This is a genomic window from Psychrobacter sp. UBA3480, assembly GCF_002377945.1.
GTDB lineage: Bacteria > Pseudomonadota > Gammaproteobacteria > Pseudomonadales > Moraxellaceae > Psychrobacter.
This window is the reverse complement of the sequence record NZ_DFQV01000020.1, coordinates 1-57,671: the sequence shown is the minus strand read 5'-3', so window position 1 is coordinate 57,671 and position 57,671 is coordinate 1. Positions and strand designations below refer to the sequence as shown.

The 57,671-nt window shown below is 41.7% G+C and carries 47 protein-coding genes (1 of these 47 running past the window's edge); 24 read left to right on the top strand and 23 right to left on the bottom strand.

What is annotated here, in order from left to right:
* Positions 1-1,380 carry the 5' portion of a DUF4105 domain-containing protein gene (locus B2863_RS07520; protein WP_296209782.1) on the bottom strand. It extends 627 nt beyond the left edge of the window, so 1,380 of the gene's 2,007 nt are visible here — the first part of the coding sequence; the start codon lies at positions 1,378-1,380; the stop codon falls past the left edge of the window.
* A 167-nt stretch (positions 1,381-1,547) separates the two neighbouring features.
* Complete coding sequence (locus tag B2863_RS07515) at positions 1,548-2,039, bottom strand: DUF3015 family protein (RefSeq protein WP_296208877.1); 492 nt, start codon at positions 2,037-2,039, stop codon at positions 1,548-1,550.
* Between the two features lie 499 nt (positions 2,040-2,538).
* Here B2863_RS07515 and B2863_RS07510 point away from each other — a divergent pair, with 499 nt between their 5' ends.
* Complete coding sequence (locus B2863_RS07510; protein ID WP_057757673.1) at positions 2,539-2,901, top strand: septal ring lytic transglycosylase RlpA family protein; 363 nt, start codon at positions 2,539-2,541, stop codon at positions 2,899-2,901.
* A 72-nt stretch (positions 2,902-2,973) separates the two neighbouring features.
* On the opposite strand, the gene B2863_RS07505 is transcribed toward B2863_RS07510, so the two are convergent.
* Complete coding sequence (locus B2863_RS07505; RefSeq protein ID WP_296208874.1) at positions 2,974-4,995, bottom strand: ATP-binding cassette domain-containing protein; 2,022 nt, start codon at positions 4,993-4,995, stop codon at positions 2,974-2,976.
* A 661-nt stretch (positions 4,996-5,656) separates the two neighbouring features.
* Here B2863_RS07505 and erpA point away from each other — a divergent pair.
* From erpA to B2863_RS07465, 8 genes are all read left to right on the top strand, one after another.
* Positions 5,657-6,037, top strand: a complete 381-nt coding sequence (gene erpA, locus B2863_RS07500; RefSeq protein WP_057757666.1) for an iron-sulfur cluster insertion protein ErpA — start codon at positions 5,657-5,659, stop codon at positions 6,035-6,037.
* Positions 6,038-6,390: 353 nt separating this feature from the next.
* Positions 6,391-7,965 carry a glutamate--cysteine ligase gene (gene gshA, locus B2863_RS07495; RefSeq protein ID WP_296208872.1) on the top strand — a complete coding sequence of 525 codons (1,575 nt, stop codon included), beginning with the start codon at positions 6,391-6,393 and terminating at the stop codon, positions 7,963-7,965.
* 105 nt (positions 7,966-8,070) lie between these two features.
* Positions 8,071-8,583 (top strand): disulfide bond formation protein B, encoded by a 513-nt coding sequence (locus B2863_RS07490; protein WP_057757661.1) that lies wholly within the window; start codon positions 8,071-8,073, stop codon positions 8,581-8,583.
* Between the two features lie 432 nt (positions 8,584-9,015).
* Positions 9,016-9,651 carry a copper resistance protein NlpE N-terminal domain-containing protein gene (locus tag B2863_RS07485; protein WP_227522890.1) on the top strand — a complete coding sequence of 212 codons (636 nt, stop codon included), beginning with the start codon at positions 9,016-9,018 and terminating at the stop codon, positions 9,649-9,651.
* Positions 9,652-9,911: 260 nt separating this feature from the next.
* A complete protein-coding gene (mpl, locus tag B2863_RS07480; protein WP_296208864.1) occupies positions 9,912-11,393 on the top strand; it encodes a UDP-N-acetylmuramate:L-alanyl-gamma-D-glutamyl-meso-diaminopimelate ligase in 1,482 nt (493 codons plus the stop codon).
* Positions 11,394-11,751: 358 nt separating this feature from the next.
* Entirely contained in the window at positions 11,752-12,006 is a 255-nt protein-coding gene (locus B2863_RS07475; protein WP_057757652.1) for a GlsB/YeaQ/YmgE family stress response membrane protein, read from the top strand.
* 233 nt (positions 12,007-12,239) lie between these two features.
* A complete protein-coding gene (def, locus tag B2863_RS07470) occupies positions 12,240-12,794 on the top strand; it encodes a peptide deformylase (protein ID WP_057757649.1) in 555 nt (184 codons plus the stop codon).
* Between the two features lie 147 nt (positions 12,795-12,941).
* The gene (locus tag B2863_RS07465) at positions 12,942-14,117 is read left to right on the top strand and encodes a type III PLP-dependent enzyme (RefSeq protein ID WP_296209780.1); all 1,176 of its coding nucleotides are present in this window, start codon (positions 12,942-12,944) and stop codon (positions 14,115-14,117) included.
* An 85-nt stretch (positions 14,118-14,202) separates the two neighbouring features.
* Here B2863_RS07465 and B2863_RS07460 read toward each other — a convergent pair whose 3' ends face one another.
* From B2863_RS07460 to B2863_RS07445, 4 genes are all read right to left on the bottom strand, one after another.
* On the bottom strand, positions 14,203-15,129 hold the full coding sequence (locus tag B2863_RS07460) for a hypothetical protein (protein ID WP_296208853.1): 927 nt from the start codon (positions 15,127-15,129) through the stop codon (positions 14,203-14,205).
* Positions 15,130-15,206: 77 nt separating this feature from the next.
* The gene (gene dapB, locus B2863_RS07455) at positions 15,207-16,037 is read right to left on the bottom strand and encodes a 4-hydroxy-tetrahydrodipicolinate reductase (RefSeq protein ID WP_296208850.1); all 831 of its coding nucleotides are present in this window, start codon (positions 16,035-16,037) and stop codon (positions 15,207-15,209) included.
* Positions 16,038-16,210: 173 nt separating this feature from the next.
* Complete coding sequence (gene dnaJ, locus B2863_RS07450; protein WP_057757637.1) at positions 16,211-17,347, bottom strand: molecular chaperone DnaJ; 1,137 nt, start codon at positions 17,345-17,347, stop codon at positions 16,211-16,213.
* A gap of 251 nt (positions 17,348-17,598) precedes the next feature.
* The gene (locus tag B2863_RS07445) at positions 17,599-17,727 is read right to left on the bottom strand and encodes a hypothetical protein (RefSeq protein ID WP_265089150.1); all 129 of its coding nucleotides are present in this window, start codon (positions 17,725-17,727) and stop codon (positions 17,599-17,601) included.
* A 43-nt stretch (positions 17,728-17,770) separates the two neighbouring features.
* On the opposite strand from B2863_RS07445, the gene B2863_RS07440 reads away from it, so the two are divergent.
* The gene (locus B2863_RS07440; RefSeq protein WP_296208845.1) at positions 17,771-18,421 is read left to right on the top strand and encodes a DUF2939 domain-containing protein; all 651 of its coding nucleotides are present in this window, start codon (positions 17,771-17,773) and stop codon (positions 18,419-18,421) included.
* A gap of 154 nt (positions 18,422-18,575) precedes the next feature.
* On the opposite strand, the gene B2863_RS07435 is transcribed toward B2863_RS07440, so the two are convergent.
* Positions 18,576-19,640, bottom strand: a complete 1,065-nt coding sequence (locus tag B2863_RS07435; RefSeq protein WP_296208843.1) for a disulfide isomerase DsbC N-terminal domain-containing protein — start codon at positions 19,638-19,640, stop codon at positions 18,576-18,578.
* Positions 19,641-20,017: 377 nt separating this feature from the next.
* Entirely contained in the window at positions 20,018-20,722 is a 705-nt protein-coding gene (locus tag B2863_RS07430) for a pseudouridine synthase (RefSeq protein WP_057757631.1), read from the bottom strand.
* A 196-nt stretch (positions 20,723-20,918) separates the two neighbouring features.
* Here B2863_RS07430 and B2863_RS07425 point away from each other — a divergent pair, with 196 nt between their 5' ends.
* The 5 genes from B2863_RS07425 (at position 20,919) to B2863_RS07405 (ending at position 24,586) form a co-directional block, all read left to right on the top strand.
* A complete protein-coding gene (locus B2863_RS07425) occupies positions 20,919-21,521 on the top strand; it encodes a YigZ family protein (protein ID WP_296208841.1) in 603 nt (200 codons plus the stop codon).
* A gap of 258 nt (positions 21,522-21,779) precedes the next feature.
* Complete coding sequence (locus tag B2863_RS07420) at positions 21,780-22,877, top strand: YheT family hydrolase (protein ID WP_296208838.1); 1,098 nt, start codon at positions 21,780-21,782, stop codon at positions 22,875-22,877.
* 59 nt (positions 22,878-22,936) lie between these two features.
* On the top strand, positions 22,937-23,488 hold the full coding sequence (locus B2863_RS07415) for an acyl-CoA thioesterase (RefSeq protein ID WP_057757622.1): 552 nt from the start codon (positions 22,937-22,939) through the stop codon (positions 23,486-23,488).
* A gap of 177 nt (positions 23,489-23,665) precedes the next feature.
* Complete coding sequence (locus tag B2863_RS07410) at positions 23,666-24,043, top strand: DsrE family protein (protein ID WP_102078217.1); 378 nt, start codon at positions 23,666-23,668, stop codon at positions 24,041-24,043.
* Positions 24,044-24,331: 288 nt separating this feature from the next.
* Entirely contained in the window at positions 24,332-24,586 is a 255-nt protein-coding gene (locus tag B2863_RS07405) for a DUF2798 domain-containing protein (RefSeq protein WP_296208835.1), read from the top strand.
* Between the two features lie 110 nt (positions 24,587-24,696).
* Here the strand turns inward: B2863_RS07405 and oppF are convergent, their stop codons facing one another.
* From oppF to B2863_RS07380, 5 genes are all read right to left on the bottom strand, one after another.
* Positions 24,697-25,719, bottom strand: coding sequence for a murein tripeptide/oligopeptide ABC transporter ATP binding protein OppF (oppF, locus tag B2863_RS07400; RefSeq protein WP_296208832.1), 1,023 nt, complete (start codon positions 25,717-25,719; stop codon positions 24,697-24,699).
* Between the two features lie 3 nt (positions 25,720-25,722).
* A complete protein-coding gene (oppD, locus tag B2863_RS07395) occupies positions 25,723-26,886 on the bottom strand; it encodes an oligopeptide ABC transporter ATP-binding protein OppD (RefSeq protein ID WP_296208831.1) in 1,164 nt (387 codons plus the stop codon).
* 27 nt (positions 26,887-26,913) lie between these two features.
* The gene (gene oppC / locus B2863_RS07390) at positions 26,914-27,819 is read right to left on the bottom strand and encodes an oligopeptide ABC transporter permease OppC (RefSeq protein WP_296208827.1); all 906 of its coding nucleotides are present in this window, start codon (positions 27,817-27,819) and stop codon (positions 26,914-26,916) included.
* A gap of 98 nt (positions 27,820-27,917) precedes the next feature.
* Positions 27,918-28,838, bottom strand: a complete 921-nt coding sequence (gene oppB, locus B2863_RS07385) for an oligopeptide ABC transporter permease OppB (protein WP_191114461.1) — start codon at positions 28,836-28,838, stop codon at positions 27,918-27,920.
* Positions 28,839-29,027: 189 nt separating this feature from the next.
* Positions 29,028-30,698 (bottom strand): ABC transporter substrate-binding protein, encoded by a 1,671-nt coding sequence (locus B2863_RS07380; RefSeq protein ID WP_296208822.1) that lies wholly within the window; start codon positions 30,696-30,698, stop codon positions 29,028-29,030.
* A gap of 918 nt (positions 30,699-31,616) precedes the next feature.
* Here B2863_RS07380 and B2863_RS07375 point away from each other — a divergent pair.
* From B2863_RS07375 to B2863_RS07365, 3 genes are all read left to right on the top strand, one after another.
* Complete coding sequence (locus tag B2863_RS07375; RefSeq protein WP_296208820.1) at positions 31,617-32,594, top strand: zinc-binding dehydrogenase; 978 nt, start codon at positions 31,617-31,619, stop codon at positions 32,592-32,594.
* Between the two features lie 192 nt (positions 32,595-32,786).
* On the top strand, positions 32,787-33,791 hold the full coding sequence (locus B2863_RS07370) for an oxidoreductase (RefSeq protein ID WP_296208817.1): 1,005 nt from the start codon (positions 32,787-32,789) through the stop codon (positions 33,789-33,791).
* Between the two features lie 197 nt (positions 33,792-33,988).
* Positions 33,989-34,837, top strand: coding sequence for an HNH endonuclease (locus B2863_RS07365; RefSeq protein ID WP_296208814.1), 849 nt, complete (start codon positions 33,989-33,991; stop codon positions 34,835-34,837).
* A 213-nt stretch (positions 34,838-35,050) separates the two neighbouring features.
* Here B2863_RS07365 and guaA read toward each other — a convergent pair whose 3' ends face one another.
* A complete protein-coding gene (gene guaA, locus B2863_RS07360) occupies positions 35,051-36,661 on the bottom strand; it encodes a glutamine-hydrolyzing GMP synthase (protein WP_296208810.1) in 1,611 nt (536 codons plus the stop codon).
* Positions 36,662-37,082: 421 nt separating this feature from the next.
* Between guaA and B2863_RS07355 the strand changes: the two genes are divergently transcribed.
* Entirely contained in the window at positions 37,083-38,951 is a 1,869-nt protein-coding gene (locus B2863_RS07355) for a BCCT family transporter (RefSeq protein ID WP_296208807.1), read from the top strand.
* Between the two features lie 132 nt (positions 38,952-39,083).
* Here the strand turns inward: B2863_RS07355 and B2863_RS07350 are convergent, their stop codons facing one another.
* Positions 39,084-40,247, bottom strand: a complete 1,164-nt coding sequence (locus B2863_RS07350) for a MalY/PatB family protein (RefSeq protein WP_296208804.1) — start codon at positions 40,245-40,247, stop codon at positions 39,084-39,086.
* Between the two features lie 366 nt (positions 40,248-40,613).
* Here B2863_RS07350 and B2863_RS07345 point away from each other — a divergent pair, with 366 nt between their 5' ends.
* On the top strand, positions 40,614-41,432 hold the full coding sequence (locus tag B2863_RS07345; protein WP_296208801.1) for a hypothetical protein: 819 nt from the start codon (positions 40,614-40,616) through the stop codon (positions 41,430-41,432).
* Positions 41,433-41,765: 333 nt separating this feature from the next.
* Here the strand turns inward: B2863_RS07345 and B2863_RS07340 are convergent, their stop codons facing one another.
* Entirely contained in the window at positions 41,766-45,488 is a 3,723-nt protein-coding gene (locus B2863_RS07340; protein ID WP_296208798.1) for a P-loop NTPase fold protein, read from the bottom strand.
* Between the two features lie 57 nt (positions 45,489-45,545).
* Entirely contained in the window at positions 45,546-46,346 is an 801-nt protein-coding gene (locus B2863_RS07335; RefSeq protein ID WP_296208796.1) for a crotonase/enoyl-CoA hydratase family protein, read from the bottom strand.
* Positions 46,347-46,575: 229 nt separating this feature from the next.
* Between B2863_RS07335 and B2863_RS07330 the strand changes: the two genes are divergently transcribed.
* Positions 46,576-47,331 (top strand): LysE family translocator, encoded by a 756-nt coding sequence (locus B2863_RS07330; protein ID WP_296208792.1) that lies wholly within the window; start codon positions 46,576-46,578, stop codon positions 47,329-47,331.
* 87 nt (positions 47,332-47,418) lie between these two features.
* Positions 47,419-48,456, top strand: a complete 1,038-nt coding sequence (gene rlmF / locus B2863_RS07325) for a 23S rRNA (adenine(1618)-N(6))-methyltransferase RlmF (protein ID WP_296208789.1) — start codon at positions 47,419-47,421, stop codon at positions 48,454-48,456.
* A 110-nt stretch (positions 48,457-48,566) separates the two neighbouring features.
* Here the strand turns inward: rlmF and B2863_RS07320 are convergent, their stop codons facing one another.
* The 5 genes from B2863_RS07320 to dnaA all read right to left on the bottom strand — a co-directional run bounded on the left by B2863_RS07320 (position 48,567) and on the right by dnaA (position 56,567).
* Entirely contained in the window at positions 48,567-49,190 is a 624-nt protein-coding gene (locus B2863_RS07320) for a manganese efflux pump MntP family protein (protein ID WP_296208787.1), read from the bottom strand.
* Between the two features lie 126 nt (positions 49,191-49,316).
* Positions 49,317-51,932, bottom strand: a complete 2,616-nt coding sequence (gene gyrB / locus B2863_RS07315; protein ID WP_296208786.1) for a DNA topoisomerase (ATP-hydrolyzing) subunit B — start codon at positions 51,930-51,932, stop codon at positions 49,317-49,319.
* Between the two features lie 510 nt (positions 51,933-52,442).
* The gene (gene recF / locus B2863_RS07310) at positions 52,443-53,654 is read right to left on the bottom strand and encodes a DNA replication/repair protein RecF (RefSeq protein WP_296208783.1); all 1,212 of its coding nucleotides are present in this window, start codon (positions 53,652-53,654) and stop codon (positions 52,443-52,445) included.
* A 137-nt stretch (positions 53,655-53,791) separates the two neighbouring features.
* Positions 53,792-54,967, bottom strand: a complete 1,176-nt coding sequence (gene dnaN, locus B2863_RS07305; protein ID WP_296208781.1) for a DNA polymerase III subunit beta — start codon at positions 54,965-54,967, stop codon at positions 53,792-53,794.
* Positions 54,968-55,127: 160 nt separating this feature from the next.
* Positions 55,128-56,567, bottom strand: coding sequence for a chromosomal replication initiator protein DnaA (dnaA, locus tag B2863_RS07300; RefSeq protein ID WP_296208778.1), 1,440 nt, complete (start codon positions 56,565-56,567; stop codon positions 55,128-55,130).
* A gap of 590 nt (positions 56,568-57,157) precedes the next feature.
* Here dnaA and rpmH point away from each other — a divergent pair.
* Positions 57,158-57,292 carry a 50S ribosomal protein L34 gene (rpmH, locus tag B2863_RS07295; RefSeq protein ID WP_007394757.1) on the top strand — a complete coding sequence of 45 codons (135 nt, stop codon included), beginning with the start codon at positions 57,158-57,160 and terminating at the stop codon, positions 57,290-57,292.
* 179 nt (positions 57,293-57,471) lie between these two features.
* On the top strand, positions 57,472-57,671 hold a 200-nt coding region (locus tag B2863_RS07290; RefSeq protein ID WP_296208775.1), incomplete at its 3' end, for a ribonuclease P protein component.

Sequence of the window (57,671 nt, the reverse complement as noted above, 5' to 3'; positions counted from 1 at the left end):
TGTGGTCTGCGTGGTTTTGTTGCTCAATGCTGGAGAGGGTTTGTTCGGTACAGTTAGCTGAGCCAAACCATTGCTAGCTGGTAGCGCAAAACGCTGACTGAGCAATTCGCTTTTGAAAGCTTGCTGCTTCAGTGTATTGTCTTGTGTGATTTTATAAGTACGATGTAAGATCAGAAAATCAAGCGCAACCGCCCTATCGTCCGCGTTTAAGGTAGCAAGCGGGGCAGTGCTTTCTGTACGAATGACAGAGTTTATGATGGCTTGTATTGGCTTAGATAATTGTACAAACTTCTCGCGCAGCTGCGTTTGTTCAGAGGGCAAATAGCGTACTGAAAACACTAAGGAATCAGCGCCGTTGTCGTGTTCTAGTAGCTGATCGAATACATAATCTGGCGCATACCAAGGACCTACTCGCTCAGTCGTTTTTATGTCGCTTATCAGCTCAAGCATCTCTCCTGAGCGATAACCACAATTTTGTTTGATAAAATAATAGTCAAATCGAGCAGACTTTGCTTCGTACAAATGATAGTTCAATAATTGTGTTTCAAAGGTATCTAGATTGAGCACGTACTCCCACATATCACGTTGCTCGTTCTTGGAATATACCGCGTCTTGTTTAAAAAATTCCGTCTCTGAAAACCCAGCATCATAAAACCCAAATAGTCCTTTTAGCGCATACATCGCACCGTTCTCATTTTCTGGAATACGAGCACCGAAGTTGTATGAGTTATTAAGTAAGTCCTCGCTAGATAACTCTCTGACATCACTGTTCGTATTATTTGCATTATCTATAGGCGTGTTGGTTTTGACCAGTACATGACCAAATGAAGAAGCTGGGTTTTTTAGGTAGCTGCTTACTAGGATAAGGCTTATTTCTTGATTTGCATCAGGTAATTTTGAGCAGTCTTTGAGATCAACGTTCAGCTCTGGTAAATGGTGATTAAGCCATAAATATCTGGCTGGATACTTACAAACTACGCCCTCATTATTTATTTGCTCTATCGTTGCTATAAGCTCTGCATAGGGATCAAAATTACGTTTCGAACGAGGCTTAGGATTGGTTAAATAAAAATATGGTGAGATGACTTCAGCCTTGCCATTTTTATAAAACAATAAATGTTGCCACTGGGAGTGCTTAGCCAATGATTTTAGTCTTATGGGGTCAATAGCGGTATCTTTTTGAGAGTTCCAGTTTTGCTCCTGTACCTGCGCTTCATTGAGTCGTTGTACGCTTTGCACAGTATCTGACAAGTTCTCGGGATCACTTAAAGCCAAGTCTGCTGCGATAGCCGAATCATTACTAGAAGAGAATTTATCTACTGTTACGGGCGCTACAGCATAGGCTTTCGTTTCATCAACTTCTGCGTTGCAAATAGTCATTGCAGACAAACAGGCAGCCCATAAAAACATCTTTTGCATTTTATTTAGATACCATAAATACATGAGCAATAAAAAACACGTAAGCACTAGGTTTACGTGTTTTTATCATTAAATCATCAAAAGTTTGAGTATTAAACTAAAAACTTAATACCTAATACTTTCAATATTTAGATAGCACAGCTTTGCTTAACGATGCTAAATAGCGTCTCAGCATTTTGATCTTGCGTAGCAGTACGATAGGCAGAAGTCTGAGTATATTGACCATACTGTGCGCGTACACTAGCAGCTGAATCACAGTTAGCAACACTTTGTAGGGCAGATAAATGAGCACCTTGGCCTGAAGCTAAGTCTTTTTCCACACTTGGGAATGCTTCTTTGATCAAAATAGCCGCTCTAACATTGCCACCTTGGCAAGTTTCAGGAGACATAGAATTAGAAGTCGCAGCGGTAGTACCCCAATCCCAAGTCACGTTAGAGATAATAGCAAGGATAGGACTTGAATTACCGAACAAAGCACCACCAATACCACATTCTTTGTATACTTGCTCAATCGTACGACCAGTCTCTACTTTTTTAAATTTAGAGCCAAGATCAGCATTCGCTGTACTAAACGGAATCATTGCCGCGACAACTGAAGCGAACGCAATTTTTTTCAACATAAAACTTCCTCGAAAGACGATAAAAAATAGATTATTTGATAAAAAATCAAACTTATCATGAATACATTTGATAGATACTCTAGAATAATGTTTAACCTTATGCATTCTACAAAATAGTAAGAATATAGCAAGGTTTTTTTACATTATATTATCTATTACTATTTGAGCTTTCATAACGATAATTATGCTATATCGATAGATTTGGTCTTTATATATTACCTATTTATATTGTGTTGTTGGCTTTCCAGTATTTTGTCGGCTTCTTTATGAGAATCACTCTTTATAAGTCTAATTTTAGTACCTACATCATCAGCATTCTTGCTAAAAAATAGCTATTTTTCCTTAAAAAACAGCTATTTGACCTCATGAGTTTTTTACACGGCAGTAATAATATGACAAGCTAGCTCTTGTAAAATCCCCTATTATTCATACTCATAGGGAGTATAGATAACGTAGGCAAGAGCATCTGTCTATTTTATTAATTGCTTAAAGGTATTAAATGTCTTATTTAATCAAGTCTTTGGTTGTCACTTTATCGCTACTACTTAGCACCACAGTTTTCGCTGCCAATACCAGTTATTACGGTAGTAAGTTTCATGGCAAGCGCACAGCGAGTGGCAGTATCTTCAACATGAACTCTTTAACCGCTGCACATCGCACGTTACCGTTCGGCACGAAGGTACAAGTAACCAATCAAAAGACAAAGCAGAGCGTCGTTGTAAAAATTACGGACAGAGGACCTTTTATTAGAGGTCGTATCCTTGATTTATCAAAAGCCGCTGCTGGTGAAATAAACTGTCAGCTTTGTACGACCACGATGGAAATACTGTCGTACGGTGATGGCAAATATCGTAAGGAATAATGTAATAAAAAAGGGATGGCTTATGCCATCCCTTTTTTATGTCTGCTTATATAACTAACTATCTAGAACGCTTTATGCGAACTTAGCTTCCATCTCTTCTAAAGTCGTCATTGATAGTAGTAACTTCTCTTCATTATCGCTATGCTGCTGCTGTAGCGCTGTTTGTTCATTGAGTAATACAAGCAAGTCAGACTTACGGCTCTCTTCGTACAGATCTGTATCAGCCAGTTTTTCTTCAAGCGTTACAAGCTGCTTATCAATCTTAGCCAGGGTCTTTTCTGTTTCTTCTATCTCGCGGCGGATAGGTGCTGTCATTTTACGCTGTTCAGCGGCTAGCTTACGCTGCTCTTCTTTACTAAGTGCAGGTGTAGCAACTCTACTATTTGATGAGTTATCAGATGACTTGTTACTTGCTTGACTATTATCTGTTTCACGTGAAACGAATTTCTTACTCTCTTTTTTGCTTTTTTTCTTACCTGTATTTTTATCTGATGCGTTCTCTTGCTTGCGCTTCTCTGCTAGCCATTTACCATAGTCGCCAATGTCGCCATCGAACTCTTCGATGATGCCATCATGTACTAGATACAGCTCATCACAGACATTGGCAATTAGTTCTCGATCATGCGATACCAGTACCACTGCACCCTTAAAACCTTGTAAGGCGATAGTCAATGCTTGACGCATTTGTAAGTCTAAATGGTTGGTTGGCTCATCGAGTACAAGGACGTTTGGACGCTGCCAAACGATCAATGCTAAAGTCAAACGCGCGCGCTCACCACCTGAGAATAGCTCGCTTGGCGTATCAATACGCTCACCGCGGAAGTCAAAGCTACCCAGAAATGAACGTAGCATCGCATCAGAGGTTTTACCTGCTAGGCGACGTAGCATCTCTATAGGCGTGGCTTTGGCATCTAGGATATCCATTTGATGCTGATTGAAATAGCCTAGCTTTAGGGTATCCGAAACACGATATTTCCCTGTTAGTACGCCAAGCTCACCGACTAATGCTTTAATCAGCGTTGATTTACCAGCGCCGTTCATACCTAGTAAGCCAAGACGGGTATCAGGGGTTACCTGTACATTGGCATTGTGTAGAAGCGGTGTCTCACTATAGCCAATATCTGCGTTGGTCAGCTCAATCAGCGGTGAGCTCATGTTTGCTGGCTCGTAAAACTGGAACGAGAACGGATTGTCAGCCATCATTGGTGACAGCTCTGCCATGCGCTCTAATTGCTTAATACGGCTCTGTGCTTGCTTGGCTTTACTGGCTTTAGCACGGAAACGACGAATAAAATCATCCAAGTGAGCCTTTGTCGCTTCTTGCTTCTCAAATGCTTGCTGCTGCTGCGCCATACGCTCGTGACGGGTACGAATGAACTGCTGATAGTTACCAGTATAAAGAGTGATTTTTTGCTGCTCTACATGCAGGATATGGCCGACTGTCGCATCCAAAAACGCTTGGTCATGCGAGATGACGATGACCAGACCCATATAGGCATTGATCCATGTCTCAAGCCACAAGATAGCGTCCAAGTCCAAATGGTTGGTTGGCTCATCCAGTAACATCAGATCAGCACGGCTCATCAAGGTTTTGGCGAGGTTTAAGCGCATACGCCAACCACCAGAAAACCCTTCTACAGGCAGCTCATGCTGGCTAGTCTTAAAACCAAGACCTGCCATAATTTGTGCTGCTTTGGTCGGCGTACGATATCCGTCGATTTCATCAAACTGCTGGTGTAGCACACCAATTTGCTCATCACTGACACTGCTCAAATCATTTAGCGCAGCATTAATTTCATACCACTGCTCATCACCGCTCAATACATAATCGATTGCAGACTGCGTCGTAGCACCAACTTCCTGCGCCATGTGCGCCACATGCCAGCTATCAGGAATACTGACTTCACCTTTATCAAGGGTGACCTCTGTATCGCCTGTACCCATCTGCGTCAGTAACAGCGCAAATAAAGTAGATTTGCCTGTGCCGTTGTTGCCCGTCAGTCCAACTTTGTGACCTGGATGGAGCTGAAAGCTTGCACCTGCAAACAATTCACGACCATCACGGCGAACACCAACGTCTTTAAATTCGATCATATAATTTCTTCATCTCAACAATAATATAGATATAGGGCAATAAGAAACACACATAGGGTATGCCAACTGGCGGCTATTATTTCAAACGCTTGCCCCATAGGCAAACAATTAAATAACTATTTCAAAACTAAGTATTTATTACGCTAAACACCTTAAGTTGCACAAGCGACTCTTGAGCTCATACATGGTTGTGACTATTATAAAGGTTATGGCCGTAAAATACCGTAATATGACTAATAAGCTTTAAGACTGTCTAATATTATTAAGTAGTGTTTTATACAGTCACACGCTATTATTTTTTAGTCTGGTTATTGGTTTAGCCCATTGACGCAGTTATTTTAAAAAACACAATATCAAAAATGGAACACTGCTATTCATTAGTAAAATTCAGTAGTTGCATCACTCTTGACAAACGAATCAGCACCCCCATTATGATATACTGCTAAAAGATAAGTGCCCACTATCAATAGAGCCAATAAAACGTTGTGGTGGCACAAATAATATTTTGAAATTGTACAAACAGCTTATAATGCACCAATAGCTTTGCCATAATGACAGCACCCAATTAAATCAAACGCCGTGCGTATCTTTATTTGCAAGTACCCTATTGCAAACCCAAACAGGACGACGACCGCATTTGATCCTAGCAACTGAGGTAGATATGAACGAATCAGCCAACCAATTTAGTCCAAGCTCAAGCCAGCCAGTAGACCCAACCGTATTAAGCCTAACCGATAGTGCGGCGCAAAAAGTACGCCGTCTACGCGAAGAAGAAGGCGATAGCGATCTTATGCTACGTGTCTATGTGACGGGTGGCGGTTGTTCTGGTTTCTCTTACGGGTTTAACTTTGCCAACGATCTAAACGAAGACGATGCCAATTTTGATAATGGTGATGTGACGTTAGTCGTCGATTCGCTAAGCTATCAATACTTGCAAGGTTCTACCGTTGACTATACTGAAGGACTGGAAGGGGCACGTTTTGTGGTGACCAATCCAAATGCCACGACCACGTGCGGCTGCGGTTCGTCATTCTCTATATAAGCTAAATAGACGCGGTCGCGCTATGGTTATTAAGATAATGCGATAGTGTGCCAATACTATGTCAAATGGCTTGTAGACATAATGAACAAAGCATCTATCTCTCAGGTAGATGCTTTTTTTATCAAACTGTCTGGCCAGAATAACGCTATATTCGAGATGAATTTGTATTAAAGACAGGGTCAAAATCTTCACAAATCGCGTTGCCTAAAGCTTATCGTATTTGTAATTGTCCGTGGTTTTCAAGACAGCTTTGAGCTAAACTGACGGAATTATTGACCTAACATTTACCTATTTTATGGACAAACGCTTATCGTGTTTTGATCCGCCATAATAAATAACAATAGATGACTATTATGAGTAATTTTGCGAGTAGCTTTGTTAATTTCGAAATCCCTAATTGGTTTGACAGCCAACACTTAACGGGTATGCTCCGCGGTATTGAGAAAGAGGGCCTACGCGTAAAGCCTGATGGTTTCTTGGCACAGACTCCGCATCCAGCCAAACTTGGGTCAAAACTTACCCACCCTTTTATCACTACCGATTACTCAGAAAGCCTGCTTGAGCTCATCACTGAACCAAAGTCCTCACCAAAAGAGACCCTCAATATGCTGCGCCAATTGCACGTATTGGTCTATCAGGGTATGCCTGAAGGTGAGCTAATGTGGCCGTTATCGATGCCTTGCATGTTGTCTTCTAAAGACGAAGATATCCCACTAGCTGATTATGGTAGCTCTAATACGGGTAAGCTAAAAACTTTATATCGTAGTGGACTTGGTATCCGCTATGGTCGCCGCATGCAGACGATTGCTGGTTTACATTACAACTTGTCTTTTGGTGATACGTTGTTTGAGACGTGGCAAGCCAAAACGTCGACCGCACAAAGCCAGACATTGACAGAGTTCAAAAATGAGAAATACTTAGGGCTGATTCGTAACTTTAAACGTCTAACCAGCCTTGTTTTATATTTGCTAGGTGCCAGTCCAAGCGTGTGTCCTTGCTTCTTGGCAGGGCGTGAGCACGATTTAGAATTGCTCAACGATTCGACCTATTACAAACCTGCTGCGACTAGCCTGCGTATGGGTAAGCTTGGCTATACCAATAGCGTGCAAGAGCAACTTGATATCCGTTACAACTATCTGCCAGAGTATGTCGATGGTCTGCGCCGTGCCATTCAAACGCCGCACGAGAGCTTTGCTAAGCTTGGCCTAGAAGACGAAGATGGTAACCCGATCCAAATTAACAATCATATTCTACAGATAGAAAACGAGTATTACAGCCCTATTCGTCCTAAACAAATCGCAATGAGCGGCGAAACTCCAACCGAAGCGCTTGAGCGTCGCGGTATCGCCTATGTCGAGTTCCGTGCTATCGATCTTGACCCATACAGTGACGTAGGTATTCGCCTCTCTAGTGCTTGCTTCTTGGAAGTGATGGCGCTGTATTGTCTGTTCAGTGACTCACCAGACTTGCTACCTGAAGAAGAAGACACGCTCGCTATCAATCTTGAGCGTGTGGTCAATGAAGGTCGCCGTGATGACTTGCATATTATCAATAATGGTCAAGAGCAGTCACTTGAAAGCTGGATGCTCACGCATTTAGAGCGTATGCAGCCGCTTGCTGCATTGCTTGATGCTCACTATGGTGGTAACGATTACCGCGCGGCCGTAGCATTGATGCAGGGCAAAGCAGGACACTCTGAGTCGACTATCTCTGCACAAGTAAATTCTGATAGCAAACGCTTAGGCAGCTTATGGCAGCTTGGATTTACGTTGGCTCAGCAGCATCGCGAGTCTTTACTACAGCAGACACTTAGTCCAAACACTCAAGCTAAATATGAAGTATTAGCAGAAAAATCTATCTTACAGCAAGCTGAGATTGAGCAATCTGAAACAGAAGACTTTATGGAATTTTTACAGCAGTATCGCTAAGTTGCTAGTTATTAATTGCTAAGTCCTGACTGTGACATTTTGACTGCTTAATCTTGATTGCTACCTCACATCTATTATAGATAAACCCATAAGAGTAACCGCACAATGCGACAGCTAACCACTTACCGTAACCTGCAAGTATTTTTGGTGATAATGGCCATCATAGGCATGAGTTTTGCGCTGTTCTATTTACAGCGTCATCTAGGGCTTTCACCTTGCCCGCTCTGTATTTTTCAGCGTGTTGGTCTAATCGTCATGGGCGGTTTTGCCCTCATATCAGCGTTGTTTAATCCTAAATCTAAAGTGATAAGACTACTGCTATGGCTTGGTAGTCTAGTTGGTATTGGCTGGGCAACTGCGGTAGCAGCACGCCATGTATGGCTGCAACATTTACCTGCTGATCAAGTACCTTCTTGTGGTCCAGGACTGAACTATTGGCTTGATACCCTTCCTATACTACAAGTATTCAAAGAAGTATTTGCAGGATCTGGCGAATGTGCCTCTGTTGATTGGACGCTTATGGGATTAAGTATTCCTGAGCAGTCGTTGATTCTATTCAGTGTGCTGCTGATCGTACATGTCTTGATATTAATGCGTATCGTAAAATCTGCTAATTAGTATCTTATGACTCAATAAGAAGTTAGGTTTTTTTCTTACCTCTGCTTTTAAAACAGACATTGCTATCTTCGATACAATGTCTGTTTTTTTGTCTACTATTAATCCGCTCTTACAACCCATATTAGCGATACCACTAAGTATTTCTACCACCCACTCTACCTTTTAGATACATGAGCAACAACAAAAAGTCCACAGAGATATTTTCAAGCCTTTGATATCTTTAGCCAGCTTATTCTATTGACAGATAGCCTTAAGAAATTTATGACTATATAAAGCTGAGTGCTTTATATGAAAAATATGTAAGACATTTATCATTTTCAACTTAAGTTATCGCTAAGCGTCTCTTTTTGATTGTCCTTATTTTCGCCAATAATGCTGTGTTGTCGATGTGCAAACCAGCTTTAAAAATTCTTTTTAAAAACTGTTTTTGGTATGACCATGATATATCTTGCTCCTATTTGCTCTACCACGCTTGCTATCGTAAAACGGTGGCGTCCATCGTTACTTGTAGTGCCTTTATGCATGTTACTAGTAGGCTGTGATAGTGCCTCATCTAACACCGAAAAAGACATGGTATCTACGTTCGCTACTACTAACTCTGAATCACAGGGTGCTTCACAACCTTTTCAAGATGACAACGCTGAATCAGCAACTAATGATGAGTCAAGCGAAATGGCAGAAGGACAATCATTGATTGCTGCTGCTCAGTCAAATAAAGATACCTACACAGACAGCTCTATGGAGCGATCAGAAGCGAAAAGCAGTATGCTGCAAGCAACATTGATGGGCGATTACGGCGGCATGGTCTCTTGTACAGATTGCGACAGTATCGACGTTACATTGAACTTATTCGCTGATGGTTCCGTACTAAAAGCAAGTTATTATCATAATCCTGAAAAACCAAAAACACCTCTACTCGAATCGGGTATCTACCGACAAGACAATGATAAAATCACCATTGTCTATGAAGGGAAAAATATCGAGACCTATCATATCCAAGACAACCACTTGATACGGATTGATGAACACGATAATTTAGAGGATGACTATACGTTATCTCGCAAATAAAAGCGTCATCATGCTGACTGTTAGTTGGCGTATCTCTACATACTAAACGCCGAAATTACATTAGCTACATAGCGCCTACTTGTTAGGCGTTTTTTATTGGTCATCGAACAGGGTTTACTTTACAATGATTGTTTGTTTGCCCAGCTGATATATTGGTCGTTGTTTATCAGAGTGGTTATTTTTACTGATAACAGCTAGGCACCTCATACTTTATTTTATCAGCTCTCTATTCTTTTCATTCAAGCGCGTACGGAACGTCTATGCATATTCATATCCTTGGTATTTGTGGTACTTTTATGGGCTCACTAGCATTGCTAGCACGTGCGCTTGGGCATACAGTCACGGGTTCAGATGCCAATGTCTATCCTCCTATGTCCACTCAACTCGAAAATGCTGGCGTGACTATCGAAGAGGGCTACCTAGTAGAACATTTGCAACCAACGCCAGACTTAGTCGTCGTTGGGAACGCGATGAAGCGCGGCATGGATGTGATTGAGTATATGCTAGATAATGGCTTGCGCTATACATCAGGTCCGCAGTTCTTATCTGAGCAAGTATTGCAGTCACGTCACGTAATCGCCGTTGCAGGTACGCATGGTAAGACCACAACCACGACTATGCTTGCGTGGATATTACATTATGCTGGTATCGATGCAGGGTTTTTGATTGGCGGTGTGCCATTGGTTGATACGACTGACGAGCACTTACAGCAAGTGTTTGCGCACAGCAGCTATTTGGGTGCTGATAAAAGCGATAATGATAAATCTGGCTACTTTGTAATTGAAGCAGATGAGTACGACTCTGCGTTTTTTGATAAGCGCTCAAAGTTCGTTCACTATCGTCCGCGTACTGCTATTTTGAATAACCTTGAGTTTGATCATGCAGATATCTTTGCGGATCTCAATGCAATACAAACTCAGTTCCACCATATGGTGCGTATGATTCCAAGCACTGGGAAAATTATCATGCCAGCCGCGACTATCAGTTTAGAAGATACGCTAGCGAAAGGGGTTTGGACACCTATTTGGCGTACTGCCGTCATCGACTCTACTTTAGCTGATACTAGCGAAAATGCGCGTACTCTAAAAGATAGTAGCGATTGGCAGGCTGAGCTGATTCAAGAAGACGGTAGTAAGTTCAAAGTCAGTTTTGCCGCTGATGAGGATGCCTCTGCCATTGTAAACTGGTCAATGAGCGGTATCCATAACGTCAACAATGCATTAGTTGCTGTGGCTGCTGCCTATGATGTTGGTGTCAGTGTTGAGACTGCCTGTGCCGCTTTATCAGATTTCGCTGGTATTAAGCGCCGGATGGAGCTGATCGGTGACGTCAATGATATCTTAGTTTTTGATGATTTTGCCCATCATCCAACGGCTATTACGACCACATTAGATGGTGCCAAAAAGAAGCTGGCTGATAGACGCATTTGGGCTATCATTGAGCCGCGTAGTAACACCATGAAAATGGGTATTCATCAAGACAGCTTGGCTCAATCAGCGGCACTTGCTGACTACACATTATGGTACGAGCCTACCGGTTTGGAATGGGGCTTAAAAGAGGTCATCGAACAAGCTAAGGCTACTAGCGACTCTATCGGCAACCAACAAGTACTATCAAGCATTGATGCTATCATTGAGCATATCAGCAGTCATGCAAAAGCAGGTGACGCGATTGTAGTTATGTCAAATGGCGGTTTTGAAGGGATTCATCAGCGTTTATTAACCGCATTACATAACGGCTAACGCTTCTAGCTAAGATAAAGAAGCAGCTCTTATAAAGAAACCGCTCTTCTTATTTTTCTCTATACAAACGTAGCTCATCTAATAGATGGCTGCGTTTTTTACTTCTAATATTTATATGTCTTAATTATATGAGTTCGGCACTACAGGTACCACGTTGATAAATGCTGTTAGCACCATTGCTACCTTTGTAACCTTTCGTTTACTTATTGTCCTTACTCAATAGCAAATCGGGATTTTTCCTCACATAGCCCCTACAGTAGTAACATTTTATGCTTACTTTTGCGTTTGAGGAATGTTTACAATAGATTCATCAAAACTTGTAACACATTATAAATATTAATAATATTAGGAGAATAACATGAGCTTTATTTGGATGATTATTGTAGGTTTAGTCGCAGGTTTATTAGCACGTGCTATCAAACCAGGTAACGACCCTATGGGCTGGATTATGACTATCGTATTGGGTATCGTTGGTGCAATGCTAGGTGGTTTCCTAGCTGGCCTAATCGGTATCAACGCTGATGGTGGTTTCACTGGTCTGATTTTCTCAGTGATCGGTGCAATTATCCTACTGTTCCTATATGAAATGATTGTAAATAAACGCCGTGCATAATTAGTCATAAGCCATGCATATTTTAGTCATAAATGATTACTAGCTACTCAAAATACTATATAAACAAAGCCTTGCGTTAAGCAGGGCTTTTTTATGCCATTTGTTATCGAAATCCAGTCTTTCTACCTGCATATAGCATCATATGACTGCGAAAGTATTGATAAGCATTACTTTTGTCCCCATTTATCTTATAATATCAACCCTATTTTGTCCTTATCATTGAGGTGAGCGTTATGGCACTACTCCCTATCTTAAGTTACCCAGATCCTCGCTTGCGTACTATCGCCAAGCCTGTCAAGGAAGTGACTGCTGAAATCAAAACCTTAATCGCAGACATGATCGAGACGATGTATGATGCTCAAGGCATCGGGCTTGCAGCCAGTCAAGTGGATCATCATATTCAGCTTATCGTGATGGATTTGTCTGAAGACAAAAGCTCTCCTAGAGTTTTTATCAATCCAAAAGTTACGCCACTGGTAGAAGAAAAGCAACCGTATGAAGAAGGCTGCTTATCTGTACCTGATGTCTATGACAAGGTCGAGCGTCCTAATAAAGTCCGTATTGAAGCGTTAGACGGTAACGGTGAGGTCATCGACGAAGTAGTCGAAGGACTGCTTGCTGTTTGTATCCAACATGAAATGGATCATCTAAATGGCGTAATCTTCGTTGACTACTTGTCTCGTCTTAAACAGACACGTGCTCGTGATAAAGTCCGCAAAGTTCTTAAAATACGTGAAAAGCAAGAAGCTCAATCAGCAGAAAAACAGACACAAGCCGTCAATTCTTAAAGCTCTACTCTTTATTCTTATCTTTTTTATTCCGTCTTTATCCTTCACATAGTTACGTCTACAGTGGGTGTTAATATTTAGCATTCACTGTTTGGCGATAATTTTTCTAACCGATACAGTTTCCACAAAAGGTTTACTACTATGACAATGATCAAAATTGACCAATATTTTGAACCTGCCAGCTGGCAGAAATTTACCAAGGCTGCTGAAGGTCGCGAGACGCCTTTCTTAGTAGTTGACCTTAGTCGTATCGAAACCAAATACCATGAAATGGTAAGCCTGTTTCCTAATGCAAAACTGCATTATGCAATGAAAGCTAGCCCTGCGGTGGAAGTAATCGATCTACTAGCAAACCTTGGTTCAAACTTTGACTGTGCCTCTATCTATGAGCTTGATCGTGTGCTTGGTTGCGGCGTTGAGCCATCTCGTATCTCATATGGCAACACCATCAAAAAAGCTGAGCATGTTAAGTATGCTTTTGAGAAAGGCATCGATCTATATGCGACTGACTCAGAAGCAGATCTAAAAAACATTGCCAAATACGCTCCAGGCTCTAAAATATTTGTGCGTATCTTGGTGCAAGGCTCAGAGACAGCAGAATGGCCATTGTCACGTAAGTTTGGTTGCCATCCTAATATGGCCATCGACCTACTGGTTCAAGCGCGTGAATTGGGATTGGTTCCTTATGGTATCTCGTTCCATGTTGGTAGCCAGCAAAAAGACGTCGCTGCATGGGATGATGCGTTAGCCAAAGTTAAATATATGTTTGACTGGATGAAGAATGAAGAAGGTATCAAGCTACAAATGATCAATTTGGGCGGCGGCTTCCCGACCAATTACATTAGCGAAGTCAATCCTATCAAAGTCTATGCGGAAGAGATTACCAGCTATCTGACTGACGACTATAATGATGACGAAATGCCAGAAATTATTTTGGAGCCGGGTCGTTCGTTGGTTGGTGGTTCAGGCGTATTGGTCAGTGACGTAGTACTGATATCTCGTAAGTCTGATACCGATTTGACTCGTTGGGTATATACCGACGTTGGTCTATTCCAAGGCTTAATCGAGACGCTAGGTGAAGCTATCAAGTATCCTGTCTATACGCCTAAGATGGAAACGTCTACCAGTGAAGGCACAGTAGTACTGGCAGGTCCAACCTGTGATTCAACTGATATTATGTATGAAGAAGCTGGCTATCAGTTACCAGAAGAGCTTGAGATTGGTGATAAAATCTATTGGCTAACTACTGGTGCTTATACCAATTCTTACTCATCGGTAGAGTTCAATGGTTTCCCACCGCTAGAAGTGGTTTATATTGACTAGTACTTGTAATGTTTCACAAAAAAGCGCGGCACGGTTGTTAATACTCGTGTCGCGCTTTTTTGTGCTTAACGACTTGATTGTTCAACTAGTCAACTCGCAAAGAAACAGGCACGCTATTATTGTTATTAATAGTTCGGCTACCGTTACTGGTACTACTGCTTGAGTTTTGTGAAATCTGTCCAATCGTTACCCATTGTCCACGTGGCACGATCATCGTACTGTTCAATCTTTGGCCTCGAACAGCATTACTAGCACTGCTAGTAGAATTGTCAGTAGAACTCATTTGATTATAAGGTGAATTCGGCTGCACTAAACTTTCTTCCACTTGGGAAAGTTGTACTTCTACCTCCCCGCTAGGTAGCAACCTTGGTGTGACGGCAATCCCTTGTGTCGTTGGCAGTAGTATTTGCTGCTGAATCACAATCTGTGGTTTGAAGTTATCGTTAGCTGAACGATGATAAGTTGGATAGTTATTAGTATTATAGGTTTGAGTTAACGAGTAGAGCGTAGCTGTGCTGATACTCGCCGCACTGCCAGACAATGCTTGTACTTGATATAGATTATTACCCTGCTGCTGGCTGCTACGCTGAATAATAACCCCTGCACCTTGGATACCACGATTGGTAATAATGACTTGACCCTGCTGAATACTACCTTGCTCGCTACTACTATTACCAACACGTACAGCGACCGTCAATGCCTGTGGCTGACGGTCAATCTGAGACAATAACTGCTGTACCGCCTGATAATTGCGTGCCGTCGTTCGCAGTACCAATTTATCTTGATAGGTAGTCACCGTACCACCGTCAGAACTACTATTTAGTTGCTGCCTTACTGCAGGTAACAAACTAGCCCCGCCATAAGTATGGATGACATAAGTTTGAGAGGTGCTGGCTTGTACGGTAATTGGTAGAACCGTTAGACTCAGTGCAAAGACTGATAGGCTTGCAAGATTGATGGTACAAACAGCACCAATCAGTCTATGACTAATATAACGTTTAATGCTATTCATACCTACTCCCTTGCTGCTATTAAGTCATCGAGCCATCAGTCATAACGCTAAACTTGATCGTCAACTATAAATAGTCGTTAGTCACTTAATCCAAGCACGTCTTGCATGTTGTACTGACCTACTTCCTGCTCAACGACCCACGTTGCGGCACGTACTGCACCAGCGGCAAATGTCATGCGCGCGCGTGCACGATGGGTAATCTCGACCACTTCGCCATCTGCGATAAACATCACAGTATGGTCGCCTACGATTTCGCCACCACGTACCGCGTGGATACCGATTGTCCCAGATTCGCGCTCGCCCGTTTGTCCTTCGCGGCCATAAATAGCAACGTCTTTTAGGTTTTGTCCGCGTGCTTCTGCGACGGCTTCGGCCATCATATATGCCGTACCAGAAGGCGCATCGATTTTGTGTTTATGATGGGCTTCGATGATTTCTACATCAGCATCATTACCAAACGCTTTGGCAGCCATACCGAGTAGCTTCAATGATAAATTAACGCCTGTCGAATAGTTACCCGCATATACGATAGTGATTTTCTCACTTGCTTTTGCCAGTACTCGTTCTTGCTGTTCATTGAATCCTGTCGTCCCGATGACCATAGCGACGTTATGCTCAGCACAAACTTGCATGTTTTTTTCAGTAGCGTCAGGCAAGCTAAAATCAATCAGCACATCGATATCATCAATCACAGCGGCTAAGTCATCAACGATTTGTACGTTTAAATGACCGATAGCAGCAACTTCGCCGGCATCTGCTCCAACTAGGCTAGAGCCTTGACGCTCAATCGCTGCTTTTAATACAGTTTGTGGATTGTTCTGTACTGCCTCAATAAGCATACGACCCATACGGCCGCCTGCACCGATTACCCCAACGTTGATAGATTTATTATTTACTTGTTCGCTCATGTTTTTACCTTAGATGTTTTATATTTGGTGAAACTATTTTTGACTATCATTTATCGTAAGTTTAGCAAATATCATCACATGAATGGCTTTTTATACCATCAATAAAAAGCCCAAAGGTTTCATGTGAAACCTTTGGGCTTAGTTCAATACTAGCTACTTAGTTAGATTATTTCTTAATCGAACAAATCGCCGATTTTTTTGAAGAATGACTTCTTATGTGGCGACTGTTGATGCTTGCTGTCATCATCCAACGTGTCTTGGAATTGGCGTAGCAAGTCTTTTTGCTCACGAGTCAGATTCACTGGTGTTTCGATAACCACACGGCAAATCAAGTCACCTTTCATAGTAGTACGGACTGGCGTTACGCCTTTACCGCGTACACGCAGTAACTTACCACTTTGCGTACCTTCTGCCACTTTGATTTTTACTTTGCCATCTAAGGTTGGGATTTCGACTTCTTTGCCCAATGCTGCATCAGTAATGCTTACTGGCACATCCATATATAGGTCAGCACCTTGACGGGTGAATACATTGTGCTGTTTGACGCGTACTTCGACATATAGATCGCCGTTTTGTACGCCAGCACCGCCCGCTTCGCCCTCGCCTGCTAGACGAACACGATCACCATCATCGACGCCTGCAGGGATAGAGACTTCTAAGGTGCGTGATTTGTCTTTTACGCCATTGCCATGACAGTCCGAACAAGGGTTTTTGATCTGCTTACCCGTACCGCCGCAATGAGGACAAGCTTGCTGTACCGCAAAGAAACCTTGCTGCATACGCACTTGACCTTGACCATGACAGGTCTGACAGGTGACCACATCAGAAGCATTTTTTGCCCCTTTACCATCACAGGTATCACAAGGCGCAGGAGCCGTGAAACTGATTTCTTTTTTGCAGCCACGTACGGCTTCTTCTAATGTCAGCTCAATCACATAACGCAAGTCAGAGCCGCGACGCGAACGCCCACCGCCGCCGCCACGCTGCTGACCGAAGATATCACCGAAGTTACCAAAGATATCGCCAAAGATATCTTGGAAGTTACCGCCACCTGCGCCGCCGAAGCCGCCGCCACCCATGCCGTTTTCAAAGGCTGCATGGCCCATGCGGTCGTAGGCTGAACGTTTCTCTTCGTCGCTCAATACTTCATAAGCCATTGAAGCTTCTTTGAATTTGTCTTCCGAATCAGGATCATCAGAGTTGCGATCTGGATGGTATTTCATGGCAAGCTTACGGTAGGCTCGCTTAATTTCTTTGCTGTCAGCGGTCTTGCTGACACCTAATATTTCATAAAAATCGCGCTTACTCATGCTCTCTCCTATCGTCTTTACAGCCACACCGGTTCGTCAAATCATTAGCTCAATTGATAATTGTCTTAATCTTATTCATGGTTCTTAGCTATCGGATATGTATAACGTTTCACATGAAACATAAAAACTCACCATGCTATAGAACCATAATGCTTAGACTTAACCAACAAATACGGTGAAGGCTGCTTAGCCAAATCAATTATAAAAAGTTTGCGCTATTTATGGAGATGGTCTGCTGATTTATCAAGCTCTTAAATAATGAAATTAGCAGTTGGCATCGCTGCGGCAAAAGCCAAACGATTCATTAAGGTTACTGCAAAGCTTTTCGTACCTGAGCGGTGCCCAGTCGTGCTAATATTTACCGCCACATCTACGGTCATTTATACTCATAGTGATGACGATTGCGACAAGGTATCAAGTCTTATGAAAAAGCTGGTTATTCTATTACTCATCATTGCGGTAGCAGTGTATGCAGGTTCGCCTTATTACAGTGCTTATCAGCTCAAAAACGCTTATGATGATAAAGACGGTGCCACTATCGCAGCGGCTATTGATTATGAGCAAGTGCGACCAAGCGTCCAAAATCAGCTAACCAGCCAATTTGCGACGACAATGACTAAGTATCCGCTAATTTCTGAATTGGGTGGTGAGCCGTTGACCGAAGCCGCGAATGGTTTTATCGCGCAGGCAGTTGAAGGTGCTATCACTCCGCAGAATATCGAAAAAGTGATTAATACCCAAGGTCAAGCCAACACGGCAACCAAAGAGCTAGCCGCAGCATGGGCCATCGCTAGCGATCAAGTTGACTTGAAGAACCTGATTCAGAGCTTAATCATTCAGCGCGGTGATGTCGATGCAGTGGTCAAAAGCCAAATGCAGCAAGTCATGAAAAAACAAGCGGCAGAACTTGAGCAGCAAGTAGCCCAAGGCAATGACAGTGAAAAGCCAACGCTTAGCTACTGCGGTATCAATTGCTTTAGTATTAGTGGTCAGGTAAAAGGCTATCCTCTCACTATCGAGATGCAGCGTGAAGGGCTTATTAATTGGAAAATTGTTGATATCGTCTTACCATAAATTATTTAAGACAGCTTTTGAGATGCAAAAATGTCTGAATAGAACCATAAAAAACCGCCTTATGAACTGATTCATAAGGCGGTTTTTTTACGTTGTTTAGCAGTCAAATATATTAATTTTTTAAACTAAAAAACACTTAACCATACCAGTCGGATTATTCAACACCTAAGAACTCTAGAAATTCTGGACTCTCAAAACTCGCCTGATATAGCACGCCATCTTCACGGTAGATTGCAGGTGTCGCCATTACCGCGAGTCCAGCGGCTTTTTCACGATTAGGTGTCACATGGTCAACTGTACAACTTGCTGATGCAGGTGTCATTTCACCCTGTAGCATCGCCTTATCAAATGCTTGACGACGACTGTCTTCATTCGCTTGGCACCAGATACCACGCATCTGCTTCGGTGACGCCTCATATATTGGATAGCCAATGACATTGACCGTCACGCCTTTTGCATTGAGTGAGGGCACTTGCTGATGTAATCGGCGACAATAAGGGCAATTCACATCATCCGCTACATAGATAACGGCTCTCTCAGTAGTGGTTGCTGGATAAGTAATCAACTGGCTTTTGTCCAATGACGCAAACACAGACTGGTTTTTGCGTTTTTCAAAGTTCTCATCGAGGCCGATAAATTGACCATTTTCGATGACTGATATTTCGCCATCGGTAATGTACTGCGCATCATCTGATAGTAAAAACGGCACTCCTTCTAGCGTTGCTCCCCAGATAACACCCGGTACTGCGGTATAAAAGAATGGCGTTTTAGCACTCATATTCTTAAGCGCAGCCATATTTGCTAGCATAGACGATTTGACTGAGGCACTGACAGGTTCGCCTACCTGCGCACTCGTGCTACGTACTGGTGTTTTAGTCACTACCCGTTTGCTTGGGTTTTTCTGTAGCTCACCCTGTATGACATAGTGACCATCTTCGGTGATGTGCAGCGGCAGTTGTCCGGCCAAATTCACTTGATACATATTAGGCAGTTTGGATGGCACAATAGAATTAATCTGTGTTTTGATGCCTGCTTGGGTCAGTACTTGGCGCAATCGCTTATCGACAGTCGCACTCGCTGCTTGAGCTGCTTGTGAATTTGTAGTGCTTTGCGTTACGTTATTGCTGTTGGCATCCGCCGAACTTGGCTGAGCGCAAGCAGTGGTTGCTAATAGTATGACGCTGATTAGGCTAGCGGACTTTAATACAGGTAATGTCACAGAGAGATTCCTATCTGGTTTTTAATAATGGCAGTTTTCAATATTAAAACCAATTCCAAATCTACAACTAACTGAAAGGTAGCACTATATTTTCTGATTAGTCAGATTTTTAGAGTTGGTTTAAGGGTTGTCTGTCATAAAAATATAGATAAAAAAGACTGTAGCATATGGGATAGTTTTGCAAAGCAATAAATAGCTAAAATCGCAAAACTGCTACTTAGCTTTAAGAGATAGGCAACACAGGTAGGTAGTAGACATAAATACAATATAGCAGACCGCAAAAAGCAGCACACTAAGTAGCGGCTGCTAATGGGTTCAAAACGATAGTTTCAAGATAAATACTAAGGCTAAAGCTTAATAGTTTCAGTGCTCATTTATTAAAACTTGGCAACTTCTTCTGGCGTTAAGAAACGGCTATCGCCTTTTTCTAGGCCTTCTAGATTGATATGACCGATACTGGCGCGGTGCAGCTCCGTGACTCGATTACCGAAGTAACCCATCATACGTTTGACCTGATGATATTTGCCCTGCTCTAATGTCAGACGTGCATGTTTTTCATCAATGAACTCAAGAACAGCAGGCTTGGTTGGCTCGTAATCCCCTTCAAGCAAGATGCCTTCAGCCACTTTCTTAACGGCTTTTTCTTGTGCATCACTATCCATTGCATCTGCCAAAGTCAGCTCGTACACCTTTGCATGCTCGTGCTTAGGACTGGTGACACGGTGCAGCCAGCCGCCATCATCACTCATCAGCAACGCACCGGTGGTATCGACATCGAGACGTCCAGCGATACGCAAGCTGCCCAATTCTGGTACAGCAATCAGTTCGGTGACAATTGGATACTCTTTAACTTTTAGCGTGCATTCGAAGCCTTCAGGCTTGTACAACAAGATATAGCGATTGCCCGCAGCAACCGACAACGGCTCGCCTGCCCACATCACATCATCATTGACCACATCGACATGTAGGCCAGGATCTTTAACCACTTGATCGTTTACGGTAATCTCGCCTGCGTGCATGATCTTTTTTGACTCTTTGCGCGACAGCTCGGTGGCTTTACTAATGAATTTATCTAAACGCATACTATTTACTACCATCGGTTTTATTATACCAGCCCTAAATCAGAAACTAACGACGCCAGCACTCAGCCGTGAGCGGCTCGTTATCTTCGATGGTTAGAAATGGTACTATAATGAAAAATTAAATGAACACTGTGCTCAATACAAAGCCAGCGAAAGTCAGACCAGTTTAACATATCCAACCTAAGCCTGATGAAATATGAGCTATCAAACGCTAAAACGTGCCGTTACCACGCGACTCGAAATTAAAAAATCTGAGTTTATCGCTTACGCCTACCCGTTGACCTCTCGCGAGCAAGCAATGTTTCACGTGGAACAATTACGCGAGCAATATCCCGATGCACGGCATTTCTGCTGGGCATACATCATCGGTGATCCAGATAATACCACCAGTGCTGGTTTCGATGATGATGGCGAGCCCAGCGGTACGGCTGGTCGACCGATATTAAATGTACTGCAGCATAAGTCGATTGGCAACGTGATTGTCATCGTGGTACGTTACTTCGGTGGTATCAAATTGGGTGCTGGTGGTCTCACCCGTGCTTATGCGGGCTCTGCTCAAGCGGCCGTCGACGAGATGATACTAAACCCTTATGTACCGATGACCCAGATTCAAATACTGGCAGAATTTGCGACCGAAGCGCAATGCCGCTATATGATAGAGAGTCTTGGCGGTCGTATCGACGATGTCGCCTATAGCAAGCAAGTAACCTTAATCGCCACACTTGCTGAAGCAGATGTCGAAAATTTAAAAGAGCGTTTAGCAATGGATGGTCGAGTATTAGACAATTTAGAAGATTAAAAATTTCTGATGAACTACTCTCGTCGCAAATTTTGGACAGCTCTCTTTTCAATATATTTACTTGTTAGATTTTTCGGTAGCTGTTTCTCGGTAAATGATTTTGAGCAGCTACTTCTCAGTAGCTAATTTCCAGTAGCTGTTTTCAGTAATCATGCGTTCACTGAAAATTATTGGTTTTCACAGGTACTGGCGTTATGATAAAAACCCTTACCACACTACTCTATTTATTTTTTTACAATTATTAAATAAGACCAATATATGTCAACTTCAACCAAACCTTTTTCTCCAGCACCTTTTAAGCCGCCCTTTTGGCTGACCAATCCACACTTGCAAAGTATCTTGCCCAAGTTTTTTGCGCCAAAGGCACCGACCTACCGCCGCGTGGTCGAAAAAGACTCATTGGACGAGAGCGATATTGCTTATGATTTTTATGATGCGCACCCTGTAGAAGCATCAAAAGATGGCGAGCTTGAGCAAACCCCATTGATTGTCTTATTCCACGGCATGGAAGGCAGTAGTGACAGTCATTACGCACGCGCACTAGCGTACCAAATGCACGCGCAAGGTTGGCATTTTGTGGTGGCACATTTCCGTAGTTGCGGTGGTATTCCGGCTAGTGGCACAGTATTTTATAATGCAGGCGACACTGACGAGGTGCATCATGCGCTACAGAATTTGCGTGAGCAGTATGCCAATATCTATGCCGTTGGTGTCTCATTAGGTGGCAATGCACTGGCCAAATATATGGGCGAATATGAGGACAAAGTCCTATGTAAAGGTGCTGTTGTCATCTCCGCGCCAGTCGATATGTCTTCAGCTGCCATTACTATGCACAGCTTTTTGAGTCATCGTATCTATACGCCTTATCTGCTTAACCCAATTATCAAAAAAGCATTGGCAAACGATCTTACGCAAGATGAAATCAACTCTATCAAAGCTGCCAATCGTATCAGTGATTTCGATGACATCTTTACTGCGCCGCGTCACGGATATCGCTCCAAAAACGACTATTACCATACTGCATCCGCCATGCCGTATTTGCGCAACGTTACTCACCCTCTGCTATTAATCAGTGCAAAGGACGATCCTTTTATTGGCTTCACTGCTACCCCAAATGATGTCTCTGAGAGTGTCACTATCTTAGATACTGAGCACGGTGGGCACATCGGTTATCTGCGTTATCGCTCAGACAACGGTCATTCCAAAAGCAAATCGTCTGTCAGTAATGATAAAGAGTCCAAGACTTCAAAGTTCGATATTAACTGGATACCTGAGACGGTCAGCGCTTATTTTAATTGGATTGGCGTGGCTTCTACTAGCGAGTCTTCTCAGGATGTGGGCTCTGACAATAAATAATCACTGTCATCAATGACAAGATAATAACGCCAACGTTTATAACCTTTTGAGAGTGTTTTATGTACCCATTTATCCGTTATGCTAGCACCATTGCTCATGCTGCTCTAAAAGCAAAAAAGGGCGACACACTGACGTTTAAGGACACCAGTGAGATTCAGTTTCGCTGCCGCTTATCCGATATAGATAATTTTTTGGAGATGAATAACGGCCGCGTATTTACGCTATATGATTTGGGTCGTATGGACTTTGCAGTACGGACTGGGCTTGGCAAGCAGTTGTTAAAACAACGCTGGGGCCTGGTCATCGCTGGCAGTACTATTCAATACCGTAAGCGTATTCGCGCCTTTCAAAAAGTCACGCTCAAAACCAAAATCGTCGGTATCGACGCGCGCTGGCTGTATATTGAGCAATCAATGTGGGTCAAAGGGCAGCCCTGCTCATCTGGTCTATTGCGTACCGGTGTGACCAAAGGTGGCAGAGTTATCGACACGGCACAAGTACTGGCTGCACTGGGCCAATCTGACTGGGATCTACCGCCAACAGGTTACGTGGCTGAGTGGATCAAAAGTGATGCTGATCGTCCGTGGCCGCCCGTCGATACAGCTGACTAACTTAACTTTATAAGCTAGAAATCCATTACTTGTAACTTGTTTAACAGACGGTACAAGCAAGCAACCTTATAGCTACTATTTCATAACAACTCATTATATAAATACATATAATAAATGTTAGGATAGTGGAGAGTACATACTCAGACAAAACAAATATAGTCTTATAAGGAGAATAATATGGCTAATACAACAGATTATGTCGGTACGCTATTTGATAATAGCGAATCAAACCCAAGCAAAATTACTTTAGCGTTTACCATGGCAGGCGTGGCACTGAAAAAAGGCCATTCTGCTACTGTGATATTAATGGTGGATGCGGTACATCTGGCAAAACCAAACGCGCTAGATAATGTAGATATCGGCGATCCGTTTGAGCCAGCTGGTGAGTTACTAGAAGCTTTTATTGAAAAAGGTGGTCAAGTATTGGTCTGCGGCGCTTGCATGAAACACAACGGTGTAGAAGAGTCAGATATCGATAAGCGCTTTGAAGTGATTAGCGGTGATGATGTGGTTGAGCTACTGATGAATGCGAAAGGGTCGTTGCAGTTGAATTAAGATGCTCGTAAATGGTTCATTTGTATAATCCTACTAGGTAGTAAAGAAACATCAGATATTCTGGTGTTTCTTTTTTCGTTTAGATTGGCAGGGTACTGGTTAATAACATAACGTGAACCCTACCATTAATAATAACGATTTTATCCGTTCGACTCCACGGAGTATGATGAACACTGGTAGTTCACACCCCGTCTATCATGACTGCTCATTACCTGACTATTATATTTACAATGTATGCCCGCATCATAGGCTGGGCGTAGCTAACACTATGTAGGACAACCAAATACTATGGCCAACTTCCCCACTGTCAGAATACGTACGCGCCGCAAATATTATCGCCTTATCTTTACAGGTCTGATGGCGATGATGATGTCACTGATTATCTCAACAGCCTTATTGGTAGTCAAACAAGGCTTTATCGACGGATTCTTTATGGAGTTGATGCATTCGTGGGGGCTGGCCTTTATGTTTGCATGGCCAAGTGCCTACATCTGCGCCTATCTAGTACAAGAGCATGTACTTAGTAGAATAGAGTTTTATTGAAATATGCCCTACCGCAGCTAAAATCACTACATAGTGGACATCACTGACTACGCTGATGAATTATCTATACTAGTGTTCTTTATACCGATAGCATCATGGATGTAGGTTAATTAAAGCTCAACCTTATTCTTTAAACAAGCCACTCTATGGTCCAAAGTACCTTCTAACTCAGGCTTGATTTGAGCACACTCACTATCCGCTATTGGACAGCGAGTACGGAATACACAGCCTGATGGTGGATTGATTGGACTTGGTAAATCGCCCTCTAATAACTGAATGACCTTATTACGTTCGGCAATAGGATCAGGTAATGGTACCGCTGACATCAACGCTTGTGTATAGGGATGCGTCGGATTTCCATATACAGCTTCGTTTATACCTAGCTCGACGGCATGACCTAAATACATAACAAGCACTCTATCTGCGATATGTTTAATCACTGATAGATCATGAGCGATAAAAATAAGCGCCAATCCCATCTCTTGCTGTATGTCTTGCAATAGATTGATGACTTGCGCTTGAATCGAGACATCAAGAGCCGATACTGGCTCATCACAGATGATGATTTTAGGCTTTAGTATCAATGCACGCGCAATACCAATGCGCTGACACTGACCGCCAGAAAACTCATGTGGATAACGGTTAATCTGATTGGACAGCAGCCCAACCTTTTTCATCATTGTACGCACTTCATCTTGTACGTCAGATTTTTTCATTTCTGGATAGTAGGTACGCAGCGGTTCTGCGATGATATCACCTACCGTCATGCGTGGGTTAAGCGACGCTAGCGGATCTTGGAATATCATTTGAATGTCTTTGCGCTTTATTCTCATGGTTCTCTTAGAGGCGCCTACTATCTCTTCATCACCAAACTTTATGCTGCCAGCATTGGCTTTCACTAAGCCGATAATCGTTCTTGCCAGTGTTGATTTACCGCAGCCCGACTCACCTACCACACCTAAAGTCTCGCCAGCGAATAGTTCAAACGAGACACCATTGACAGCCTTTAAGGTGTCAGGCTTTTGCCAAAAGTACGTCCCTTTTTGTTTGATATTAAACGTCGTATGTACATCCTGCACTTGTAGTAGCGGAGCTAGGCTTTCTTTGACTATGCCTATATTAGATAATGTCATGTCCTAGCCCTCCAATGTTGATAGGTTATTGATATCAGTATTAGTATCTGTTGCCATACCCTTGGTAACGTCTCCTGCATCATCAATCTGCATCTCAGGATGCCAATGGCAAGCACGTTGACGATCATTTGGTAAAAACTCAAGCGGCGGTGGTACATCACGGCAGATATCCATCGCATGCGTACAACGCTCATGAAAAGGACAGCCAGTCGGTAGATTCAATAAATTGGGCGGACTGCCAGGAATGGTTTCAAGCTTACCTTTATCATCATCAAGACGCGGAATAGCTTTTAATAATCCAATAGTATAAGGATGCGTCGGCGTATAAAAAATCTCTTCCGTCTCGCCATATGCCATGGTACGACCAGCGTACATTACGAGCACCCGATCACAGATACCAGCTACCACACCCAAGTCGTGAGTAATCATGATAATGGTTGTACCAAAGTCACGCTTTAGCTCGTTTAACAGCACCATAATCTGTGCTTGTACGGTCACATCAAGCGCGGTCGTTGGCTCATCGGCAATCAGTAGTTTAGGGCGACAGAGCAGCGCCATCGCAATCATTACCCGTTGGCGCATCCCTCCTGAAAACTCATGCGGATACATACCAATCCGTTTTTTTGCCTCAGGAATCTTGACCGCATCTAACATACAGATCGACTCCGCCCACGCGTCTTTTTTACTCATACCTTTATGTAAAATTAACACCTCAGCAAGCTGATCGCCTATTTTCATATATGGATTGAGTGAGGTCATCGGATCTTGGAAGATCATAGCGATTTGCTCAGCGCGGATTTTATTCAGTGCTTTTTGAGATAAGCCTAATAACTCATTGCCTTCAAATTTTACTGAGCCTTTGGTACGGCCGTTCTTTGCCAGCAGACCCATGATAGCGAATGCAGTCTGCGACTTGCCAGAGCCTGACTCACCGACGATACCCAACGTCTCACCCTCATGCAGGTCAAAATTTAAACCATTTACTGCGGTCACAAGTCCATCTTCGGTCGTAAATTGCACAGATAAATCTTTAACTGCTAATAAGCTGCTTTCTTGACTGACTTTTTTGGCCTGATTGGCTTGGGCATTGAGCACTGAGTCAGCGCCCACTTTACGGACAGTAGAGTCTATTTTCTCAGGTGCGCTATTGCTATCTTGCATTGACATGATGTTGTTCTCCTAGCGAGCTTGAGTCTAGCGGTCTTTAGGGTCAAACGCATCACGTAGACCATCGCCGATAAAGTTAAAACAAAATAAAGTAATGACCAAGAAAGCCGAGGGAATCAAAATTTGCCAAGGCGCGACTTGCATTGTTTGTGAACCCTCTTGGAGTAGCGCACCCCAACTTGTCATTGGCTCCTGCACACCAAGTCCTAAAAAGCTCAAAAACGACTCAAATAAAATCATCGTTGGCACTAGCAAAGAGGCATACACCACAACCACACCAAGCACGTTGGGTACGATATGACGCAGGATAATGTTAAACCCTGACACCCCGCCGACGTGGGCCGCTTCGATAAACTCTTTACTCTTCAGACTCAGTGTCTGACCACGGACGATACGAGCGACATCCAGCCAAGAGACCAATCCGATAGCGACGAAAATCAAAATAAGGTTACGACCAAATATCGTCACAAGCAAAATCACAAAGAACATAAATGGAAAGGCGCTTAGAATCTCCAAAAAGCGCATCATAATCATATCTACTTTGCCGCCTAGATAGCCTGACGTTGCGCCATACACCGTACCAACCAATACCGCCACCGTTGCACCAGCGATACCTACCAATAGTGATATTCGCCCGCCAACTGCTGTACGCACGAGTAAATCACGACCGAGTGAGTCCGTACCGAAGTAGTGCTTGTTTTCAATCGATGGCGCAGATTGCATAAAGTTCCAATCAGTCTCTGCATAACCAAAAGGTGCTAGCATGGGCACAAAGATGACAAATATACCGACGAGTAATAAGATAAAAAAGCTCGTCACTGCCGCCTTGTTTTGATAAAAACGGCGCCATGCATCTTGCCAAAGGCTACGGCCTTTTATCTCTTTGATAGGCAGTTCCATAAGCTCGGTTGGCTGGTCTACGGTCAGGCTCATAGTCGTCCTTTTACTCATTTAATTGAGAATCTGATATTTATTTTTAAGCGATAATTGGCATTTATACGGTGTGCTTTAAGTGGCCATTAATACCAATATCAATACTGGATTTTTGGATCAATAATGGCGTATAAAATATCGACGATGGCGTTAAAGGCAATCGTCAATACACCAACCAAAATGGTCAAACTAAGCACAACACCATAATCACGATTCAGCGCACCATTCACAAATAACTGCCCGATACCTGGTAAACCAAAAATAGTCTCGATCACGATAGAGCCAGTGATAATGCCGACAAAAGCAGGACCAAGATAAGAAATCACAGGTAGTAATGCTGGTCTGAGCGCATGTTTCATCACTATTCGACGCATCGGCAACCCTTTAGACTTTGCCGTACGGATATACTGACTATTCATCACCTCAATCATCGAGCCACGCATGATACGTGCAATACTAGCGACGTAAGCCAATGCTAAAGCTGTAACGGGCAGTATTAGGTTTCGCACTGCTCCATCATTCCAGCCACCGGCGGGCAGCCACTGTAAAAGAATCGCAAACACCAGTACTAATAAGGGGGCTTTTACAAAGCTTGGAATCACAACACCCGTCATAGCGAACGCCATGAGAATATAATCCATCCAAGAGTTTTGCTTGAGCGCAGCTATCACCCCTAGAATAAGCCCTAACACCAGTGCTAATATAAAAGCATACAAGCCAAGTTCCATTGATACCGGAAACGACTGCGATAACAATTCATTGACCGTATAGTCTTTATACTTAAAGGATGGTCCGAAATCACCTAGAGCTAGCTGCTTGAGATAATTAACATATTGCAGCCACATAGGATCGTTAAGGTTGTATTTGGCTTCGATATTGGCCAATACTGCTGGCGACAAACTACGCTCACTAGTAAAAGGGCTGCCCGGTGCCAAACGCATCATAAAAAAAGACACGGTTATCAAAACAAACATGGTCGGAATGGCTTCTAAAATCCGCCGAAAAATAAGCTTTAGCATAATGCCTCTTTATAAGGTTACCTGTACAACAACGCTTGATTTCAAAATGCTCGTTTTGAGTATTTACGCCACTTTCAGATTTTCTCTGGTCCATAGCAGATGGACGCTATCAATCGGAATTGCTCCTTTTCATAGCGCCTACTAATACGACTGTTGGATGGTCATTCTTTGATGATCAATGCTTGATGATCAGTGCTTGGCGATAGAGATATCTTTACCTTGCCAGTTATCTAGAGGGTCTTTCGTTGAAAAGCCGATGACGTAAGGTTTTACCAAACGAGGGCTGACATAGTGATAGATATTAAGTAGCCCCATATCCTGATCTAACTGCGCTTCTGCTTTTTGATATAAGCTTGCACGCTGCTCAGGCGTGACGCCCGCTTTTAACGTTTGAGTCATTAAGCTATCAAAATTGGCATTGGCGTACTTACCATAGTTACCACTATTGTCAGATTTGGCAATATTCAAAAATGCTGAAGGTTCGTTGTAGTCGGCACACCAACCAGCACGAGCGATTTGATAGTTACCGTTACGGCGTGTATCAAGATAGGTTTTCCATTCTTTATTGGTCAAGGTTACATCGACGAAACCGAGCGCTTGTTTCCATAACGAAGTGGCAGCAACTGCGACCTTTTTATGATTGTCATTGGTGTTGTAAAGCAGCTCAAAGGAGAGCGGATTACTTTCGTTGTAGCCAGCTTCATTCAGTAGTTTCTTAGCTTCAGCAATACGCTTCTCTTTATCCCACGTGGACCATTCTGGTTTGTTTTCCACCTTGCCATTAGCTGCTATAGGTGTGAGCTGATAAGCCGCTGTTTGGCCTTGTCCAATAACCTTATCGGCAATGGTGTCACGATCTAGTGACAAGGCTAAGGCACGACGTACTTTAGGGTTGTCGAAAGGAGGCTTGACGGTATTGAACTCGTAATAATAGGTACAGAGATAAGGTGAAACTCTAAGCTCATCACCATTTTTCTCTTTCAAAGAAGCAAACTGCTCGGTTGGAATCTCATTATAAGTGACATCCACTTCACCAGCCTGATAGCGTGCTACATCGGTTGTGCTAGAAGGAATAGGTAGCATCGTGATGGTATCAAGCGTTGTATTGGCATCATCATAATAGGAGGTATTACGTGACAAAACGAGCTCATCGTTAATCTGCCATTTACTGACTTTATAAGGGCCGTTGACGACGATATTGGCAGGATCCGTCCATTTATCACCAAATGCTTCGATTGTTTTTTGATGCACAGGTTTGACGGAATTATGAATAAGCATATCTGGAAAATAAGGTACTGGCTCTGACAAAGTGACCTGCAGTGTTTTGTCATCGACTGCCTTTACTCCAAGTGTATCTATACCTGCAGCACCTTCAACGATTTTATCAGCACCAACTACTTTAGCATCAACCAAATAGCTTGAATAAGGCGACGCTGTATCGGGATCGACTAGGCGGCGCATGCTATAGACAAAGTCTTGCGCAGTAACTGGATCACCGTTTGACCACTTGGCATCACGTAATTTGAAAGTCCACACTTTGTTATCCGGACTCTCCCACTCAGTTGCGATTCCTGGGATGGTTTTACCGTCTGCATCGGTATTGGTTAGCCCTTCAAATAATTGACGACCAATATTAGACTCAGGTACACCAGACACTTTATGTGGATCAAGCGATTCAGGCTCTGTTCCATTATTAATGACCAACTCTTGAGTATCTGCTAGTACGTTTGGATCAATATTAGCTGATGAGTTGGTACTATTAGTGGCCGCATTATCACTACACCCTGTCATAAACATGACAAGTACAAGAGAGGTCGGTAAAAATACAGTAGTACGAAGGGAGACAGAGTTGCGGGTCATATGGCGTCCTAGCAGGCAGGTGGCGATCAGATTAACTAATCTAGTAGTAAATCCATTTACAGTTAATATATCGTTTTCATATGCATTATTTACGTCGTTAAAGGCCATCATCTGACCATCTATTAATAATAAACGTTAGAAAACTATTGGTAATAGTAATAGTAAAAAAAGTTATCAATGTCAACAATTTTTCAGTTCATAGAAAAAACGTGAATTCAGTCAAACATCTGCATATACTATTAATGAGTAAAAAAGAACAAAAAACATACTAATTTACGGAATTCTACAAGGATTTAACCGGTTTTTTTATGAGAAACCCATCACTCGTTAAAATCCCACTCTTATGTTATAAATTGTATCTGACATATGTTTGACATTTTATAGTGTTTACGAACTAATACTTGGAATAGCATTCTATTATTAAGCGTAAGACATTTGATAATTTAGATAATCATATGAAAGACCATTCATGTGATACGTTCTAGTGCGACCTTGAGTAGCATGGTGATTCATTAAGATATTCGCTGTAATTCATTGAGTCATGTTACCAATGATTTTTCTTTTCAGTTTTTCTATAAAGAGCCCTATTCGTTAGAAAATCATGCTGAAACCCATAAACCAAATAACATGAACAGCTCTAGATCAGTGTGAGCAGTAACACAAAGAATATTACTGATGTAAGCCAAGCTTTCTATAACAAAATTCCGTTAGCGCAAATGTATCCGACTCCTAGACGACCAGTCTATTTTTAAGTATAGTGTCTTTGTTAGTCGATAACCTCTAAGCATCATTATCATGATATCGTTTCTACTAGAAGAAAAAATACATTGATGAGTGATCTCAATGACATGATGTTTATAGTCGGTTATTCATCCACTTATACATAAATTAAATCATAAATATATAAAGGAAATCATCATGCGTAGTGCTATTCATAACAGCTTTGGCAAACCTTCTGACGTATTAAGCGTTGGCGACAGCCCCATGCCGCAGCCAGCGGCCAACGAAGTCCGTATCAAAACCATTCTCTCCCCTATTCACAACCATGACTTGCTAACCGTAAGTGGTCAATACGGCTATAAGCCTGAGATGCCAGCCATCGGTGGTAGTGAAGCCCTAGGTATTATCGATGCTGTGGGTGACGACGTCACAGATCTAAGCGTCGGCCAACGTGTGGCTTGTGCCAGTGTGCACGAGACGTGGGCAGAGTATTTTGTCGCCCCTGCCAGCATGGTATTCAACATGCCTGATAGTATCGAAGATGAGTTGGCTGCCCAACTGATTGCTATGCCGCTGTCTGCCCTAATGCTATTAGAATTCTTGGAAGTAGATAGCGGTCAATGGATCATCCATAATGCGGCGAATGGCGCTGTTGGTAAAACGCTTGCGATGCTAGCAGCAGCACGCGGCGTGAATACGATTAATCTCGTGCGTAGTAAAGACGCGATAGAAGAGCTGACCTCGCTCGGTATCAAAAACAATGTCGTCACCGCTGATGATGACTGGAAAGACCAAGTTCGCGCTATCATTGGTGATGACAAGATCACAGCAGCCGTCGATTCAGTCGGTGGTGAGTCGAGCAACGAGCTACTATCGTTACTTGGCAGCAAAGGCACGCTGGTTTCATTTGGTATCATGTCAGGCAAGCCAATGGCACTGGACGCTGGTAGCTTGATCTTTAAGCAAGCCACTGTCAAAGGCTTCTGGGGTAGTAAAACCAGTCAAGAAATGGATCTAGAAAATAAGCAACGTCTAATCGATGAGCTACTAGAGCGTGCTTCGAACGGCGATCTAAAACTCCCTATCGAAGCTATCTATAGTCTGGACGACATCACAACTGCGGTCTCTGGAAAAGTACAATCAAGCAAAAAAGGTAAAGTTATCCTAAAGCCTTAAGCAATACTCTAACCTTGCATTGATTGTCATTAAAGGCATCATAAATATGAAAAGTCCACTTGTATTACTCGTTAGATAATACTATGGGCTTTTTTATTTTAACCATGCTGTTGTCATGATGATTTCAAAGTAATTAGTTTCATAAGCAATTGCCTATCAACCCAAATAATAATATTTAATAAGGATATAACCATGTCAAACGATACAACGTTCAAAGCCTTAGTCGTCGAAGAAACCAGCGATGGCGAATTTAAAAAAAGCATTCAAGAGCGTAAAGTCAGTGACTTGCCGGAAAATGACTTGCTCATCGAAGTACATTATTCATCGTTAAACTTTAAAGATGCGATGTCTGCTACGGGTAATAAACGAATCACCAAACAGTACCCGCATACCCCAGGTATCGACGCAGCTGGCGTGGTCGTCAGTGATAAATCAGGCACGTTTAGCGCAGGACAAGAAGTATTAGTATTCGGCTATGATCTCGGTATGGATACGGACGGTGGTCTCGGTCAAATGATCTCAATCCCCGCAGATTGGGCGCTACCTTGCCCAGAAACGCTGACGCTAAAAGAAGCGATGACCTATGGTACTGGCGGCCTAACCGCAGCGCTAAGTGTGCAAAAGTTAGAGAAAATGGGTGCAAAACCAAGTGATGGCCCAGTTGCGGTGACTGGCGCAACGGGCGGCGTAGGTACTATCAGTATCGCTATCTTAAAGCAGCTCGGCTATGAGGTGATTGCATTCTCAGGTAAGCCAGAGCAGAGCGAGCACTTAAAAGAGCTTGGCGCGAGCGAAGTACGTCATCGCGATACTATTAATGAAATCGGTAATAAACCTGTCGGCCGTGAGCTATGGGCAAATGCTATCGATACCATCGGTGGCGACTATTTATCTAACTTGCTCAAACAAACCAAAGCAGGCGGCGCAGTGACGAGCTGTGGTCTAGCAGGTGGCGCTGAGTTTTCTATGACGGTCATGCCATTTATCACTAGAGCAGTATCATTATTGGGTATCGACTCGGTCTATATCCCACTAGCTGACAAGGAAGCTATCTGGAAACGTGTTGCCACCGATATGAAACTGCCTAATCTAGAGAGCTATGGTGAAGAGATTACGCTAGAGCAAACGCCAGAGTATTTAGATCGCTTTATGTCTAGCAAGGTAGTTGGGCGTTATGTAGTAAATGTGAAGGGTTAGGTTTTCTTCAAGACAGATATTATAAACAGTGGCGGTGTTCTTTATCTAAAAGAGCATCGCTTTTTTTTGGCATATAAACAATGAAAAATTTATCTATGTTGAAACTTAGAATAAAAATTCGAAAAACATGAATTGACTTTAACGAACTTAAGTTTAGTATATTAACTTTATGGAATGTTAATAATAAGGAAGCTAAATTGTTTGAAATAGGAAAAATTTATAATAGGCGTGCTGATATACACGGTAGATATAAAGGCCAGCAATATGGTGGTATAGCGACTCCTGCTAATCATCCATATATATTTATATTTACAGGCGATTCTGGTAGCGAGTATGGATATATTGATGATTTTGATCCTAATGGCACCTTTAAATATACAGGTGAAGGACAAGAGGGCGACATGAAAATGTCTAAAGGTAATTTAGCTATTAGTGACCATCAAAAAAACAATAAAGAAATTCTACTTTTTGAATCAACATCACAAGGCTTTGTACGATTTTTAGGGTATTGTAATTACGTTTTTCATCACATTGAAGAACGGCCAGATAGAAATGGTGAGCTTCGTAACGCTATCGTTTTTCATCTAGATATAGTTAACACTCAAAATATTGATACAGCTCAAACTTTGACTTCGAAAGTAGTTGAAGCCCCTAAAGCCGTTTATATCACTAAGCCTAGTAAAGGTAAGTCATTACAGCAATTACGAGAGATTGCTTTAAGCTCAACACCAACCCACGCAAGTACTCAAGAAAAAATTCAATCCATTCAAAACCGTAGTACAGCCATTAAACTGTATGCAAAAAAAAGAGCAAACGGTATATGTGAAGGATGTAATGAGATAGCTCCATTTGAAACTAAATCTGGACCTTATCTGGAAGTTCACCATCTAACTAGATTGGCAGATGGTGGTGCGGATTTACCTCAAAACGTTATTGCATTATGTCCTACCTGTCATCGCAAAGCTCACTACTCCTTAAATTATTTAGAATTTAATAATCAGTTAATAAACAAAGTTGCTGCTATCGAAGTAGAACTTAGTGAGTAAAGTACTTAAGTTCAAAACCAAAAAAAAAACCCAACCAAGTTGAGTGTTTTTTCATTGACGACAAGCTGTTCATCAATTCAAAAAACTGAGTTGAAAAGCTACTTAGATAAGTTTACGTAGTCTAAGATGGTAACAAGGCAACCGAGCGCAGATAATACGTGTTTGTATATCTAGCGAGGTTAACACCGTTACCGTTTAGAATACGTAAACGAATTATTCCCACTCAATCGTTGCAGGCGGCTTGCTCGACACATCATAAGTCACGCGTGATACTTCAGCGATTTCATTCATAATGCGGTTCGATACAGTCTCGATCAAATCATACGGCAGATGCGCAAAACGAGCGGTCATAAAGTCTACCGTCTCAACCGCACGTAGCGCGATTACCCACGCATAGCGGCGGCCATCGCCGACCACGCCGACAGATTTGATTGGTTGGAATACGGCAAATGCTTGTGCCGTCTTGTCATACCAGCCTGAGCGCTCAAGCTCTTGCATAAAGATAGCATCAGCCAAACGCAGGATATCAGCATATTCTTTTTTGACTTCGCCAAGGATGCGTACGCCCAAACCTGGACCTGGGAACGGATGACGATAGATCATTTTGGCAGGTAGGCCCAAGGTAATACCAAGCTTGCGTACTTCATCTTTGAACAAATCACGTAACGGCTCAATCAGTTTAAATGCCAAGTCATCTGGCAAACCGCCTACGTTATGGTGGCTCTTAATCACGTGTGCTTTGCCTTGATGCGACTTGGCAGACTCGATCACGTCTGGGTAAATCGTACCCTGTGCTAAGAATTCAACGACTTTACCATCGCTCTGCTCACTCACTTGACGCGCGCTATCAGCGAATACGTCAATGAACGTCTTGCCGATGATTTTACGTTTTTTCTCTGGATCAGACTCGCCTGCTAACGCATCTAAGAACAAATCTTCTGCATCAACACGGATGACTTTTACACCCATGTTTTCTGCAAAGATTTGCATGACTTGGTCGCCTTCATGCAGACGCAATAGACCGTTATCAACAAACACACAAGTCAGCTGATCACCGATTGCTTTGTGCAATAGCGCGGCAACGACTGAACTATCAACACCGCCCGATAGACCTAGCAATACTTGCTTGTCACCGATTTGCTCTTTTAACTGTGCGATACGCATATCAGCGATATTGTCAGGCGTCCACTCACCTGCACATTCACAGATTTGATGTACGAAACGACCAAGCAGCGCTTGACCTTGTAGAGTATGCGTGACTTCTGGGTGGAACTGTAGGCCGTAGTATTGCTTGTCATCATTGGCCATAATCGCGATCGGACAGCTTGACGTGCTAGCGATGATGTCAAAGCCTTCAGGTACTTCGATGACCTTGTCACCATGACTCATCCAAACGTTTAGCTTGGCAGCCGCGCCGTCAGTCTTGCTGTCTTCAATACCGTCAGTCAGCTGCGAGTGACCATTTACTTCGATAGTCGCCGCGCCAAACTCATGAATATCACTGGCATGAACTTGCCCGCCAAAACGATCTGCCATTGCTTGCATACCGTAGCAGATACCTAGTACTGGCACGCCTAGGTCAAATACCGCATCGTTGATACGTGGGCTGTTTTCTGCGTGGACGCTCTCAGGGCCACCTGACAAAATGACGCCTTTTGCGCCAAAATCGAGGATGCGCTGAGTGTCGATATCATAAGGGAACATCTCACAAAACACCCCAGAATCGCGCACACGGCGAGCGATTAACTGGCTATATTGCGAGCCAAAATCGAGGATTAAGATGCGATCTTCTTTGATTGCAGGAGTGGCAGCAGCAGTGGTCATAAATCGATATCCATCAATAGATAAATTGGTGCCCTATTTTAACAAGTTTACGCCCTCTATTGGCTATTAGATGGTTAATTATTAACAGTTATGCATAAATATTTAAATTTTCAGAAGGTAAGTGCTCGAAAACAACCCGACTTAAATAAATAATAAAGAAAACCAAAACCAAAACCAATTCATTACAGGGGTATGGCAAACAAACAAACAAAACTATGTATTTATCGTTACTATGCTCATAGTGTCTGTGCTGACCATTGCCACAAAAATACGATACACATAACAGTAGTAAAGATAGAAGCTATCTAAGGACATATTTCAACCACGAGAAAAAGGAACTCTATACTTAAAAACTGAATAAGTGATAGTAAGTGATAGATAGTAACGTCAAATACAAAGAGCAATATAAAGAGACAATGAAATGAGTAACTTTGATAACGAGCAAAATCGTCGGAAACCAGATAAAGGCACGGGTAAACCTTCAAAAGAATACCTTCCAGATTATGTAAAAGCACGATCAAAGCACCATAAACCTCCACATCTAGGTACTTTTGATGTAGGGATGTCAGTACCACAGTGGCGTCCTGACCACGTACCTGACACCCGTATCGACAAATTTACGTTTTTTATGGTGTTAGCTATCCTTTTCAGTATCGCCGTACCTTTGATATTATTTCCCGAACAAGGTAAAGCCTGGGTAGGAATAGCACGTAGCTTTGTAGTTGATAACTTTGGCTTCGCTTATCTAGCATTCGGTGTTCTTGCCATGATGTTCGTCATTTACATCGTGATATCTGACATCGGTAAGATCAAACTAGGCCGCCCAGAAGAAACTCCTGAGTTTTCAGATTCTTCTTGGGCGTCCATGTTATTTTGCGGCGGTATTGGTGCCAGTATTCTTTATTGGGGTTTGATTGAATGGGCTTATTATTACCAAGGTCCACCTTTTAACCTACCTGGTGGCTCACCTGATGCCATTCGTTGGGCAACCACTTACGGTATTTTTCATTGGGGCCCTGTTGCTTGGGCCATCTACCTAGTGCCTGCTGTGCCTATCGCTTATTTTTATTATGTGCGTCAGACACCGATACTCAAAGTTAGCCAAACACTCATGCCTTTGTTGGGTGAAAAACTGGCAAGTAGTAACTGGGCGAAGTTGCTTGATGTCTTGTTTATATTCGGTATGGTTGGTGGTGGTGCGACAACGCTGGGACTTGCTTCTCCGCTTATCAATGAAGGTTTATACAATCTGTTTGGTTTGCCACGTAACACCACGATGCAGATTGTTGTGTTATTAGTGACCACCATGATCTTTGCATACAGTGCCTATCAAGGGCTAAAAGGCGGTATTCAAAAACTCTCCAACATTAACTTTTACTTAGCAGTCGCCTTTTTATTATTTATTTTGATTGTTGGGCCAACTGTCTTTATTTTGAATACAGGCTTAGAAGCGCTAGGGCGTTCTATCACCGAAATGCCGCGCATGATGACTTATATCGAACCCTTTAAAGACTTCCCAGAGTTCGGCTTTGAACACACAACCTTTCCACAAGATTGGACTGTTTTTTATTGGGCATGGTGGCTAGTATTTGCACCAACTATCGGTCTGTTTATTGCCAAAATCTCTAGAGGACGTACCATACGTAATATGGTCTTAGGATCCATGTTCTATGGCTCGCTTGGCTGTGCCATGTTTATGATTATCTTAGGCAACTATGGCTTGTATTTGCAATTAACAGGTACGGTCGATGTGGTTGCCGTACTTAATAATGAATCACCAACGGCTGCCATCTTTGCGATATTAAATAGCTTACCGATGTCATATTTAGTCATCTCTGTGTTTACCTTTTTGGCCATTATCTTTACCGCCACAACCTTTGACTCAATCTCTTATATCTTGGCATCTGTCGTACAGGTAGAAGTAGACGATGAGCCGCATCGTTGGAATCGCCTGTTTTGGGCATTTACTTTGTGTTTATTACCCGCCATTTTGATGTTCTTAGGAGATCTACAAACTTTGCAGACGGCTTCTATTATCGCGGGTGCACCGCTTATTGTTATTCTGTGTATGATGATGATGTCTGTGATTAAAGCCGCTCGATATGATCTGGCTTATCAGCCTGATTACGGTCTAAAAACCATTCATATCGAAGAGCTACCTGACAATGCACCGTGGGAAGTAGGCGAAACATCAGAATCTCTAGAAGGCTCAGTTATGCATCAACATGAAGAGTGGGAGCAAATGCGTGAGGATACTGAAAACGCTGAGAACGCGAAAAATGATAATTAATTATTACTAATAAAAATCACCATTAACGTTGTTTTAAAGCAGTGAAAGGCTGGACTACATTGGTAGACCAGCCTTTTTTATTATTTAGATTTTTTGTTATATAGCCACTTTATAACATCTTGACGCTACCACTCAGGGTTTAACAACATCACTCAAAGCTGAGTGCATACGATTCAAACCTTCTATCAATACTTCTTTAGGGCAGGCCACATTCAAACGCATTTTTAAATGTCCTTCCTCGCCATATTTAATACCGGCGTTTAGCTCAACTTTAGCAGCTCTAAGCGCATCATACAGCGCCTGATCGTCTTGACTATACGCTGAGCAATCTAGCCAGATTAGGTACGATGCTTCTGGGCGCATGATTTTAATATCAGGCAAATGCTCATTTAAAAACTGAACGGTCAATTCAATATTGGCTTCGATATAACTAAGCGCCTGCTCTAGCCACTCACCGCCGTGCTCGTAAGCACTGCGCATGGCTGTATACGCAAATAGATTTAGCTCGTACTCATCATTTAACTGCTGCTGCTGACTGATTTTTTTGATTAGTGTCTCATCTTTAGCAAATATCATCGAGCCTTTGATACCAGCGATATTAAAGGTTTTGGTCATCGACGTCAGGCTGATTACGTTGTGCTCATAGCCTTTTGCCAGTGTCAGAAATGGCGTAAATGTATGACTAGTCAAAGTCAAATCTTGATGAATCTCGTCACTCACAATCGCCACGTTGTGCTTTTTACAGATCGCAAGTAGCGCTTCCAGCTCGTCCTTCGTCCATACACGCCCGCCAGGATTGTGCGGATTGCACAGTAGATAAAGCTTAACCTCATGCTCGATGATTTTGGCTTCGATATCACCCAAGTCTAAACGATACTTACCTTCGGCTTCCTTTAGTGCAGAGAGTACAAGCTTGCGACCATTTTGCTCAACCTTGCTCATAAAAGGCGTATAGATAGGATCGTTGACCATTACCGCCTCGCCTACCTTGGTAAAAACATTCATCATCAGTGCTAGGCTTGGCACGACACCCGGAGAAAACAAGATATTTTGCTTCTCTAACTGCAAGTCATAACGACTGCCATGCCAGTTAATAATCGAGTTGTATAAGGCATCAGTAGGCTTGGTATAACCCAAGATGCCATGCTGCATGACTTGCTCAACCGCGCTTAATATCGGTGCAGCAGCCTTAAAATCCATATCAGCCACCCATAGCGCAATCGTGTCATCGCCATAGTGCCACTTGAGTGAGCCGGTATCGCGTCTATCGATTATTTCGTCAAAGTTGTATTGCATTGGTACTCTTCTTATTTGGAATAATAATGGTTTGGAACGTCAAAAACACAGCGCAATATGTGCACTATATTATAAATATACGCTACGCTATCTGCTTTAGTAGATTAAGACGTATTCGATTTTTTACAAATAATTAAAGTGCTTTTAGACTCTAATTATCCATCTATCGGCTTAAATAACCTTCAAAGATATAAAGTAAACATTATTTGAATAATGGTTAAAAAATAATGCTACATTAAGGTTTCGGACTCTATCTATCATAAAGTTATTTATGCCAGAGTGCGCTGATGTTGCCATGATTATAATCTATCAGCATCTACCCAAACTATCTCATAAGCCATCAAGGCTAACAAAAAGGAATGAAGAATGAAAATGGACTTGTTACCGAAATCAGTACTAAAGATTAGTGCCCTCACCTTTGCCATTGCCGCAACCGCTTCTTGCACTGCTATGGCAACAGGAACTGACCATCAAACTGCAAACGCAACTAGCAGCACCGCTATCACTCTTGGCAACGCTGCCACAACTAGCGGCACCAATGATACCGTTGCCATAGGTAGTCAGGCCAATGCAGGTCTAAACTCAGCTACTGCCGTTGGCGGTCAAGCCAACGCTGCTGGTCTAGGCTCAACCTCTATCGGTTGGCAATCTAAAGCCACTGCTGAACGTGCGCAAGCTTTTGGTCATCTAGCCAATGCGAGCGGTGTACGCTCTACCGCTGTCGGTGAGGCAGCTATGGCAGGTGGCAATAATGATACGGTTGCTGTCGGTAACAAAGCCAATGCAGGTCTAAACTCAGCCACTGCCGTTGGCGGTGAAGCCAATGCCGCTGGTCTAGGCTCAACCTCTATCGGTTGGCAGTCAAAAGCCACCGCTGAACGCGCACAAGCGTTTGGTCATCTAGCCAATGCAAGTGGTGTACGCTCTACCGCTGTCGGTGAAGCGGCAGCAGCTCAAGGCGCAACTTCAGTCGCGGTCGGTAATAAATCTATGGCAGGCGGCATGAACAGTATCGCTATCGGTAACGAGGCAAAGGCGTCTAAAGACAACCAAGTCGTCTTAGGTAACGCTGGACAAGTGCAGTCTAGTACCGCAGCACAATCAGGTACGGTCAGAATCGTCACGATCGATGACAACGGCACTTTGGGTACTATGATGGTTGACTACTACCAAAAAGCTAAATAATTATAGTTGAGCAGTTGACACTGACGCTGTTGTAGTCAGTCATACTAGATAAAACAAAGAACCTCGCGATTGCGAGGTTTTTTTGGTTGGTAGGGTTAGCTTGTTTGATGATGTTTTGAAGTGCCGCGCTAGATTCTGTGGTTAACAAAGTTATTATGAAGCTGGAGCCAATCCTGCCATCCGCTATTATCTGCTTATCTAGGCGTGGCGCGGCCACGGTTTGGGGCATTCCTGTTTGGTCACGAGACTACCCAAAAACCTAGCCTGCGCAACACGCCTATTCAAGCAGGATAGCCGCTACTGTCAGGGCTAAAACTCTCCTCGAAACAACTATCATGATATAGTCTTTTGTAGCCTAGTTTCATAAAACTTAGTTCTAAGCGCTTTTTTTATTTCTTTAACTGTGACTATTATTTTCCTTGCATATAAAGCATCTAAAAGTGTTTTATTCTTTTGGTTTATATCAAATTTTGTTTTACTATCTTTATTGAGTTCATCAAACGGTTGACCAATCAAAGGTAATAAACTTAATATTTCAGTACTACTCAGATAGCTTATCTGGCTTAGCAACATATACTGAACCAACTCTTCTTCACCACTATCCTTAATATTATTGTGCAGCTCATTAGGAAATTGTCTATCATCATAGATATCTATAATTTTTTTACCTGAGTAAACTAAAATGTTAAGAATACCGTCAGGGTACTCTTTTATAAAATCTTGTTTCTGTACCTTATTGAGTTTCTGTGAATATATAATCGTTATATAGTCAGAAACCCCCATCTCTTCAATTAGCTCTCCATTAACAATGGATAAAATGTGATGCTCTACGAAAGCAGTACTTAAGTCTTTATTATCAAAAGATTTAACTTGGTCCCAGTTTTCTTCACTCAATGCCAGTATATCATTAGAAATTAACGATAAAACTTTATTCTCACTTAGTTCGGCAAAGTTGATATTAGCCCATCTGAGCATTAGTACTTTTATAACTAAACTATATTCAGAGTCACTTAAATCTTCACACTGTATTAACTCTCTTTCTAAAGCGTCTTGAACTTCATACCTATTCAATAAAATATTCTTATAATTGCCGTATTGTTTACTTAGTAGTTCAGCATTAATATTTATAAAACCAACCAAACTCTTAGATAATTTTTTATCGTTGCTTATAAAATACTTGATAATATTTTCCCAGTTTGGATACGCAACACCATACTTAAATAAGTAATCATGTAAATCATTTTCAACTTGATCTATGTCGATGATCTTTGTTACAACAACTAATAGTAACCTTTCTTTGTTATCTTCTGACAGGTTCTCTTCGTTTAATAGCTTTACAAAAATACTCTCATCTTCATATAACTGTTTTTCATCTTCCAAGTAGGTAGTGAGTAGATAAACATAATCATTTATATTCCCCCAAAAATCTTTAACTAAATAACTGATTTCAGAATCACATATTGTTGTTAATGGTGAATCTCTAAGTCTACTTTCTATTTCATTTGACGATAATGATAAGTTATATATTAAGGCAGCCTTGATTATATCCAACTCGACAGAAAAAAATCCTTGTTCACCAAGCCAGTTGAATAGATCAAGGTTTGTAACATCTAGGAGAGAGAATTTAGGTTGTATGGAAAGACTAAGCTGTTTGAATTTTTCTTTATTCCCTGACAAAGAATCCATTAAAAAATCAATATAATCCTCTCTTCTAGATAAAAACCTATTAAGCTTTGCAGTTAGATAGCTAGAGGTATCTAAAATATCAATACCATACCTAATAATTTTTGAGTAATTATTAGTTGTTTGTTCGTCTTCAACATCATCCAGTATTTCATCAAAAACACTATCATCTTGCTCTATAAGTATAGGAATAAGTAAGCTTAGATAACTGACGTCCTTATTGAACAAGATAGCTAAAAACTCAACTGAGATATCTGATTTATCACAAACTTTATGTAAAAAATTCTGCTTATGCTTCACAAACTCATTAGTCTGCAACAAATATCCCAGCATGCTAATATTTAAAACACTAGATGTATTCATCTCATCTTCTGATAAGTAACTTGATAACAGTTCGACTTGATGGGTTAACTCTAGCTCAAATTTAGGCATTTGACGTCCATTAACAACCATCGCATAGCTTTTATCTGATCTCGATATAGACGACTCAAAAAATAGAGAAATATAATCAGGATAGTTCTCATTAATATAGCCATTTATAATAAAAAACATTAACTGTTCAGGAATATCTGGTATTTCTTCGTCCTGAAGTAGTTGTTTTATATCTATATCCTGAAGTAGATTCTTTATAGTATTATTTTTAATAGTGTAAAGCTGCTCATTGAGTCTGCTTAAGCTATTAGATATCTCTTTTTGCTCCTCGTTGATTTTAGCTCTTATAATAGCTAAGCGCTCACTATAGATGAGCTGCGAATTAGTTGAATCCTCAACATCCGAAAACGACACATCGCTAGAACTAAACCAGTAGGAGTTATTATTTTCGGGATTAAAGTCAATATTTTTATCTTTCACACTTTCAAGCTTTAGAAATACATTTTCGTCATACTCATCAATATTAACTGTCTCACCATCAACCTTTATGTATTTAACAACATCATGTTTTTTGCGAATCAAACTATTTAAATAGTAGCTATAAACAGCATTAAGCTCATCAATAGATAATAGCATTTCATTTGAAAGCTCTGACTTCCTTCCCTCTAGTTCATGAATGTTTTCAGTAATTTCCGTTATCTTTTTATCTATCAAACTGAGTTTTACATCATTAAATATATTGTATATCAGACCCCTGTTCGAATTCAGTTTTGAAAAATCGTTTGGATAGTAGTTTTTATATACAACTATAGCAAAAACTTGGTTCTTATCTAGCTGTAAATATTTTAAATGATTATCGTAGTCTTGATATTCATTTAAAATATTTTTCACCAGTCTCATATCATCAAAATATAAACAAGTATTCCTCAGAAAACGTTTATCTATATCTTCTACCACTTCTTCATAGTTTTTTTGGATCAAATCATACGCATTCGTTGGATTGATAATCGGAATAACAGGGATAATATATTCAAAGAATTTACTTCTCTCAGTATCAGTAAACATATCGTCTTTAATAGCATATAAGAAAACCACTCTATCTTCACAATACTTGTTTATCATAGAGTTGAGTTCGCGCAGCCTTACAAAAATTTCGTTATTATTGAACCGATCTAAATCTTCAATGATGACAACATTTTTTCCAGTAGCTTCAAAAAAATATAAAATTTCATCTAAATGATCGTTAAGAATAGACTTTTCTTTTTCATTCTTTATATTAAATTCTGAGTTATGAAAGTTAAGCTTAATCTCAGATAATTCAAAAGAGACACTTAATAACTTATATAACAATAATATAAAGCATATCAAAAAGCACCAAAATGCTAATTTTGGTAGCCAATTAGGTAGGGAGTATATAGCTTCAATATAATCAACCTTATCAAAAAATACTAATCCACTTATAATTAGTATTATTACTAGCAAGGCTGTAACCTTATTCGTTAAAGCATTACCAGTAATTCGTTTAAATCTTGATAAGGGAATTTTATTTTGAGGTACAGCATAAAAGAACTGTTGTAGTATGCTTCTTTCTATAAGCTGAATCTGCTCAGGCGTTAACTCCTCTTCTATTTTCATATCACTATTTTTTTCATCAATAGCATTTGATTCTTTGTCATCTGACAAAGCATCTTTATTGATCTGAAAAGAAGAAAGAGAAATATCTAAAAAATCCCATTGGCTATTTTCTTTATATTTTCTCTTAAAGGTATTTAAGATACTACTTTTTCCTGAACCATATATTCCTGTTACAGCTATATTGAAGACACTTTCTTCATTCAGTGCAGATATTAGTCTATTCTCATATTTTTCATAGCTCTCTTTTTCCTCTCCTTGATCTAGATTATTTAGAGGTGATAAAGAATGAACACCATGTTCATTCTTTACTTCTAACTTATTGAGCTTCTCTAATCTAATTCTATGGTTGAATACTACTTTCTCCATTTCTCAAATGTCCTTGTCTAGTAATATGCTATAGAATTAGTTTTTAAAGCTTTCAATCTAACGCCCCTTAAACTCAGCCTCACGTCTCTCAACCATCGCCATTACACCTTCTTTGGCATCTTCTGAATGAAACAGTGGCGGCAGATAGCTATGGATATTGGCCAATGCAGTCGCTGCACCATTACGGCTGGCATCTTGTGCTGATGACAATGCTCCTCTCACACCCAAAGGCGCGGCTTTGCAGATCTCTTGGGCAAGCGTTAATGCACGCTCATATTCAGTGCCGTTTGCTACCACTTCACTGACCAGATTCAGCCTATCAGCCGTTTGCGCATCGAATGCTTTACCAGTAAGCAGATATGGCATGGCTTTTTGCCAGCCAGCAGCGGCTACAAAACGTACCGTCGCCCCGCCAAATGGCATAATGCCGCGCTGGACTTCCATCTGTGCAAAGTTACAGTTATCACTAGCGATGACCACGTCGCTGTTTAGCATCAGCTCGATAGCCACAGTGAAACAAGTGCCTTTTACCGCGACGACCACAGGTTTGGTACGTAGTTTTCCACTAATACCCCATGGGTCGATTTGATCGTCATTAAACTCAAACACGCCATCGTTTAGCTTGTCTTGTAGCTCGACTAAATCTAGCCCAGCAGTGAAGTGATCTCCATGGGCAAATATTAATGCACAGCGTAAGTTGTCGTCTTGCTCGTAGCGAGTCATGGCATCAGACAGTTGGGCAATCATATGACTGTCAAAAGCGTTGCGTTTGTTGGCACGATTTAGGCCGACAAGGCAAACATGGCCTTGCGTGTTATAAGTGATGCGGTTTTCTGTGGCGTTACTATCCGTAGTCATGGTTCCATCCTTGTTAAAGTAATCATTGGCATGTAATGAGTGGTTATATAGTCAAATCTCGATAATTTATGTGTAGAGATTGAGTGATAAGTCACCTTTAATATAGACATCCTCGTTCTATAACACAAGCAATAGAGATGACTCGCATAGTGCAAAAATCGATAAAAGTTGACCTCATTTACGATAAGTGCAACTATGTTGCAGGTCTAAATATGGTTCAGAGTATTTTATGGAATTTTGGCACGGTTTTTTGCTCATCACTAGCGTACACCTATTAGCTGCGGCCTCACCTGGCCCTGATTTTGTCTTAGTCTCGCAGCAGACATTAGCAAAAGGCCGACGCACAGGTTTGATTTGTAGTCTCGGTATTACCTTAGGTCTTGCCGTACACATAATCTATTCGGTGCTAGGACTGGCAACGGTCATCGCACATTCGCAGCCACTATTGACTACGATTAAATGGCTGGGCGGTGGCTATCTGATTTATCTCGGTTGGCAAGGCATCCAAGCAAAGCCTAAAAAACCAGCAGATTTAGACACAGCTCATCTTTCAGAAAAAACACATCCTTTGGAAAAAGCAGACACACAAGTAGATTCAAGCGCTCACTTTTCACAAGATGCACTTACTAGCCAAACCATACCTACAACCAAAGAAACCACTATCGAGAAATCGCCTAGTAATGACGAATCTACCTTTGCTACGTTGCGTCGCGGATTCCTTTGTAATGTTTTTAATCCAAAAGCACCTGTCTATTTTGTAGCTATCTTTACTCTTGTATTGTCGCCTGACATACCGCTTTGGCAATTGGCTATTTATGGTGTATGGATGATGGTGTTACAGATGGCATGGTTTAGTACGGTCGTCATGCTACTCTCTATCCCTGCGGTACATCGACGCTTTCAGCGTTTTGAACATTGGATAGACCGCGTATTGGGTACAGCGATGATAGTATTAGGGCTTAACTTGATATTGCGCCATCGATAAGCGACCGATAAAGCGCGGATAAACAATTAGCAACCTGCGAAATCTGCTACACTGGTTACTTATATCCATATATCGTAGCCTGACATTATGACAAGTAAGCCCATGACCCGTAACCCTGCAAATAGTAAACACAGAAACAGATCTCCTGCGACCGCGAAGAAACTCGGTCAGCTGCACCCACGCAACCCGCACCAAGGTCGTTACGACTTTGCGGTATTGACTCGCGCTTTACCTGAGCTTGCTGACCACACCATTACCAATCCTAAAGGTGAGTCGACGATTAACTTCTCGGATCATCAGGCCGTTCGTGTGCTAAATAAAGCACTATTGGCGAACTATTACGGGGTTAAATTTTGGGACATTCCTGAAGGCTATCTATGCCCGCCTATTCCTGGACGTGCCGATTATATTCACTATATCGCAGATTTATTGGCGCAAACCACTCACGTAAATGCTGATAATACACCGCCAACGGGCAAAGAAATTCACGCCCTTGATATCGGTACTGGTGCGAGTGCTATCTATCCTATCGTCGGTAGCCAAAGCTATGGCTGGCGCTTTACAGCAAGTGATATTGACCCTATTTCGGTCAACACCGCAGCGCTGATTTGTGAAGCCAATCCAAAGCTAAAAAGTGCGGTCAAGGTAAAGCTGCAGCCTGAGCCTAAATTTATCTTTAAAAACATCATTGGTCGTCAAGATTATTTTGATGTCGTGGTTTGCAACCCTCCGTTTCATGCTTCATTAGAAGAAGCGATGGAAGCCAATAGCCGCAAGCAGCATAATTTGCAGCGCCATCGTGGTAAGAATGAAAGCGAGCAAATCAGCCGCCGTTCAACCAAATCAGGCAACGCTGCGCAAAACCTAAACTTCGGCGGTCAGCACAAAGAGCTATGGAGTGAAGGTGGCGAGATTGCCTTCTTGACTAAGATGGCAAAAGAAAGCCAGAGCTTTGCTGAGCATGTGGGTTGGTTTACTACTTTAGTGTCGAAATCTGAAAACGTTAAGCCATTGCAAATATTATTAAAGCAGCTAAACGTCGCTCAAATGCGTATTATCGAAATGAGCCAAGGTCAGAAAAGCACTCGCGTACTAGCTTGGCGCTTTGACACTGACGAAGAATAATCACTAAGTAAAATTACTAATTCGAGTTTCACGTGAAACAAAAAAGCACCGCTTTGATATTCAAAGCGGTGCTTTTGTATAAATACTCAGTAAAAATCTAAATATATTAGCTAAAAAAACATTACTTTTAGACCAATTGCAATAAGCACGATACCGCCCAGTGCTTCAGCTTTATCCTCTAGCCATGTTCCTGAGCGACGTCCCAAATAGACCCCGAGCCAGCCAAATATAGCGGTTACTATAGCGATAATAAGGCAGGCTAACCACGCGTTCAGTAACAATAAATTCAGCGTAAACCCTGCCGCCATTGCATCAATACTAGTTGCAACTGCTAACGTAAACATAGTGCGGTGATTGATATGTCCATGCTTACTCGTGGCTGTTACTGTATCACTATCAGTGTTAATAGCATCATCATTGACGTCCAGATCATCACTGTCAGCATCTTCCTCATCCGCAGTAAATACTTCGTAAAGCATCTTTCCACCGAGAGCGATAAGAATAATACCCCCAATCCAAGGGGCAGCCGCTGCCAACCAACCCAACATTGCCGCACCTAATAAGTATCCGATAAGAGGCATTACGCCCTGAGCAATACCAAAGTAAAGCGCAGCATAGATAGCCAAGCGCAGTACATATTGATGACTATATTTTTGAGCCTTAGCACCCAACCCTATTGACACTGCAAACGCATCCATCGCTAAAGCAATAGCGAGTAAAATTACTTCAACCATTTGATTCCCACAAATTATAATTATTAAGTAATAGCAACGCTAACAAATGAGTTTCACGTGAAACAAAAATACCGCCTTGAATATCAAAGCGGTATTTTTATAAATTGTCAGTAACCAATTTCAAATTTAGATATCTAAGTTCGATACTGTTAGTGCATTCTCTTCAATAAAGATACGACGCGGTTCAACGTGATCACCCATCAAGCAAGTAAACATATGGTCAGCGGCGATAGCATCTTCGATGGTGACGCGTAGCATACGACGGTTTTCAGGATCCATCGTTGTATCCCACAGCTGGTCGGCGTTCATCTCGCCTAGCCCTTTATAACGCTGGATAGCTAGACCACGACGCGCATCAAGCATCATTTGCTGCCATAGATAATCGAAATCACGTACTGGGATATCTTTCGTTGTTCCCGCAGATGCTTCACGGCGGATAAAAGCATCGCTCTCAAGCAACGTATTCCATTCACTTGATAAACGTAGCAGTTTGCCATACTCACCAGAGTTGATAAAGCTAGCATCTAACAGATAATGGTGTGCTAGTTGATGCACATATACTGTGACGCGTGGCAGCCACTGAGCCTTGGTAGATAAAGCCTCACTATCTGACGCTTCACCTTCTTCAGTACCTACTACTGGCGTCATACCCAATAGATCTGCTGCGGCTGCATCCATATTTTTTGGCTGCGGCGCGTGGATATTAACCAATTCAATCTCAGGGCTTAGATCGCTACCGAAGTGATCCAGCTTAGTCTGCATTGCTGCTTTCCATTCCTGCATGGCAGACTCATCATAAGTCATGTCAGTGCTAAGTTTTGGCGTATGCGTCAATGCGTCCAAAATCACCGCTGGGAAACGAATCTGCAGACGCGCCTTGATCAACTGAGTTTGGTTGTAGTCGTTAAGCAGTGTCTCAAGCGCTTGACCAGTAATCGCAGGCGCATCGGCACTGATATGCAGCTTGGTATTGTCAATTGTTGAAGACAAGAGATAGGCTTTAAGCGCTTCGTCATCTTTGAGGTACAACTCTTGACGACCTTTTTTTACTTTGTATAGCGGCGGCTGAGCAATATATACATAGCCGCGCTCGATTAATTCAGGCGTTTGACGGAAGAAGAACGTTAATAGCAACGTACGAATATGCGATCCATCAACATCGGCATCGGTCATGATGATGATTTTGTGGTAGCGTACTTTATCAGGATTATACTCATCAGGACCAATACCACAACCTAATGCAGTAATTAGGTTACCCACTTCAGCAGATGATAGCATCTTGTCAAAGCGCGCACGTTCGACGTTCAGAATCTTACCTTTTAGTGGCAAGATTGCTTGCGTTTTTCGGCTACGACCCTGTTTAGCTGACCCACCTGCAGAGTCACCCTCCACAATATATAGTTCAGATAATACTGGATCTTTTTCTTGGCAGTCAGCCAATTTACCAGGCAGACCTGCAATATCCAAAGTGGTCTTGCGACGTGTCATTTCACGTGCTTTACGTGCTGCATCACGTGCACGTGCTGCATCGATAATCTTATTAGCAATGGCTTTACCAGCACCTGGATTCTCCAGCAGATAATCGTTGAACTTATCATGCATCGCTGATTCGACAGCAGATTTCACTTCGCTTGATACTAGCTTGTCTTTGGTCTGACTTGAGAATTTTGGATCTGGCACTTTTACAGAGACAATTGCAGTCAACCCTTCGCGAGCATCATCACCCGTTGCGGCTACTTTCTCTTTTTTGAATAAGTTTTCGCGATCCATATAACTGTTCAGGCAACGCGTCAATGCTGAACGGAAGCCAGATAAGTGAGTACCACCATCTTTTTGCGGGATATTGTTGGTGAAACACAGTACTTTTTCGTTATACGTATCTGTCCACTGTAGCGCGACTTCTACGCTGATACCATCATCTTGCTGGCTGGTAAAATGGAATACTTCGTTGATACCGTCTTTACCAGCATTGATATAGCTAACAAACTCTAGCAAGCCACCTTTATGCTCAAATTCATGACGCTTATCAATACGCTCATCAGTCAAAACAATACGCACACCAGAGTTCAAAAATGACAGCTCACGTAAGCGTTTTGCTAAGATGTCGTACTCAAAGATAGTACCAGTAAACACATCACTGCTAGGATAAAAACGGATTTGTGTGCCCGTCTGATCGGTTGCTTCCATCTGTTGGATATCGCTATCAGGTACGCCATCAGTATAAGTCTGATGATAATGATAGCCTTCACGCCAGATATTCATCTCAAGCTTTTGAGACAGAGCGTTAACTACTGATACACCTACACCGTGCAGGCCACCTGATACTTTATAGCTATTATCATCGAACTTACCGCCTGCATGCAATACGGTCATAATAACCTGAGCCGCTGATACACCCTCTTCTGGGTGGATATCAACAGGCACACCGCGACCGTTATCCATCACACTGACAGACTCATCTTCGTGAATAACGATATCAATCTGATCACAGTGACCAGCAAGCGCCTCATCGATAGAGTTATCCACTACCTCAAAGACCATATGATGCAAGCCTGTGCCATCATCGGTATCACCGATATACATACCAGGACGCACACGTACGGCCTCTAACCCACGCAATACGCGAATATCTTTAGAACTATAATCAGAAGGCAATACTTCTGAAACTACCGTAGGCACAGCTGCTTCAGTAGTACTGTCGTCTATCAATTGCTCGTGGTCAATAGGTAATGAATCACTCATGTACATTCCTTAATCTAGCCATAATCAGCCATTTACGATTAGCGCACTTACAAACAGTCCACTATATAATGGCATCTTAGAATTAACGTCTATTATTCATAATCTAGAGTGCATATGAGCAGCTAAACCACTAACCACCGTTAGCCTCAAAAAAGGCCGCACAGAGATAAAATCAGTAAATTACTTATTAGTAATAGTCTTTGTTTTTCTAGCCATTGTTAAAACTATTGAAATAAATAAAATACATATTTATCAAATACTTATAGATAATTGAAAAATTGAAATCTTTTCTATGATGCTATCAGATAAATTGCTGAGCACAGGACAAAAATAAAGGGTTATTTTAACATTTTTTTGCTTCTAAGTCACTGTTTACTGAGAGTTTTACAGTCTGTGAAAGGTCGTCTTAACATAGTAACTGTTAGGACAAATAGTAGTGGCTGTAATACCAAAGAGTAAGAGATAAAATTAGATGAATAATCATCAAGAGTATAAATCAAAGATAGGATATTAGTCAGTAAACAGCACTTTACCTTGTTTCACATGAAACGTTTTTGGTTGTGACCAAAGTTCGTTAACTAAAGGTAAAATATCGTCTGTCAGACTGGTCATGAATACTTGGCACGGGAGTTGAGCTAGGGTCGATAGCAATATTTCTATAGCTCTATCATCCAATTCTGCAGTGATATCATCTAGAAGCACAACAGGTGTCGCTCTCGATGATAAATCATCATTGAGTGAGTCACTGCGCTCTCCATCGTTTAGCAACATTGGTAGTTGCGATAAGCGCAGTGCAGTAATGAGCAGTTTCTTTTCACCGCGAGACAATACATTTGCTGCCTGCTCTTTTAAAGTCGGTAATTTGGTTTGGATACTATTTGCTGAAGCTGCTGTTCTGGCATCTGTCGTTTGATCGTTTACAGAATCATCAGAATGCCAATGCACATGAATATCAGCACGATGATTGCCTATACGGGTATATCCCAATTGCAAATCCTGCTCTAACCGCTCATTAAGCTGCACATCTAGTGCGACACTGGTGTCGTAACCAGCGTTATAGCTTAGGCTCAGTTGCTCAGCGTAAGAAGGCAATAGCTGTACGATGCTCTTGGCAAAATAAGGCTGCCATTCAGTAAATACTTGCTCTCGATAATGATGAATCAAAGCAGCATGATTACTTAACCCTTTATCCCATGATTTTAGCTCAGCCAGCTGTACTGGTGTTAAGTGACGAGTGCTTTTTAGCAAACTATTGCGCTGTTTTAGGAGACGTTGATAAGCCATCCATTGTGGATGAAACCCTTGTTTCATGTGAAACACTAACCAATCTAGCAACTGTCGACGGCTCGCACTTCCCTGCTCCAACATATCCATTGACGATGGATCTATCAGTAACGTAGGTAGCTGCTCTGTCAAGATACTTTGGTTGTAAACAGTGGTTTGATTGAGGCGTAAGATGGTCGTAGCATCTGCTTGCTTTTGAATAGCTAAAGTACGACTATCATTGAGCTTAGCATGAACAGTTGTGTTATTTTGATGATGCTGGATATAACGTTTAGGCTGGTGATGGCGAAAGCTCTTACCTCTTGATAACAAGAATATAGCTTCGAGCAACGAGGTTTTACCGCTGCCATTTGCACCGATAATAATGTTGCAAGCAGCAGGCTCTACACTAATTTGAGTAAGGTTTCTAAGATGGGATATTTGTAGACGTTCAATCATAGTATCGATAGCCGCCCATTAAAGCCTGCTTATTTAGCAGGCAAAAGTTTATTAAAACCAATATATAGTACTGAAAATAAAGCTCTTTGAAACGTACTATTTCTATTCAATTTTGTTTGTTTCTAAAGAAAAAAGCATTATATACGCATTGGCATAATGACATACTGATGAAACTCATCATTTAGTTGATTGACCAATACAGAGGCATTCGATTGGCTCATATGCATTTGTAAATCGCCTTGGATAACGCTTAATACATCTTGCAGATAAGCAGCATTAAATGACAACTCCATTGGCTCACCTTGATACTTAGCTTGTATCATCTCGACTGCTTCATCCTGCTCAGCATTATTAGCACGTACTTCGACCATGCCATCGCTAGCAAAATTAAAGACCACACCACGAGATTTTTCATTACTCAAGATGGCAACACGACGTAGAACATCTGTCATTTTTTCCTGACTAAATAAAGCCAGCTTGTCAGTATTGCTCGGCATCACACGGCGATAATCAGGGAACTTACCATCAATCAAACGTGCGGTAAATGTTACCATTAGATCTTGGCTGACCTGTCCTGCACTATCTACATCACCAAATGGCAAACTTACTTGTAAAAACTCTCGGCCAAAACTTAGGGTAACTGCGTTGTCTTGATCACCCAACATTTTACCAAGCTCAGAAGCTAAACGCTCAAGCTCAATCACTGCCTTACGCGGCAAGATAGCTTGCATATTGAGATCTGCGCTTACATTGATAACACTACGGGCTAATGCCAATCTATGACCGTCTGTTGCTACCGTTGTCAGTTGCTGCTGTGAAACGTCAAACAACATACCTGTTAAGTAGTAGCGTACATCTTGAATTGCCATTGCGAACTGTGTTTTGTGAATCAAATCTGTCAGACGATTACGGCTAATGGTCAGAGGTGTGATATTTTCAGGGTTACCCAAGCTCGGATAGTCTTCGCTTGGCAATGTTCCTAATGTAAAACGACTCTTACCACTAGTTAATAAGCAACGCTCATTTGCTTGAGTTGCTAGATTAACTTGCGCTTGGGCAGGTAGCGATTTACAAATATCTTTTAGCTTAGTTGCAGGAAGCGTCGTTGTACCTGCTTCTACACAAGCACCAGCAGGCAATTTCAATGTCGATGTCAGCTCTACCTCTAAATCTGACGCTGTTAAGATAAGCTCAGATTCCGATAGCTGTAGCTTGATATTACCTAATATAACCATATTGTGGCGTTTATCAGCGGCTTTGGCGATCAAGTTGATAGCTTTCAGTAACGATTCTCGATTGATCGATAATTGCATGCTTAGTTACTCTTATTTGAATGATTCTTTTATAAAAATTTGTCGTAATGACTTAATAATACCTTGTCTGCTGACGATAATCTACAAAGCATCTGTGGACTTATATTTTCGATATTATAAACCATCTGTATCTACTAGAATACAACGATATCTGTCGCTTTTATCCTGCCTGTAACATCAGAGCTAGGGTTTTATAATCCTTATCAAATGCAGGGTCTGCTGTTCTTAACTCATTTACTTTATCGCAAGCGTGCATCACCGTCGTATGGTCGCGTCCACCGAACGACTGACCAATTTCAGGGAAGCTATCGCCTGTTAATTCACGCGACAAAGCCATCGCTATTTGACGTGGTCTTGCAATACTACGCGTACGTTTACGCCCCATAATATCTTTGACCGTGACATCATAGTACTCAGCAACTATCTTACGGATGTTATCCATATTCACTGCCTGCACACGCATCGCAACGATGTCTTTTAGTGCGTATTGCACCATCTCAAGAGTAATCTGTGCCCCTGTTAAGTTAGCATTGGCAAACACCTGATTTAGGGCACCTTCTAAACGTCTGACATTAGACACCACATTTTGCGCAATGAATAGCGCACATTCCTTTGGTAATACCATACCGTAGGAGGCTGCTTTTTTCTGCAGAATTTGCACTCGAGTATCGATCTCAGGGGGATCAACAGCGACCGTTAACCCCCAAGAAAACCGTGATCTAAATCGTTCATCAAATTCCGTCATTTGGGAGGGATGTCGATCAGAGGCTAAAATAAGTTGTTTATCACCACTAGTAAAATCTGCAAATAATGTTAGAAACTCATTACTACTTTTAGTCTTTCCTGCCAATACATGAATATCATCTACAATTAATAAATCTACTTTTTTTATTTTCTTTTTAAAATCTTCTATTTTATTATTTCTTAATGAATAAACTAATTGGTTTATAAATTTTTCAGAAGTGAAATAATAAAAACTTTGATTATTTTTTAAATAGCGATGAGCTACAGAATGCATTAAATGCGTTTTTCCCAATCCAGAAGGGCCATATATAAATAAAGGATTGTGACGATTTTTCGATTGGCGCTTACCAAGCTCATAACAAGCCTTGTAAGCCAAGTTATTGGACTTACCTGTAACAAAGGTTTCAAAAGTAAATTCGGGGTTCAGATAGCTTAATGATTTTGTATCAGCAGACTCAACTGGCTCATTATGACGCATGTTCGCGTCGATATCTGCTTTTGCGTTGTTATGGTGAATAGATTCAAATTTATGTTCGGATGGGGTAGGGGAGACGTCGTCTTCTACAAACAAAGAACCTGATTGACTGTTATCTTCTGCATTGCGGCCAGCATTATCAACACGTACAACGACCTCTTCAATACTACCTTGACTGTGTTTGGTCACCAACTGCTGAATATCTTGAAGATGATTCTTCTTGATATACGTCACAAAATAATCATTGGGAGCAAGAATAATCAAAGTTTGTGCTTCTTGATGAGCTGACAGAGGTCTCAGCCACATAGTAAACACGTTGTCTTTGACGTTATAACGCAAATCGTTTAGACATTTATCCCAAATATTTGCTGTGTCTATCATGAAAAGTACTGACCTTGTAATCTGAAATAATAGTTATTTTTTAGCAATATAAATTGCTACCTAAGCCTCGATATTACGCGTAACAACTAACCAAAGAGTTCGTACTGATATCCTATACGAAGGTGTATATCAAGTAGCGCCTAATTTAACACAGATACCCTGTGGATAAAACCTTGTTTTTTGTGGATAAGACTGTGGACAGTTCTGTGCATAACTTTTACAAGCTAGTTATCCATATTTAACCCACAGTTTATCCACAGGCTTACCCATAGCCTAGTAAATTGATAATAAAAAGGAAAATAGACTTAACCACAGATAATCATAGTCCCAATAATAACAATACTATATTTATATTAATTAATTATTATTATAGTGTTTGAGCCAGCCTGTGGATAACTTTGTAAATTATAGAATATATAACTATAAAATTTGGTTAACTAGAAATAGGTTTTAAGGAAATATCTTTACTAGATTTGTATGAGGTATTTCCTATTTAGGGACAAAGCAAATTAGTTTATTGACCAAAACTATACTGAATGGTATAATCCTCCGTTATTACGAATTTAGTCCATTATTTTGATAGGTGAGTTATGAAACGTACATTCCAACCAAGCGTGATCAAGCGTAAACGTACTCACGGTTTCCGTGCTCGTATGGCAACTAAAAAAGGCCGTCAGGTCTTAGCTCGTCGCCGCGCTAAAGGACGTCATCGCCTTACTGTATAATCAGTAGATTGCGATAAGCATGGCTAACAGTGCTTGTTGTGTTCTTATTGTTTATAGATTGCGATAGTCAATCATCACAACTGACACTTAGCCATATATTAAAAGCGCCCACATAGGCGCTTTTTTTGTCTCTATAATTTGTTATTATTTCTTCTATCGTTATTCTACTAGGTTGTACTATGTCCAATACTCTATCAGATACACCTGCAGCTAGTTTCACTAAACAGCAACGCCTGCTTACCCCTGCAGCCTTCCGTGAGGTATTTGACGCACCTGAGCGCAAGATTCATCAGAGTCATTTAATGGCTTTTGTACGCGCCAACGAGCATGCACAGCCGCGAGTCGGTATGGCTATTACTAAGCGTAAAGTACCTACTGC

Coding starts and splice junctions, on each gene's coding strand:
- B2863_RS07515 (WP_296208877.1), bottom strand. CDS start 2,039: ATGTTGAAAAAAATTGCGTTCGCTTCAGTTGTCGCGGCAATGATTCCG.
- B2863_RS07510 (WP_057757673.1), top strand. CDS start 2,539: ATGTCTTATTTAATCAAGTCTTTGGTTGTCACTTTATCGCTACTACTT.
- B2863_RS07505 (WP_296208874.1), bottom strand. CDS start 4,995: ATGATCGAATTTAAAGACGTTGGTGTTCGCCGTGATGGTCGTGAATTG.
- erpA (WP_057757666.1), top strand. CDS start 5,657: ATGAACGAATCAGCCAACCAATTTAGTCCAAGCTCAAGCCAGCCAGTA.
- gshA (WP_296208872.1), top strand. CDS start 6,391: ATGAGTAATTTTGCGAGTAGCTTTGTTAATTTCGAAATCCCTAATTGG.
- B2863_RS07490 (WP_057757661.1), top strand. CDS start 8,071: ATGCGACAGCTAACCACTTACCGTAACCTGCAAGTATTTTTGGTGATA.
- B2863_RS07485 (WP_227522890.1), top strand. CDS start 9,016: ATGACCATGATATATCTTGCTCCTATTTGCTCTACCACGCTTGCTATC.
- mpl (WP_296208864.1), top strand. CDS start 9,912: ATGCATATTCATATCCTTGGTATTTGTGGTACTTTTATGGGCTCACTA.
- B2863_RS07475 (WP_057757652.1), top strand. CDS start 11,752: ATGAGCTTTATTTGGATGATTATTGTAGGTTTAGTCGCAGGTTTATTA.
- def (WP_057757649.1), top strand. CDS start 12,240: ATGGCACTACTCCCTATCTTAAGTTACCCAGATCCTCGCTTGCGTACT.
- B2863_RS07465 (WP_296209780.1), top strand. CDS start 12,942: ATGATCAAAATTGACCAATATTTTGAACCTGCCAGCTGGCAGAAATTT.
- B2863_RS07460 (WP_296208853.1), bottom strand. CDS start 15,129: ATGAATAGCATTAAACGTTATATTAGTCATAGACTGATTGGTGCTGTT.
- dapB (WP_296208850.1), bottom strand. CDS start 16,037: ATGAGCGAACAAGTAAATAATAAATCTATCAACGTTGGGGTAATCGGT.
- dnaJ (WP_057757637.1), bottom strand. CDS start 17,347: ATGAGTAAGCGCGATTTTTATGAAATATTAGGTGTCAGCAAGACCGCT.
- B2863_RS07445 (WP_265089150.1), bottom strand. CDS start 17,727: ATGACCGTAGATGTGGCGGTAAATATTAGCACGACTGGGCACCGCTCA.
- B2863_RS07440 (WP_296208845.1), top strand. CDS start 17,771: ATGAAAAAGCTGGTTATTCTATTACTCATCATTGCGGTAGCAGTGTAT.
- B2863_RS07430 (WP_057757631.1), bottom strand. CDS start 20,722: ATGCGTTTAGATAAATTCATTAGTAAAGCCACCGAGCTGTCGCGCAAA.
- B2863_RS07425 (WP_296208841.1), top strand. CDS start 20,919: ATGAGCTATCAAACGCTAAAACGTGCCGTTACCACGCGACTCGAAATT.
- B2863_RS07420 (WP_296208838.1), top strand. CDS start 21,780: ATGTCAACTTCAACCAAACCTTTTTCTCCAGCACCTTTTAAGCCGCCC.
- B2863_RS07415 (WP_057757622.1), top strand. CDS start 22,937: ATGTACCCATTTATCCGTTATGCTAGCACCATTGCTCATGCTGCTCTA.
- B2863_RS07410 (WP_102078217.1), top strand. CDS start 23,666: ATGGCTAATACAACAGATTATGTCGGTACGCTATTTGATAATAGCGAA.
- B2863_RS07405 (WP_296208835.1), top strand. CDS start 24,332: ATGGCCAACTTCCCCACTGTCAGAATACGTACGCGCCGCAAATATTAT.
- oppF (WP_296208832.1), bottom strand. CDS start 25,719: ATGACATTATCTAATATAGGCATAGTCAAAGAAAGCCTAGCTCCGCTA.
- oppD (WP_296208831.1), bottom strand. CDS start 26,886: ATGTCAATGCAAGATAGCAATAGCGCACCTGAGAAAATAGACTCTACT.
- oppC (WP_296208827.1), bottom strand. CDS start 27,819: ATGAGCCTGACCGTAGACCAGCCAACCGAGCTTATGGAACTGCCTATC.
- oppB (WP_191114461.1), bottom strand. CDS start 28,838: ATGCTAAAGCTTATTTTTCGGCGGATTTTAGAAGCCATTCCGACCATG.
- B2863_RS07380 (WP_296208822.1), bottom strand. CDS start 30,698: ATGACCCGCAACTCTGTCTCCCTTCGTACTACTGTATTTTTACCGACC.
- B2863_RS07375 (WP_296208820.1), top strand. CDS start 31,617: ATGCGTAGTGCTATTCATAACAGCTTTGGCAAACCTTCTGACGTATTA.
- B2863_RS07370 (WP_296208817.1), top strand. CDS start 32,787: ATGTCAAACGATACAACGTTCAAAGCCTTAGTCGTCGAAGAAACCAGC.
- guaA (WP_296208810.1), bottom strand. CDS start 36,661: ATGACCACTGCTGCTGCCACTCCTGCAATCAAAGAAGATCGCATCTTA.
- B2863_RS07355 (WP_296208807.1), top strand. CDS start 37,083: ATGAGTAACTTTGATAACGAGCAAAATCGTCGGAAACCAGATAAAGGC.
- B2863_RS07350 (WP_296208804.1), bottom strand. CDS start 40,247: ATGCAATACAACTTTGACGAAATAATCGATAGACGCGATACCGGCTCA.
- B2863_RS07345 (WP_296208801.1), top strand. CDS start 40,614: ATGAAAATGGACTTGTTACCGAAATCAGTACTAAAGATTAGTGCCCTC.
- B2863_RS07340 (WP_296208798.1), bottom strand. CDS start 45,488: ATGGAGAAAGTAGTATTCAACCATAGAATTAGATTAGAGAAGCTCAAT.
- B2863_RS07335 (WP_296208796.1), bottom strand. CDS start 46,346: ATGACTACGGATAGTAACGCCACAGAAAACCGCATCACTTATAACACG.
- B2863_RS07330 (WP_296208792.1), top strand. CDS start 46,576: ATGGAATTTTGGCACGGTTTTTTGCTCATCACTAGCGTACACCTATTA.
- rlmF (WP_296208789.1), top strand. CDS start 47,419: ATGACAAGTAAGCCCATGACCCGTAACCCTGCAAATAGTAAACACAGA.
- B2863_RS07320 (WP_296208787.1), bottom strand. CDS start 49,190: ATGGTTGAAGTAATTTTACTCGCTATTGCTTTAGCGATGGATGCGTTT.
- gyrB (WP_296208786.1), bottom strand. CDS start 51,932: ATGAGTGATTCATTACCTATTGACCACGAGCAATTGATAGACGACAGT.
- recF (WP_296208783.1), bottom strand. CDS start 53,654: ATGATTGAACGTCTACAAATATCCCATCTTAGAAACCTTACTCAAATT.
- dnaN (WP_296208781.1), bottom strand. CDS start 54,967: ATGCAATTATCGATCAATCGAGAATCGTTACTGAAAGCTATCAACTTG.
- dnaA (WP_296208778.1), bottom strand. CDS start 56,567: ATGATAGACACAGCAAATATTTGGGATAAATGTCTAAACGATTTGCGT.
- rpmH (WP_007394757.1), top strand. CDS start 57,158: ATGAAACGTACATTCCAACCAAGCGTGATCAAGCGTAAACGTACTCAC.